A 57,671-nucleotide genomic window follows, 5' to 3' on the forward strand; every position below is an offset into this window, starting at 1 on the left:
GGTCGATCCGCCCCTCCTCCAGGGCGGCGAGGACGGCGGGGCGGGAGGCGAGGTTCTCGGCGTGGTTGATCAGGGTGCTGGCCTTGCGCGAGGAAATCGACAACAGAGCGCCGACCTCATCGCCGAGGTAGGGGTATTCCGCGAAATCCGTGCTGACCACCAAATCGGCGAGACGGCGTGCCAGGACCGCGTGCGCGTTATTCACCGCGCGGTAGGCGTCCTCGATTGCGTCGAGGGTCTCGTCGGGGGTCATATTTCTATTCTATCCGCCGAAAAATGGTGATCATGGCCCTATAGAGTGGAATATGTGGTCGTTTTTGTAGCGGACTGTGAGGGGGTTGGCGGCACTCCGAAATGCAGTGAAACCAGTGCCGCCAGCTTCGCTCATCGGTCGCGGAGATGCGTCCCCAGCCTGCTCGCCGCTTGGCGGGCGAGGGTGGCATTCGCCCGCCCTGGGGTCCCCCCGTTTCCAGGGTCGCGGAGTGCGCTGGGGAGCACAAGAACGGCGTGGTGCGCGGGCGGAGTTCCGCTCAGACGAACACAGCGGCGGCGCGGGCGTGCGCAGCGGAGGCGCATGCGGACACGGCGCGGGCGACCGGCAATGGCTGCCCAGGCAAGGTGGTAGGCCCACGCGAGGCGGCGGGGCTCAGACGAACACGGCGGCGGCTCGGGCGTGCGCAGCGGCTGCCCATGCGAGCGCAGCGGCTGCCCATGCGAACACGGCTCGACGAACACAGCGGCGGCTGGGGCGAGCGCAGCGGAGGCCCTGCGAACACGGTTCAGGCGAGCGCAGCGGCTGCCCATGCGAACACAGTGGAGGCCCACACAAACACGGCTCAGGCGAGCACAGCGGCGACCGCCAGGTCCTGCCACGCCATGCCCACGCTCTTGAAGAGCTTCGGGGTGCTCGGGTCCAGCCGCTTCTCGCCTCGGGCCAACGCCGTCAGCGTGATCAGCTCGTCCGCGCGGAGCGCACCCTCGTTGAGCGGGATCACCACGTCGCCCGCTTCGCGCAGGGCCGTGTCGTGGTCCTCCACCACCACCTCGCAGCTGCGGACCGTCGCCGTGTCCACCTCGCGCGCTTCTGCGTCGTGCGTTCCCACCGCCAGGACCGTGGCGTGCGGCGCGAGTTTGCCGCCGTCGAAGAGCGGTTCGCGGGACGTCGTGCAGCAGGCCACCAGGTCGGCGTCCGCCACCGCGTCGGCCGTTCCGCTCGTGGCGCGCAGGCCGGCCGCCGCGCAGCGGTCCACGAACTCCGCTACGCGGTTGTCGTTGCGGCCCACCACGGTCACGTCGCTGACCGGGCGGACCACGCGCAGCGCCTCGACGTGGCCCCAGGCCTGCGGGCCGGTGCCGAAGACGACGAGCCGGGAGGCCTCGTTCACCGCGATCAGGTCGGCCGCCGCCGCCGAGACCGCCGGGGTGCGGATCGCGGTGAGCGCCGCGCCGTCCAGCAGGAGCTGCGGGGTCAGCGTCAGCGCGTCGAGCAGCAGGTAGATGCCCTGGATGCGGGGCAGACCCCGGTCGGGGTTGTCGTGGGCGATCGTGACCAGCTTGACCCCGGCGTGGGCGGGGGTGACCGAGGGCATCAGCAGCACCTGGCCGTGGTCGGTCGGCAGCACCGAGCGCGCCGGGTCGGCCGCCGGGTCCACACCGGAGCGCAGCGCGCGGTGGATCGCCTCGATCGCCGTGCCCATCGGGATCCTCGCGCGGACCGACTCCCCGTCCAGCATCGACAACCGGCTCATGGTGTTCCCTCCAGCCTGCCCTCCACCAGCCGCCGCACCCGGTGGGCGTGGCGGTCGCGCACCGACCGATCATGGGTCGCCAGCAGCACGGCCCCGGCGAACCCCTCGACCGCCTCCTGGAGCTGCTCGACCAGCATCAGGCTGAGGTGGTTGGTCGGCTCGTCGAGCAACAGTAGATCGGGCCGCCCCGCGAACAGTTCCGCCAAGTGCAGCCTTCTGCGTTGTCCCACCGACAGCCGGTCGACCGGGACCGTCAGGTCGCGGCGGCGGAACAGGCCGAAGCGCAGCAGCTCGGCCTCGGCGTCCTCCGCGTGCAGCTCGCGCCGCTGGCGGTAGACCTCCAGCAGTGCGCGGGACGGGTCGGGGTAGCTGGTTTCCTGTGCCAGGTAACCGATGCGCGCGCCCTCGGTCACGGTCACCGTGCCCCGGTCCGGGGTCAGTTCCCCGGCGAGCACGCGCAGCAACGTCGACTTGCCCGCCCCGTTCGGCGCCGTGATCACCATGAGTTCCCCTTGGCGGACAACGAGATCCACTCCGCGCAGCACGTCGCCGACGACGATGCCGGTCGCTTCGACCGCCGCGCTGCCCGAGGCGGGCGGGGTGAAGCTCAAGGGGCGCGGCGGGCGGGGAACCGCCTCGTCCAGCAGCCGGGCCAGCTGGAGGCGGGCCGCGCGGGTCGTGCGGGCCACCGCCACCTCGGCCTTGTCGCCGCGCATGCCGAAGGCCATCTTGGGACCGTCGGTGCGCACCCGGTCGTGGCCGCCGGTGCGGTGCGCGTTCTCGATGCGGTGGCGCGCTTGGTCGACGGCCTCGCGCCACTCGCGGTAGCGCAGCTCCCAGCGCTGCCGCGCGGCCCGCTGCGCGGCGAGGTAGTCGCGGTAGCCGCCACCGTGGCGGGTGAGCTCGCCGCGCGGTCCGTCCAGGTCGAGGATGCCGGTGACCGCGGTGTCCAGGAAGGCCCGGTCGTGCGAGGCGATCAGGCACGGCGAACGGGTGCCGGTGAGCCACGAGCGCAGCCACTCCACCGCCGCGTCGTCGAGGTGGTTGGTGGGCTCGTCCAGCAGCAGGGCGGCGGGCTCGGCGAGGATCAGCGCGGCGAGGGCGAGCCGGGAGCGCTCGCCGCCCGCGAGCTCGGCGACCGGGCGGGTCACCGGGATGTCCGCGAGGCCGAAGGCCGCGAGGACCTCGCCGACCCGGGCGTCGCGTTCCCAGCCGCCGCGCCTGCCGAACTCCTCCTGCGCGCGGCCGTACTCCGCGAGCACCGCGGGCAGCCGCGCCTCGTCTGCCGTCTCCATCGCGCGTTCGGCGGCGCGCATGGCCTCCGCGAGCTCGTCGAGGGCGGCGTTGGCCTCGACGAGCACGTCGGAGATCGTTGCCGTGACGGGAAAATCCGGCTCCTGTGGCAGGAAGCCGGTGCGGCCGGGAACCGCGCGCAGCACATGGCCGCGCTGCGGCGGCAACCGCCCGGCCAGCGTTCGCAGCAGAGTGGACTTCCCGTGGCCGTTCTCGCCGATCAGCCCGAGCCGCTCACCCGCCGCGACCGTCACCGACACGTCCGCGAGCACCGTTCGGTCACCGAGGACGCAGACGAGGTTCTCCGCGACCAGGTGCGCGGTGTCCACGCCGTCAGCGAGCACCTCGGTGTCGTGCGGGTCCTGTCGTCGCGGTGATCTCATGGCCGGTCACCGATCCTGCCACGCACGGCGGTCGCGTGGCAGGACGTGCGGGTCCCGGTGGTGTCAGGCGGCTGCCGGAACGGCCTCGTCGGCGCCGGTCCTCCGCGTGGCCAGCCAGGTGTCCAAGGCGTACTTGCCCGGACCGATAACCGCGATGAGCAGGAAGAACCAGCAGTACAGCGCCGAGGGCACGCCACCGTTCTCGATCGGGAACAGGCCCTTGGGCTGGTGCGAGACGAAGTAGGCGTATGCCATGGAACCGGAGCAGATGATCGCCGCGGGCCTGGTGGCCAGCCCGATGAGCACCAGGGCGCCGCCGACGAGCTGGATCACGGCGGCGAACCAGCCGGGCCAGACCCCGAAGGCGACCGCGCCGCCCCTGCCGCCCGCGCCGCCGAGCACCCCGAACAACGAGGCCGCCCCGTGGCAGGCGAACAGCAGGCCGAGGACCGCCCTGGACAACGACAGGACCACGGTATTGATCGACTTTGACACTGGAGTGTCTCCTCATTCTCGCCGTCACCGTTTGTGCGCCCCGTGGTGGTGACGAGGAAGCTAACGGCATTCGGTCACGTACGTATCCGCCATACGTCTGAAGATGGTGGACGGTTCAGTATCGAATCCCGACTTTCGTCGGTATATGGGCGCTCACCTGCGGTAATTCGGCAGGTTTACAGTTAAACGACCAGCCTGTGTGCGACATTCGGAGTAGCGATCGCGTCCGCTCGCTCTTGACGAAGGAGTTAATTCCTTGTCAAATGGTGGTCCGCCGCCCGTGGGAGCGCTCTCGCGCATGAACCCGAATGGAGTCGGTGTGTCCAGACCACGTCGAGTGCTACTCGTTCTTGCCGCCATGCTCGTCGCAACGCCCTTGGCGTCTGCCGTGGCCCACCCAGCCACCGCCAAGCCGCTTCAACTGGCCTGGGCCGACGAGTTCGACGGTCCGGCCGGAGGCGCGCCGGACCAGAATAAGTGGTCCTACGAGCCGGGCAACGGCTCCAATGGCTGGGGCAACCATGAACTTCAGGCATACACCACGAAGCCGGAGAACGTTTCCACAAATGGTGCTGGTCAGCTCGTCATCACCGCGCGCAAGGAGAACTCCGGCGTGCAGTGCTGGAATGGCCAGCCCTGCCAGTACACGTCGGGCAAGCTGATCACCAAGAGGACCCAGACCTGGACTTATGGCAAGGTCGAGGCGCGGATGAAGCTGCCGACCGGCAAGGGGATCTGGCCCGCGTTCTGGATGCTCGGCGCCAATATCGACCAGGTCGGCTGGCCGCAGTGCGGCGAGATCGACATCATGGAGAACATCGGCAGCGTGCCGGGCACGGTGCACGGCACCATCCACGGTCCCGGCTACTCCGGCGCAGGCGGCATCGGCGGCACCGTGCAGACCGCCGACGGCAGGCCCTTCCACGAGGGCTTCCACACCTTCGCCGTGGAGTGGTCGCCGAACAAGATCGTCTGGACCATGGACGGCCGGGTCTACCAGACCCGCACCCCCGCCGACCTCGGAGGCCGCCAGTGGGTCTTCGACCACCCCTTCTACCTGATCCTCAACCTCGCGGTCGGCGGCGACTGGCCGGGCAGCCCGGACGGCTCCACCCGGTTCCCGCAGCAGCTGCTGGTCGACTGGGTGCGCGTCCACCAGGGCTGACGGCCGCGTCGTCGGGGGACACCGTGTTGTCGAGGGACACGGTCACCGCTCACAGGCAGCGAAGGACGGCCTCGCGCAGCGCGCGTTCCCTGGGGTCGTTCCACAGCCGCCTGCCGAGCCGGTTCGGCACGTAACCGAAGCCGGTCCCGGTCGCCGGGTCGGCCATGCCGAACGCGCCACCGGCTCCCGGGGTGCCGTAGGCCCGGGAGTCGGTGCCGAACCGCCACGCCGGGAAGGGCTTCCAGAACCCGAGGGAGAACCGCGCCTCGGCCAGGTGCATGACCCGGTCACGTGACCCGCCGCCGGGGGGAGCCGGCTCGGCCTCGATCGCCCGCAGCGTGGGCGGGTCCAGGCCGAGCCGGGCACCTCCGGTGGCGAACTCGCCGTAGAGCGCGGCCAGCGAGCGCGCGGTGCCGACCCCGTTGGCCGCGGGCAGGTCCAGCCCGCGCCACGGCGGCCTGCCCAGGCTGGTGATGTCCCGGATCCTCGGGTTGCTGAAGGACTTCGCGGTCAGCGTCCACGGCAGCAGGAAGTCCAGCACCATCCGCGCGGGCACCCCGCCCGGCGTCGTCAGGTCCCGCAGGCCCAGCTTGGCGGGCACCAGCTCCGCGATCCGCTCCTCCGGGACCGACGGCGGGGTGCCGATGTAGAACTCCAGCCCGAGCGGCTCCAGCAGCTCCTCGGCGAGGTACTGGCCGATCAGCCTGCCCTTCGGGTCCACCCGGCGCAGCAGCTGGCTCGCGTAGAGCCCGCCCATCACCGGGTGGTAGCCCTGTGCCGAGCCCGGCTCCCACGCGGGCGCCTGCTCGGCGAGCACGTCGCCGAGCCGGTCGGCGTCGGCGATCAGCTCCGCGGTCAGCAGAGTGTCCACTGTGGGCAGTCCTGCCTGGAAGCCCAGCAGCTGCCGGACGGTCACGTTCTCCTTGCCGCTCCTGCCGAACTCCGGCCAGTACTTCGTGACGAGCGCGTCGTAGTCGAACAGCCCGCGCGAGTGCGCGACGGCCAGTGCCATCGACGCCACGCCCTTCGTCGCGGAGAACACCGTGGCCATCGTGTCGCGCTGCCACGGCTCTCGCCCGGCGCGGTCGCGGTAACCGCCCCACAGGTCCACGACGGTCTCGCCGCCGACCTGGACGGCGCAGGCCGCTCCGAGCTCGCCGCGCTCGGCGAAGTTGCGCGCGAACTCCTCGCGCACCGGCTCGAAACCCGGGCTGGTGGTTCCCTCGACGATCACCCGTCCGACGCTACCGTTCAGAGCCGGTGCACGCGGTCCACGATCTGGTTGAGCCTGGCCTCGTCATGGCTGACCACGACCAGTGCGCAGCCGGAGCGGGTCACCGCGCGCAGCGTCTCGGCGACGCTCGCGGCCACGGTCGGGTCGAGCGCGGCGGTCGGCTCGTCGGCCACGATCAGCGCGGGTGAGCCCGCGAGCGCCCTGGCGATCGCGACGCGCTGCCGCTGCCCTCCGGAGAGCGCACCCGGCCTGCGGTCGAGATCGACGCCGGTGAGCCCGACCCGGTCCATCAGCTCGCGGGCGTCGTCCCGCCCACCGCCGGGCAGGGGCTCGACGATCGTGCGCCACACCGGCCAACGCGGATCAAGGCTCGCCCCCGCGTCCTGGAACACCGGCATCACGTAGCCGGGCCGAGGCGCACGTGGCTTTCGCCCCGCCCACACGGGTTTCCCGTCCAGCCACACCTCTCCGCGCTCCGGGCGCAGAAGGCCCGCGACCGCGCGCAGCAACGTGGTCTTGCCGGAGCCGGAGGGGCCGCGGATGCCGACCGCCTCGCCCGCCCTGACCTCCCAGTCCAGCCCAGTGATCACCGGATTTCCCCGGTAGCCGAGGGTGACGTCGTCCAGCCGTGCCACCACGCCGCCGAGGTCGGGGGCCTGTCGCGCGGCCTGGCGCGGAAGCGCCGCGACCAACGCACGCGTGTGTGGATGCCTTGCCTTCGTGGACAGTGCCGCGACACCACCACGCGCAACGACGATCTCCTCGACCAGCTCTCCGTTGTGCAGCACCAGAATCCGGTCGGCGTGGCGGCAGACCAATGCCAGGTCGTGACTGGCGACCAGCAGCGAGCGCGTCTGTGCGACGAGGGTCGCCAGTGCCGCCTCGGCGGCATCGGCGTCGAGTGCGGAGGTCGGTTCGTCCGCGAGCACCACCGAAGGGCTGTGCGCGGTGGCGGCGACGATGTCCGCGCGTTGCAACATCCCGCCGGACCACGCGTTCGGCCGCTTCCGCAGCCATGTCCCGGCGACGCCGAGGGTTTGCAGCCGCCGCGCCACTCCTGCGGGTTTCTGGCCGTGCACGCGCCAGGCTTCGCCGACGTGGTGGCCCACAGTCCACAGTGGATCAGCTGAGCCGAAGGGATCCTGTGCGACGTATCCGATGCTCCGGCCACGGATCTCGCGCAGCTCTTTCTCCGGCAGCGTGACCAGGTTCCTTCCGGACAGCTCGACCACGCCGGAGACCGAGGCGGAGCGGGGGAGCGTGCCGAGGACCGCTCGCAGCAGGGTGCTTTTGCCGGAGCCGGATTCTCCCACCAGGGCAACGGTTTCACCTGCTTCGAGCGCGAGCGAAACACCTCGCACGCCGCCGCCGGAGCCGTAGGAGACGGTCAGGTCCCGGATGGTCAGGCTCATCGCTTCCCCCTGTCCTGCACCGCGTCTGCGAGCAGTGACGCCGCCGCCACGCTGATCAGCAGCACCGCGGCCGGCGCGAGCACGAGCCATGGCGCACGGTCCACGTAACCACGGGCTTCTGCCACCATCTGGCCCCACTCGGCGGTGGGCGGGGAGACGCCAAGACCGAGGAAGGACAGTCCGGCGAGGCTCAGCACGATCTCGCCGATGTGCAGTGTGGTCACGGCGAGCACGCCGGTCGCCGTCGCGGGCATGATGTGCCGGAAAGCGCTGCGCCACCGGCCGATCCCTGCCATCCGCGACGCGAGCACGAACGGCCGCTCCGTTTGCTGGCTGGCGAAGGCGCGCGCGAAGCGGGCCAGATGCGCCCACCCCGCGATGGACATGGCCAGCACCAGGTTCGCGTGCCCGGGGCCGAGAACGCCGACGATCGCCAGCGCGAGCACGAGCTGCGGAACGGCCAGTGTCACGTCGATGACGCGGGAGATCACCGCGTCCACCGCGCCTCCCGCCACCGCCGCCAGCAGACCCACCGCGAGGCCGACGACGAAGGTGATCGCAGCGACCAGCAGTGCTGTGCCGAGGGAAACCCATGTGCCAGAGGCAGTTCTGGCCAGCACATCGCGTCCGGCCTGGTCGGTGCCGAGCAGGTGGGCCCAGCTCGGCGCGGCGAGCTTGCTGCCGTAGTCCGTCGCGTTCGGGTCTGGAGTCAGCAGCGGCACCACGATCGCCAGCACGCCGAGCAGCGCCGCGAGACCGGTTCCCAGTGCCCGGTTCACCGGACCGCCTTCCCTGTGAGCGCGATCGTCACACTGTCGGCGATCATGCTGGCGGCCAGGCAGCCGAGCACGCCGAGCAACACGGTCGCCTGCACCACGGGCACGTCACGTGCTCCGATCGCCTCGATGAGGTAGCGGCCGACACCGGGCCAGGTGAACACCGTCTCCACCACGGCAGCACCCGCCAGCAACGAGCCGACCGTCAAGCCGATCGCGGCCAGCAGCGCGGGCAGGGCGCTGGGCACCGCGTGCACGAGCAGCCTGCGCAGCGGCGTGGCCCCACGTGCCTGGGAGACCTGGATGTACGGCGCGTCGGAGACTTCGACCAGCGAGGTCCTGAGCACACGCGCCCACCCGGAGCCCGCCGCCAACGCGAGGGGAACCGCGGGCAACACCGCCCCGCCCCACGACCCGTCGGAGAGCACGCGCCCGACGCCGCCGCGCAGCACGACAAGCTCCAGAACCACGGTTCCGACAACGAAACTCGGCGTCGCGGCACCGAGGAACATCACCGTTCGTGCGCCGATGTCGGGTGCTCCGCCGCGCCACCGCGCCGCGACCAGCGCGAGTGGGATCGCCAGCAGCAGCGCGAAGAGGAGCGCGACCACGGCCAGGCGCAGCGTGGCGGGCAGCCGGTCGGCGAGCTCGGCGGTGACCGGTCGGCCGGTGCGCCACGACGTGCCGAAGTTGCCGCTCAACGCGTCCAGCAGCCACTGGACGAAACGCTGGGGCGCTGGGACATCGAGCCCGAGGTCGTGCCGCGTCGCCGCGACCTGCTCGTCGGTCGGGTTGGCGAAGCCGAGCGCGCCGAGCACACGCCGCGCGGGGTCGCCGGGGGCCACCAGTTGCAGTGACCACACGACGACCCCGGCAGCGAACAGCGTGAGCAGGGCCTGACCGGCTCTGCGCAGGAGCGCGAGCGGCACTAGGTCGTCCTTCACAGGTCTCGTTCGATGAGAGGCGGGATCGGCCCGGCAGTCGCGAACACGGACTTGGGAAACACGGCCTAGCCCACCTGGGTGTGCGCGCCGACGTGGTGCAGCACGGACGACGGCCGGTAGCCCGTGAAGGCCCCGCCGACGACTGCGGCAGAACTGCGCTGCGCGACGACGGTCAGGTAGCCGCGATCCGCGATCAGTCGCTGAATCCGTTGCAGCACAGGAGTCCTCGCGCTGGGGTCCCCGGTCCGCCTCAGCTCCGCGACCAGGTCGTCCAGCTCCGAGTCGGTGATGCCGCCGAAGTTCTTCGAGCCCTGCGAGGTCAGGAAGTCGCGCAGCGGGCCGATCGGGTCATAGGTGTAGCCGAGGGTGCCGTCGAAGGACAGGCCGACATCCCACGCGCTGCCCTTGAGCGCCTCGTAGTTGTCCTGGACCTCCGTGATCTGGACACCGATGCCCACGGTGGCGAGCTGCGCCTGCATCGCGACGGCGACGGTCTGGGTGTCCGGCTGTTGCGGATAGGTCAGGACGGTGAGCTGCAACTGCTTGCCGTCCTTCGCCCGCACTCCGCCGGGGCCAGGAGTCCAGCCTGCCTCATCGAGCAGCCGACGTGCTTCGGAAGCGTTGGTGCGCTGGGTTTCCAGCGCGTACGGTACAACGCTGGGGTAGATCCCCTTCGGTGTCTGGTAGAGCCCGTCCAGCACCTGCTTGGCGAGCTGGTCGTAGTCGATCGCCAACGCGAACGCCCTGCGCACCGCGATGTCGTTCATGGGCGCGCGACGCAGGTTCGGGATCGCGCGAAGCTGTTGCAGTGCTTGGGGTGCGGTCGCCATGCGAGGGCCGGAGGTGGCGTCCTTCACGGCTCCGAGCGTGTCGGTTCGCGGGTACAACGCGATGTCCGCCTCGCCGGTGCGCACCGCGAGCAACCGGGCCTGGCCGTCGGGAACGAAGCGGACCCGCACCTCCGACAGCGTGACCGGTCCGCCCCAGTACTTGGGGTTCCTGGTCAGCACAAGCTCGTTGTCGTCCAGTTTGGACACTGTGAACGGTCCTGTGTAGACACCCTCGGCCTGCGCGTCGAAGACGGAGACCAGCTGTTCGTCGGCGAGCAGGTTCGGAAGGTTCACCACAGGAGTGCTCGTGGTGAGCAGCACAGTGCTCGGGTCTGGCGTCTCCACCGTCGCGCCTGGAAGGTTCGCCTTCACGAGCGCGTTCTCCGCGAGGTGCCGGTTGAGAACCGCTTTGAGCGCAGTGGAGTCCAGCACGCGGCCGTTGGAGAACGTGACGCCGGGACGCAGCACCAGGCGCCACTGCGTCGCGGTCACCGGCTCAAGGCGTTGCAGCAACCACGGCTCGACATCGCCGTTGTCGGTGCTGCGCATGAGAAGTTCGCCGTATCCCCACTCCGGGGACCACAAGCCCTGCTTGATCGGATCAAGGCTCTTGACCTTGTACGGGGTGGTGATCCGGAGAGTGTCCGGTGCCGCGGCGGGCGCGCTCGAACAACCGGTGAGCAGGACGGCGCCCAATGCCAGAGCGACGAGCTTTCTCACGCGCGCCGCCCGACACCGACGAGCGAGTCCGCGTTGAGCTCAGTGATCCCGCGCTCCACCAACAGCTCCTGGAACCGGTCGTGGGTCCGCGTCACCTCGTCCGCGCTGAGGTCGCTGATCAGCCCGCGCATACCGGTTCCGAGCACGAACGACCACGCCAGCTCGGGCGTCAGCGGCACCCGCAGTGGGATCTTGGTCACCTCGATGTCCTTGAGCCCCAGCAGGTACAGCCATCCTTCGAGCTTCTCCGAAGTGTCGAGGCCCCTGGCGAACTCCCACACCGGCGACGTCCGCGGGAGGTCGGGGCGCAGCTCGCGGACGGCGTCGAAGGCGGCGGAGCTCACGCCCGTGGTCGAGTCCCGCGCCCACACGGTCGCGCCGAACCGCCCGCCGGGGCGGAGCAGCTCGATCAGCCGTGCGACGGCTCCATTCACATCGGGTAACAGGAAGAAGACCCCGAACGCGCACTGCACGACGTCGTAGGGCTGCTCGGCGGTGTACCGCGTGACGTCGGCCTCGATGAACCGGATGTTGGTCAGACCTTGTTGCGCCGCAACGGTCCTGCCATGCGCGAGGAGCGCGGAGGAGATGTCCACGCCGTCGACGGAACCGCTTGGGCCGACCTTCACCGCCGCGGGCAACGCCGACGCCCCGCCGCCGCAGCACACATCGAGCACGCGCTCGCCCGGCCGCGGCGCGGACGCTTCGGTCGTCGCCGCTCCGACCGGCTCCCACAGCAGGGGCGACCACTGGACGAAGTACCGCTGGGCGGCGTCGAAGACCGGGCCGGGCCCGGTTGGCTGCTTGGTCATCACGGGGAAGCTAATGGAAACGGTTGTCAACGGCAATGCCGCCGTGGCGGGTGCCCACCCGCGACGGTGAGGGTGGGCACGGGGTCAGGCCACGGTCTGCGCGGAGAGCATGTCCACCACGTCGGCCAGGTCGCCGCGTTCGGCGAAGGCGACCCGCTGCCGGTAGGCGCCGGAGCGCCGCTCCCGCAGCCGCGCCACCAGATCGAGCACCAGCTCCAGGTCACCGCAGTCGACCAGCTCGTCGCGCACCTGCTGCACCAGTTGCTCCACCAGCGAGAACGCCCGGACGGTCCGGCCGCTGACCACGTCGACGCCCCGGCCTTCCAGCCCGTCGTGCGCCGCTCGCCACAGCGCGGCGCGCAGGGCCGCCTGCGACACCGGCCGCTCGTCCCGGCGCGGACCGCCCCCGAGCAGCGCCTGCGTGCCGAGCGCCCTGGTCAGCGCCGCGATCAGCACGGCCTCGTCCGGGGTCGGCGCGACGTCGCAGACCCGCAGCTCGATCGTGGGGTGGTTGCAGGAACGCCGGACGTCCCAGTAGATCATCCCCCGGTCCAGGGCGGCTCCGGAGCGCAGCAGCGTGCGCACGGCCGCGTCGTAGTCGTCGACGGAGGCGAAGTGCGGCGGCGGCCCCGCCGTCGGCCAGCGCCCGAATATCAGGTAGCGCCAGCTCGCGTGCCGGGTGTCGCGGCCGTGCCAGAACGGCGAGTTCGCGCTCATCGCCAGCAGCGTCGGCAGCCAGGGGCGGAGGTGGTTCATCACCAGCAGCGCGCTCTCCGGGGCGGAGACGCCGAGGTGCACGTGGCAGCCGCAGATGCTCTGGCCGTCGATGAGGGAGCCGAACCGCTCCGCGATGCGGCGGTAGCGCGGGGCGTCGGTGATCGGGGGAGTCGGGGGGTGCCCGAGCACGGCCGTGCCCGTGGCGTTGATGCGCATGCCGTGCTGCCGGGCCATCCCGTCGACGGTCCTGCGCAGCGCGGTGAGCTGGGTGTGCAGTTCGGTCATCGTGGAGCACACCGGCGTGCTGGTCTCCACCTGGAACAACGTCATCTCCTGCTGCACCGTCGCGCCGAGATGGGCCGCGCCGGCCAGTACCGCGGCCGCCCTGGGGGCCACCGTCCGGTTTCTCTCGTCCACCAGCAGGAACTCCTCCTCCACGCCCACGGTGACCAGCCGGCCGGAGACCGTTGTCGCGGTCCTGGCCGTTGTCTGTCCGTCGGGAGCGTGGGGAACTTCGACCTGGGTCACATTGCCCTCCCCAAGACTGTCCGCCCGTTCTCGTGTGCGAGCGCGGTGCGTGACCAGCCCGATGCTAGGAGTGACAAGACAACGGTGGCGAGCGTCGTTGGGCGTAACTCGCCCGGTGAATGTTTAGTTCTCCCGATACATTCGCCACATCACACTTTCGTGATTCCCCATTCGGCGGTTGTCCGGTCCTGATAAGCATTTCCCGTGCTAGCAGACCTTTTCGCCCGCGCCGCCCGCGGTGAGTACCCGGAGCCGGACGGCTCGGTGCGAGTCCTGCCGCCGGGGCCGGACGGAATGTCCGCCGTGGTCGCCTTCAGCGCGCACCACGTGGTCGTCACCGACGCCGATCCGGACTGGGTGTCCTCGGTGCTCCCGGACGAGGACCTCTCCGCCCCGCTCAACCCGCCGTTCCTGACCGCCCTGTGCGACAGGACCTCCCGCGTTGTCAACAACATCGACCAGGTCCTCGTCGCCGGTCCGCTCGACGGAACGCCGGAGCTCGACCTGGCCCCGGCCACCGACTCCAAGCACGAACGCGCCATCCGCGCCCACGGCGTGCGCACCGACGTCCGCGTCTGGACCTGTCCCGGCGGCATGGTGCTGATCGGCCGTGGCCTCGGTGGCCGGTGGGAGGTCGCCGCCGAGGTGGACGGGGGCAGCAGGGCCAAGGGCCTCGGCCGCGCGCTGTTCACCGCCGCCCGCCAGCTCGTGCCGTCGGGTGAGCCGGTGTGGGCGCAGGTCGCGCCGGGCAACGCCACGTCCGCGCGCGCGGTGCTCGCCTCCGGCTACCGGCCGGTGGGCGCGGAGGCCCTGCTGCTGCGCCGCTGATCCGCATGACCGCGGAGCACGTCGACGCGGTCGGAGCCCGGCCTGCCCAGCACCCAGCTCGACCCGGCGAGCGACTTCGCCTCCCGCTTCAGCGGAGCGAGCAGCCGCGAGGCCTCGCGGTAACCCGGCACCGTTCCGGTCGCGCACACCAGCGTCGCCAGTGAGACCGTGACCGCCCGCCCGTCGACCTGGTGCTGGGTGTCCAAGAGCGCCCGCGCGAGCGCGACGAGGTCGTCGACGTCGACGACGGCGAGGAAGTCGTCGCCGCCGACGTGCCCGACGTAGACCGACCGCAACGCCGCCGCCGCGTCGGAGAGACTGCGGCCGACCGACCGGATCAGGTCGTCCCCTGCCGCGAAACCCGCGCTGTCGTTGACCGCCTTGAACCCGTCGACGTCCAGCCAGCACATCGCGAAGATGTCCCCGTTGGCGATCCGCCGGTCCACCTCTCGCGCGACCGCGTCGCTGCCGGGCAGCCGGGTCAGCGGGCTCAGCGCCGCAGCCTCCTCGACCTTCATCTCGGCCAGACCGCGGAACAGGTCGGACAGCCGCACGATTCCCATGCACCGCAACGCGTTGTCCACCACGACGACGTCGTCGTAGCGTCGTTCGGAGCCACTGACGCTGATGTGCAGCGCGTCCATGGCGGTGCTGTTCGTCGCCACCAGCATGGGCTTGTCGGCCAGCCGCGACGCGTGCCGCTTCGCGTGCAGGGCGTGGCCGTACGGCCCGGTGACCGCGAGCAGGAAGCGGTTGCGGTCAATGGTCCATTGTGGACACAGATTCTCGTCGACCAGCACGACGCTGGTGATCTCCGGCCGGTTCGCCAGCACGGAGCGCACCTCGTCCGCGGTGGCCTCGACGGAGAGCATCGTCGCCGGGTGCAGGAACTCGGTCACCAGTGGGCCCGCCGCGACCACCGGCTCGGCGACCTCCGACACCTCCGCCGCCACCGACACCCGCGTCAGCGGTCTTCGTGCCGGTGGTGCGACAAGATCGCCTTGGATGAGCTGAATCCTGTTCTCGCGCAAGGCCTTCAGCTGCTCATTGGTTTGCACTCCCGCCGCGGCGAGTGTGGTCCCGGTGCGTCGGCAGAAGTGGGAGAGCGCCTCCACCAGCGCGAGCCCCCTCGGCTGGCTGGGCAGTCCGGCCACGGTGCGCGGGTCGAGCTTGATGATGTCGACCTCGGCGGTCAGCAGCAGCGCGAGCGAGAGGTCGCCGCCGTCCCATGCGACCCGGTACCCGGCCGCCCGCAGCCTGCGCAGCTCGTCCACCATCTCACCGAGGTCGCAGCCGCGCACCGGGCCGCCGACCTCGATCACCACCTCCTGTGGCCGCCGCCCGAGCTCGCACAGGGCCCCGTGCAGCCGCTCCACTCCGCTGGGATGTGTGGCGACCGTCTCGGCGAGCAGGTTGATGTGCAGGGGAAGGAGCGTCTCGTGCTCGGCGGAGGAGCGCGCCGCGAGCAGGGCGAGGTCGATGTCCAGCTCGGTCAGCGAGTCCCCACTGGCCGCGCGCAGCCCGGCGAGGTCACCGCGCACGGGGTGGATCAGCGCCTCGACGGCGACGACACCACCGGTGTTGAGGTTGACCAAGGGCTGGAAGGCACACCGCAGGTTTTCCAGCGACGCAGGCACGGCACCGATCATGCCGCCTTATATCCGAACCCACGAGGGGGTTCACCGCGTGTTCACACAGTTGCCGCACTCCGAACTTCGTGCCACTCACTCGCTGTTCGCCGGCGTTTGACGAGCGGATGGCACTCCGCAACCGCCATTCGCGCGCGAATGGTTGACGGGGACCCCGGTGGAGTTGCGCCGATTGGCGGCTGGCGCGGCCGAGATTTCCGTTTCGTGCCCATAACGGGCTGTGATCACCCCGAAAACCCCGCTATGAGTGCGAAACGGTGGTTTTCTGGCGCGGCAAGCCGACCGCGAGCGCCGCCACGCGGGTCCGGAGCGCGGGCGGTGCGGCGTGGATCACAGCGGTCATCGCGGTGACGGTGCCGCCGAGGTCCGCCCGGCCCGCCAGGTAGCGGTGCTGCAGGTGGGCCGGAGCGCGGAAGAACGCCTCGAAGAACTCCGGGACCTCGGTCGGCCTCAATCCGAGAAGGACTCGCAGACCCACGCGCCGCAGTCCGTGCACTGCCAAGGCCGACGGCGGCCACACCGCTCGCCAGCCCGCGAGCGAAGCGCCGCGCGGACCACGCTCCAACCCGGATGCGAGCGCGAGCGCCAAGCGGGGAGCGAGCGCGAGCGAGCCCGCGACGCTGTAGCCGGTTGCCGGGTGGATCAGCGGGGCCGCCGCGCCGAAGGGCACGACGCGCTGCGGGCGCGGGAGCGGGTCGTCCATGGGGAAGCGGACGCGCTCCCAGCGCTCATCGCCGTGAAGCCGGACATCGTTGGCCCGCAAGCGGTTCAGCAGGCGCGCGCGGAGCTCCCGGTGGCTCATCGCGGGGCGGTCGGCCAGTGAGGTCTCTTCGAGGAGGACTTCGCGCGCGTTGAGCGGCACCGCGTAGAGGAACGTCGGAGTCCCGCTGTGCCGGACGCGCCAGTCCATGAACAGCGCCTCGCCCGCCTTGACGAAGGGCTGGGAGTCGATCGGCACGACCACGCCGACCGCTGACTGTTCGGCGGGCGCGGTTCGGCGGGCGGTGTCGAGAAGGGCTTGTTGTGTGCCGGTCGCATCGACGACGACTCGCGCGCGGAGGTGGTTTCCGTTGTCCAGCAGAACAGTGCTGCCGTCTGTGGCGTGCCGGACGGCGATCGCCCGTGCCGTGTGGACCGTCACCGAGTCCGACAGGCGTGCCCGGAGGGCTTCGTTGTCGATCACGGCGTACGTGCGGTCGATCGTGTGGTCGGTGAGCGCCGCCGCCCGAGTGCGCGCGCTGCGGAAAGCGAGGGGGACGTCGTCGGGGAGCTCGTCCGCCCAGGCGGCGTAGGTGGCCCGCCAGGGACGGTCGGCCGCCGGATCCGCGAGGCCGGTGCGCAGGCCCAGCCGGGCCGTCGCGTGAGCGAGAGCGGTTCCGGCGGGGCCTGCGCCCACCACGAGCACGTCGAGCATGCTCCGAGCAGATCATGTTCTCGGGACTGCGGCAAAACGGCTCAGCGGTGCAGCGACAACCCCTTCAGCGCCTTGTCCACCGCGTTGCGCGAGCCGTGCACGGCGAAGCCGACCAGGTTGAGCTCCTCCGTGGAAACCGCCCGGACCTGGGCGCGGTTGTCCTCGTCGTTGCCCGTGGCGAACAGCTCCTCCGTGTAAACGGCGATCGAAAGGTCCTTCGCGAGCGCCTTCGTGTGCGCGTCCTTGATCGCCTGGGCGTCCGCCGCGTAGACGACGACCGGCAGGCCGAACATCGGGAGGTACTTCACTCCGGAGGCGTCCTCGTAGGGCTCGCCGACGGTCTCCGGGCACCCGGAGGCCACCCCGCTGGTCAGGAACGCGGTCACGTTCAGCTTCTGCCAGACGGCAAGGTCTTCGCGCACCACGACGGCGATCTTGGTTCTCACTGCCATGCGTCCATCCTGCGCGCGCTGTCTTGAACGCTCGCGCGCACAATGGCGGGGTGGGGAAGGAATGGAGCTGCTACTGGCGCGCGGCGGACCGGCCGATCGAGGTCATGCGCGCCCGCTTCGACCGGCACGTCTACCACCGGCACAGCCACGAGGCGTACTCCTTCGGCGTGACCGAGCACGGCGCGCAGTCGTTCAGCTGCCGGGGCGCCGGGCACACCAGCGCCGCCGGGATGGTGATGGCGTTCAACCCCGACGACCCGCACGACGGGCGCTCCGCCGAGGAGCCCGGGTTCACCTACCGGATCATCCACATCGGACCGCGGCTCGTGGCGGACGTGCTCGCCGACGCCACCGAGCGGCCCAGCGCGCTGCCGCTGTTCTCCGTGCCGGTCCTGGAGGACCCGGTGCTCGGCGCCGCGCTGCGCAGGCTGAGCTTCACCCTGGTCGAGGACGCGGGCCGGTTGGCGCAGGACGAGGCACTCACCGCGGCGGTGCTGGCGATGGCCCGCCGTGGCACCGTCAGCCCGCCGCGGCTCGCGCCGGTGTCGGCCCCCGTCGAACGCGCCCGGGAGCTCCTGCACGCCGAGTACGCCCGCAACATCGGTGCGGACGAGCTCGCCGCCGTCGCGGGATGCAGCCGCCACGCCCTGCACCGCGGTTTCCTCGTGAAGTACGGGATGGCGGCCAGCGACTACCAGCGCCAGGTGCGGTTGCGCGCCGCCCGCCACCTGCTGGAGCGGGGGCGCCCACCGGGTGAGGTCGCGGCCGAGGTGGGGTTCGCCGACCAACCCCACCTCACCCGCTGGTTCGGCCGCTACTACGGCATCACCCCGGCCGCCTACCGCTCCAGCACCGTGATCACCGGGCGCTGACCGAACAGGCTGACCTGTCGGCGCTCACCGCCCAGGTCGACGCCCTCCGGGAGGAGCAGCACCACCTTGCGTGCGGAGAACCGTTGCGGCACAAGGGTTTCCCGTGTCACCACCTGGCGGTCCCACGGTGGGTTGCTGGCGATCACATCGACCTCCCGCAGCGGTGGGCGGCCCGCGTCCGCAACGGCCCACCGCACCCTGCCCGCCGGGTCGTTGCCGCGGGCAACCGCGACGGTGGCCGGGTCGATGTCCGTTCCGATCGCGAAAACGTCTTGCACCGCAAGGGATTCGATCGGAATGGTGCCCGAGCCGCAGCACGGGTCGAGCAGCACGGCGCCCGGTCGCGGCGCGGCGAGCCGGACCATGGCGGCGGCGAGCGGCGGGTGCACCGAGCCGGGCACGCTCGCGCGGCGGTACTCACGCCGGTGCAGCGGTCTGTCGGCGATCCGGACCGCGACCGTGGCCTCGTCGTCCACGATGCTCACCCGCCAGGACAAGCGGTTTCCCGGCGGCGCGCCGTTGCGCCGCGACCAGTACGGCACGCCCTGCGAGCAGCGACCCCACCTCGCCCTCCCTCCTCCTCCTCCTCCTCCCACCACACGGCCCCCTGGTTCGCGTTTTGTAGCCTTGATGCGATTTGGGAGCGCTCTTTTGCGCATTAAGGTGACAAAACGCGACAACCCCGGCCGAGTCGGCACACGGGGCAGTGGGGTCACGGTTCGGCAGTGGGTCACGGTTCGGCACTGGCCGGAGTCGGCTTTCGCCGGAGGTGGGACTTTGTTAGTCCTGGCCGGGTGAAGATCCTCAAAGTGACGACGGCCGCCGCGGCGGTGCTCGGGCTGTTCCTGGTCGGTTCCCCGGCGAGCGCGGCGACGAAGCTCGGCTGCGTGAAGGTCTGGGACAAGGACGACACCATCGGCGCGACAGCCCACGCGACCAACAACTGCGCCAAGTCGGTCAAGCTCAAGTTCGTGATCAACAACGACTTCGACTCCGGCTGGCGCACGGTGCGCAAGGGCGAGGGCACCTCCTACGGCCACGGCCCCTTCTCGAACCTGGACAAGGTCCTGATCCAGTACGACGGCAAGGACTACGTCAACCGCCCGTGACGCGGCGGTGACGGTGGCGGGCGGAGCCGGGGCGCCGGGATACGGTGTGGCATGCACGATCCACGCCTGGACCCGAGGGAACTGCGCCGCTCCGAGGCGGAGGGCGAGAAACCGCCCGCCGTCGACCTCGCCACCAGCCCGTTCCGCGCCGACCGGGACCGGGTCGCCAGCTCGCCGTTCTTCAGCAGGCTCGGCGGTGTCACCCAGGTGATCAGCCCCTCCGGCTCCGGGCTGCTCGTGCACAACCGGCTCACCCACAGCATCAAGGTCGCCCAGGTCGCCCGCGCCGTTGCCGAGCGGCTCGTCGCCGACCCCGCGCACGCCGAGCTCATCGCGCAGCTCGGCGGGTGCGACCCCGACGTCGTCGAGGCCGCCGCGCTCGCGCACGACCTGGGCCACCCGCCGTTCGGGCACCTCGGAGAGCAGGTGCTCGACCGCGTCGCGCGGCACCGGTTCGGGCTGCCCGACGGCTTCGAGGGCAACGCGCAGTCCTTCCGCATCGTCACCACCACCGACGTGCGCGGCCCGTCCGCGGTCGGGCTGGACCTCACCGTCGCCGTCCGCGCGGCGATGCTCAAGTACCCGTGGACCCGGCTGTCCCACCCGCGCGAGCACCCGCGCTGGATGCCGGTACCGCCGCGCGGAGCCGCCGAGCCCGCCGACGCCAAGGGCGCCGGGTCGGCGAAGTTCTCCGTCTACGTCACCGAGCTCGACGACATGGTGCAGTCGCGACTGCCCTTCGCCGGGCGCATCGACCAGTGGCAGCAGACCGTCGAGGCGTCGGTGATGGACAACGCCGACGACATCGCCTACGCCATCCACGACGTCGAGGACTTCCACCGAGTCGGGGTGCTCCAGCACGCCACCGTCTCCGCCGAGCTCAACGCGTGGCAGCTCCAGGCGCCTGAGCTCGCCGCGCTGACCCCGGCCGAGCTGACCGCCGAGATCCGCAAGCCGGGGCGGTCCCTGGAAAGGCTGCGCCGCAGGCTGAGCCTGAAGGACGCGTGGGTCTTCGACGACGAGGCCTTCGCGCTCGCGGTCGCGCGCATCCGGCACGAGCTGGTCGACGGCCTGCTGGCGGTGCCCTTCGACGGCTCCGTCGAGGCCGAGCAGAACGTCGCCGACTTCTCCGCGCGGTGGACCGGGCGCCTGGTCGACGGGCTGACCGTGCTCGCCGACCCGCCCGCCCGCTCCGCGCACGTCACGCTCGCGCCGCAGCAGTGGCACGAGGTCCAGGTGCTCAAGTTCGTGCACCACCGGTTCGTGCTGGAGCGACCGGATCTCGCGCTGCACCAACGGGGTCAGGCCCGGCTGCTCACCACGCTCGTCGAGGCGCTCGACCAGTGGCTGACCGACCGGCACGAGGCCGCGCGGCTGCCGAGGCGGCTGCACGACCTCGTCGAGCTCGCCGACGCCGAGTACAGCGCGCTGGCCGAGCACGTGCCGGACGCCCTCGTCGGCGCCACCGGCGAACAGCCGACAGGGCGGGACGCCATCCGGGCGCTCGCGCGAGGGCGGGCGATCGTGGACTTCGTGTGCTCGCTCACCGACACCCAGGCCGTGGCGATGCTTGACGCGCTGTCCGGCCGGACCGGTCAACTGTGGACTGACGCCTTCGTGCTCTGACCGCACGCGGCCATTCGGTGTCATTCCCCGTTCGGCATTCCCCCATGTCCTTGTTCGGAATACCGCCGAACGGTGTCAGCCGCATTCCGGCGGGCGGAGTCGCACCGTTCCGGATAACTGTGGTCGCGATGGTTGTCAAAAACTGACAATTCCGCTGTCTCACTTTGTGGCATGTCACCCGAAAGGCCGCTGACCTGGGGTTGCCCGGTGCTTACTTTTAGCCCTCGGCCGGATGACCGGCCCGTTCGTTTCGCGTGAGTCGGGGCACGCACTGACACGGGGGAGGGCCCGTGGCACGAGCTTTACGACTGTCACGAACTATCGGGGTCGTGACGGCCGGTGCGACCGCGCTTGTGGTGGCGATGGGTGTCGTCAGCCCCGCTCAGGCACAGGGCAAGGTCGATCCCACGTCCCTTTCGGACACCAGTGCCCGGCAGATCGCCGAGCTGCAACGGATCAAGGGGTCGCTGTCCAAGGCGGAGTCCAAGGTGGACAGTCGCCTGGTGGTGGAGAACCGCATCCGCCGCGGCGCGTTCACCGCGAACCTGCCGCACCTGAACACCGGTGTGGCGGTGAGCGACGCGGACACCGTGCTGGTGGACATCCGCGCCGACAAGGTGACCGACCTGCTGACCGGCGCCATCCGCAAGGCGGGCGGCGCGATCCGGCACAGCTCGCCCGCGACGCGGACCGTGCGCGCGGAGCTGCCGCTCGGCGCCGTCAACGGCATCGCCGCGCGCGAGGACGTCCTGCGGGTGGACACGGCCAGCGAGGCGATGACCTCGCGGGCCACCGCGCCCGGCCAGCTGACCACGTCCGCCACCAAGGGAGAGTCCAAGGAGGCCAGGGCCAGCCGGCTCGCCGCGCAGGCCACGACCGCGATCAGGCAGCGTTCCGCCGCGCTGACCTCCGAGGGGGACCGCGTCCACGCTGCGGACACCGCGCGGTCGCAGTTCCGGATCAGCGGTCTCGGCGTGAAGCTGTGCGCGCTCTCCGACGGCGTCGACTCGCTCACCTCGCTCCAGGCGACCGGCGAGCTGCCGGAGGTCGACGTGATCGCCGGGCAGGAGGGCAGCGGTGACGAGGGCACGGCGATGCTGGAGATCCTGCACGACCTCGCCCCCGGTGCCGCGCTCGGCTTCGCCACCGCGTTCAACGGTGACGCCAGCTTCGCCGACAACATCCGCGCGCTGCGCTTCGAGAAGAAGTGCGACGTGATCGTGGACGACGTCCTCTACTTCAACGAGTCGCCGTTCCAGGACGGCATGATCGCCCAGGCCGTCAACGACGTCACCAAGAACGGCGGGCTGTTCTTCTCCTCCGCTGGCAACGAGGGCAACGTCGCCGACGGCAGCGCGGGCCACTGGGAGGGCCAGTTCGTCGACTCGGGCAAGGGCGTCGGCCGGTTCGTCGGCTCCGCGCACGACTTCGACCCGAGCCCGGCGGGGACCCAGATCGTGAACCCGCTGTCGGCCAACTCCCGCAGCATCCCCGTGCTGCTGTGGTGGAACGACCCGCTGGCCCACTCCACCAACGACTACGACCTGTACCTGCTGGACGACGCGGGCAACGTGGTGGGCTTCAGCCAGAACGTGCAGACCGGTCAGGCCGACCCCTACGAGCGGGTCAACCCGACCACCGGCGGGCTCAACGTGGCCGTGGTGAAGTACCGGGGCGACGACAAGTACCTGGCGCTGTCCGCGCTGCGCGGCCGGTTCCGCGACTCGGGCAACCTCAAGGGCTACAACACCCCCGGCGTGACCCGGGGCCACTCCGCGGCCAAGGACGCCTTCAGCGTGGCGGCCACCCCGGCAGCGGCCGCGTGGAGCGGGACCCTGGAGCCGGGCGACCCGGCCAACCCGGCGGGCCCGTACCCGAACACCTTCAGCACCTCGGCGAAGCTGGAGCGCTTCAGCTCCGACGGTCCGCGCCGGGTGTTCTTCAACGCCGACGGCACCCCGGTCGCCTCGCCCGCGGGTGAGGTGCGCCAGAAGCCGGACATCACCGCCGCCGACGGCGTCGCCACCAAGACGCCCGGATTCAACCCGTTCTTCGGCACCTCGGCCGCCGCTCCGCACGCCGCGGCCATCGCGGGTCTCGTGCTCTCCGGCAACCCCGGCATCAGCACCGCCGACGTGCGCGAGGCGCTGACCAAGACGGCGCTGGACATCGGCGCCCCCGGCGTGGACAACCGCTCGGGCGCGGGTGTGGTGATGGCGGACCGGCTGCTGGCCTACACCGGCGCGAGCCCGCAGCCGCTGGCCAAGGCGGAGGCGCCGACCGTGGTGCCCAGCACCGGCAGCCCGTACCTCAAGCCGGGCAACACCGCCGAGGTGAAGCTGCCCGTGCACAACGGCGGCGACGGCACCGCGGCCTCGGTCAGCGTCGTGCTGACCAGTCCCACCCCCGGCGTGACCGTGGGCCCGCGCTCCAAGAGCTACGGCACGATCGAGCCCGGCCAGACCGCGCTGAGCTCCTTCACCATGACCGTGCCAGCCAGCCACCCGGTCGGCGTCCCGGTCACCCTGGAGGCCAAGGTCAGCTTCGCCGGCGCGTTGTCGCCGACCACGCAGAGGTTCTCGATCCCGGTGGGGCAGCCCTCCGAGGAGACCAAGACCTTCAGCTACACCGGCGCCCCGGTGGCGATCCCGGACGGCAGCTCCGAGGGCGCCAGCGTGCAGCTGCCGGTCACCGGGGTCGGCCTGCCGTCGAAGCTCGCCTTCTCGGTGGACGGCACCGCCTGCTCGGCCACCGAGGGCTCGACGACGGTGGGCATCGACCACACCTACGTCGGTGACCTGGTGGGCACGCTGACCTCACCCGGTGGGGTGACAGCGACGCTGTTCCAGCGCAACGGCGGCAACGGCAACAACCTGTGCCAGGTGGTCTTCGACGACAACGCGGCCCAGCCGTTCTCATCGGTGTCGCAGGCCCAGGCGCCGTTCACCGGCACCTGGCGGCCGACCACCCCGCTGGCCGCGCTGACCAAGGCCTCGGCCGACGGGACCTGGACGTTCAAGGTGGTCGACGCGGTCGCGTCGGACAAGGGCTCCATCCGCGCGGTGTCGTTGAAGCTCAACGGCTACGTGAGCTAGCGGAGGTTCCCGGAGCACCGGAATGCCCGGCCCGTTTCGGCGGGCCGGGCATTTTCGGTCATCGCGGTGGTCCTACTCTCTTGCCGTGACCACCGTGCGGGACGAACTCGCGACCCAGTCGGGCCCGGCCGAGGTGTTCGGCGAGGTCGCGACCGCCGTGCTCGGTCCAGGCAGGCACCGCACCGCCGACCTGCTCGACCTGCTCGACGGTCGCGTCCAGCACCCGGTCGACGTGGTGCGCACCGGTGACGACCTGCTGCCGAGGCTGGCCCACGAGAACGCGCTGACCGGCGCGCTGTCGTTGGTGTGCCGCTCGCTGGCCCCCGGTGGCCTGCTGATCGCCGCCGTTCCCGAGCTGGACCGGCTCGGCCCGCTGCGGCCGACCGCGCCGCCGCCGCGGGTCACCGGCCAGGGCCCGGACCGCCAGGTGACCGTGCAGCTGTGGGACTGGGCCGACGACGGCTCCAGCTACGGGCTGGAGGTGGTGCAGCTCGTGCGCGGGCGCGACGGCTGGGAGGTCGCCAGCTCCGTCTCCACCCGGCACCAGGTGCTCGGCGCGGAGGACATCGAGCGCGCGCTCGCCGAGTCCGGGTTCGTCGCGGTGCAGCGGCTGGCCCCCAAGGACACCGGTCACCCACTGCCGTTGTGGGTCGCCGCGGCGCCACGGTGACTCCGGCGTGGTGAGGTCGCGGGAGGTCGCGGGCGGCGGCAGGGCGGTGGAGATCGCGCCGGAGCGCCTCGCCGGGTGGTACGAGCGCTTCGCGGGGCGGCACGGCGGGGTGGCGGTCTCCGAGCTCAGCGCGGACCGGGTGGTCGTCACGGCCGTCGACGGAGCGCGGGCCGAGGTCACGGTCGGCTTCGGCGGGCTCGCGCTGACCGGACCCGTGCGGCGCGACGGGCTGGCCGTCGAGGAACTGCTGGAGCACGCCTCGCGCCCGCGCCGGATCGCGCTGGCGCTGGTGCGCCTCGGCGGGCACAGCGTCGGTGTCGCGGAGAACGGCAAGGTCGTCTCCTCCAGCACCGACCGCCGTCAGGTGCACGGCCGCAACAAAGCGGGCGGTTGGTCGCAGCAGCGGTTCGCCCGGCGGCGCGAGGGGCAGGCGCGTCAGTCGCTCGCCGACGCGGCCGACACCGTGGCGCGGGTGCTGCTGCCGGAGCTGGACTCGGTGGACGCCGTCGTGCTCGGCGGCGACCGGCAGGCGCTGGAAACGCTGCGCGAGGACCGGCGGCTGCGCAGGCTGTTCGAGCTGGCCGAGCCACGGGTGCTGCCGGTCGCCGAGCCGCGCAGGCACGTCCTCGACGAGGCGGCCGAGGCGGCGCGGGCCGTGGAGATCGTTCTGTTCGACCCGTAGCGACACCGGAGAACTGCTTTGAGATCTCTGGAGGCTTTCCTGAACCCCGGTGCGTCCGGACAGTTGTCAACTGTCCATCAAAAGAGTTAGCTCGCGCTACGCACAGTTGCACCACACGGTGTGGGCCAGGTGGACCAGTGCCGTGACTACGGCATTGGTATGCACCCGCCGGTGGAAAGTTCAATCATTGTACGGAGGCCCGCTCGCGTCCGGCAGTCCCGGCACCACAAGAAAGCGGAAGCGGTTCCTTTGGGTCACCCGAGGCCAGTGGCTAGAACTGAGGGGAGCGACGGGACTGCGGCGATAGACGGGTGGGGAAGCAATGGGTTCGTACGTCCGTGTGTCCGAAAGGCTGCCACTGCCACACGACCCGGACGAGGCGGTTGTCGGCTCCGCCGACCGGCACGACCAGTACCCGGTGCACGTGTGCCGTTCCGAGGACGACGCCGTCACCAGGCTGGTCGCGGAGATCGGCGGCAGACGGGTCGCGCTGGTCACCGACGACACCGTTGCCGAGCTGCACGCGCGGCGGCTGGCCGACCGGCTGACCGGCACCGGGCTGGACGTCGTCATGACCTCCTTCCCCGCCGGTGAGGCCAACAAGAGCGTCGCGACGGCGACCGCGCTGCTGGACTGGCTGGCCGGGACCGAGCTGGCGCGGCGGGACGTCGTCGTGGCGGTCGGCGGCGGCGTGGTGATCGACACCGTCGGCTGGGTGGCCAGCGCCTACATGCGCGGCGTGCCCTACATCAACGTGCCGACCACGCTGCTCGCGGACGTCGACGCCGCGCTCGGCGGCAAGGTCGCCGTGGACCACCCCACGGCCAAGAACCTGATCGGCGCCTTCTACCAGCCCAAGGCGGTCGTGTCGAACGTCGGCTACCTCGCGACGCTGGACCGGCGCCAGATGCGCGCCGGGCTCGCCGAGGCGATCAAGAAGGGCGTCATCTCCTCCCCGGAGCTGTTCGAGCTGATCGAGCTCAAGCACAGCGACATCCTCGCCGCCGACCCCGACACCTCGGCTCGGCTGGTCCACGGGGCGAGCGCCATCAAGTGCGAGCTGATCGCCAAGGACCCCTACGAGGAGGACCTGCGGCGGCCGCTGAACTTCGGCCACACCATCGGGCACGCCGTGGAGACCGTCACCGGCTACGGCCCGGTGCTGCACGGCGAGGCGGTGTCCTTCGGCATGGCCTGCGCCGCACGCATCGCGCAACGGCGCGGCCTGCTCGCCCCGGCCGCACTCGACCGGATCACCGGGCTGCTGACGACGGTCGGGCTGCCGACAACGCTGGCGGAGCTGCCCGCGCCGCTGGACGCCGGCGCGACCGTGGCCGCGCTCGGCCAGATCCGCAAGATCCGGGACGGGCTGATCCGGTTCGTGCTGCCGGTGCAGCTGGGCGAGACGGTGATCGCCGACGACGTCACCGACGCCGAGATCCGGGCCGCGCTGACCGCCTGAGGCACGTGTCCGCACTGACCCCGTCTTCGGCTTCTGGAGGAGCTCGGTGGCGACCGCCCCAACCCGGTTCCGGCACGGCAGGCTCTACATCACCTTCCGGTGCAACGCGCGCTGCGGGTACTGCAACGTCTGGCAGGACCCGGTCTTCGACGGCCACCAGGAGCTGACCGCGGACGGCCTGCGCCGCTGCCTCGACGAGCTCGCGGAGCTCGGGGTGTCCTATGTGGACATCACTGGCGGCGAGCCCGCGCTGCACAAGGAGATGGTCGCCGCGGTCACCCACGCCCATTCGCTGGGCATGGCGGTGGACGTGACGACCAACGCGATCCGCTTCCCGCGGCAGGCGCGGGAGATCGTGCCGCTGGTGAGCACGATGAACATCTCGCTGGACACGCTCAACGCCCAGCGCTACCACGACATCCGGGGCACCGACACCCTGGACCGGACCGTGGAGCTGGTGGGCGCGCTGCGCTCCGACGGCGCGCGCAACCTCAAGCTGATCTGCGTGGTGTCCGGGCAGAACGTGGACGAGCTGGACGACGTGGTGAGCTTCGCCCAGCGGCACGAGGTCCCGGTCTACCTCTCGCCGATGTTCAGCTACTTCTCCACCCAGAGCGAGGTCCGCCCAGCCGGGTCGATCAAGCAGCTGAAGCTGGCCGCGGTCAACGGCCGCAACGCCGCTTCCGCCGCGCCCGCGCAGACCTCGGTACCGTCGTCGGTGCTCATCGAGCGGGTCGCGGAGAGGCGCTACGACCCCGCAACCGTGGTGAGCCTCGCGTTCCTGCACCACCTGCGCACCATGGACCCGGCGACGGTGACCGCGTGCGGGGCGAACTCGCGCATCCTCACCATCGGGCCGTCGGGGCAGGTGATGCTGCCGTGCTACCACGAATGGGACGGCTCGATCGCCTGGGACCGGCCCTATCGGGAGATCGTCGCCGACCCGGAGCTGATCCGGGTCCGCGACTCCGAGGTCGGTTCCCGGCCGGGGTGCCGCACCTGCGCGGTGTTCCCGTACCTCGGCCTGCCGATGAGCTACCGGTTCACCACCTCGTTCCTGGTGCAGGCGTTCTCCGAGGAGCTGGTCAAGCTCAAGCGCCGGGTCGGGGCGCTCGGGGAGGACCACCGGCGGCGGTTGCTGGAGCGCAGCGCGGCGCTGCTGGCGGAGGTGGAGACGCACTCCGCGTCGATGAGGGCGGGCGAGCACCTGGACGAGCTCTACCACTTCGAGGCGGCGAACGGCTTGGTGCGCACGGACTTCGGCGTGATCGCGGTGGAGGAGCTGCTGGCCGACCACTCGCACGACGACTGCTGGCGCGTGCACCGCAGCCCGCACCGCCTGGTCCGGTTGCTGTACGCGGAGATCCTGCCCGCGTTGGGGGACTCTCCTCTGGTGGCCGAGGCACTGGACGTGCAGCTGGACTGCTGGGACATCCTGTTCCTCGGTGGTGCCGAGTCGGCCGACCGACTGGCGTCGTGGTGCTCTCGCGTGTTCGAGGTGCTGGGCGGGAACCGGGCCGTCGGCCTGCTGGCGCTGTTCTCCTCGTTGCCGGTGTCGAGCATCCCCTCGGTGGCAGGGCATCCCGAGGAGCTGCTCGCCAGGAAGCTGCTGTCCCCGGACCGCCGCGCCGAGGCCGCAGCGCTGTTCTCACCGCTTGTGCCGTCCACAGTGGACCTTTCGGAGGCTGTGCCGACGCCGGAGGAGGCGCGCTCCGGCGACCGCGTCCCCCGTTTCGTCGCGGCTCTTCGTGAGCTGGACACCACGGGTCTTCGTCATGCCGTTCGCCGTTGGAAACTCGCCCACGACCCCGATGTCGATGTGGAGAGGCACCTTCTCGAACTGGAACTCACCGAGTGAGCGCGCAGGGGGAGCGGCACCTCGCGGGGGAGCGGGAGTTCGTCGCGCTCGGGGCCAGCCAGGAGGCAGGGCTCGGGCGCCGCGTGTTCGCGTACGGGAGGGGCTGCACGCTGGTCGACGTCGACGGCCGCGAGTACGTGGACCTCGCCGCTGGGACCATGACGCAGTCGCTGGGGCACAGCCATCCCGAGGTCGGGCAGGCGGTCACCGAGCAGGTCGGCCGGCTCGTCAACGTGCACGACAACCCGACCCCGGCGCGGCTCGAAGCGGCGACGGCGCTCGCCCGGCTGATGCCGGAACACCTTGGTGCGATGGGGTTCTTCACCACTGGCACCGAGGTCGTCGAGGCCGCGCTCCGGATCGCGCACGCCACCGCCGAGCCGGGCAGGACCAGGATCGCCGCGCTGCGCAGGGGATTCCACGGCAAGACCCGAGGAGCCCGCTCGGCGGTGCAGTGGGACATCGGAACCGAACCACCGGGGCCGACGCTGTTGGGCTATCCCGCGTACTGCTACCGCTGTCCGTTCGAACTGACCTATCCGTCCTGCGACATGCTGTGCGCGCGGTTGACGGTGAAGCAGGCCATCGCCCGGTCCGATGTCGCGGCGCTGCTCGCCGAGCCGATCCAGGGCGCGGCCGGGGTGATCGTCCCGCCTCGTGAGTACTGGGACGTGGTCGGCGAGGCGTGCGCCGAGCACGGCGTGTTGCTGATCGCCGACGAGGTCCTCACCGGTGGTGGCCGGACCGGTGAGTTCCTCGCGTCGCAGCACTACGGGCTCGCTCCCGACCTGGTCACGCTCGCGAAGGGCTTGGGTTCTGGGCATCCCGTCGCTGTGCTCGCCGGCCGACCCGATCTGCTCACCGACGAGACGTGGGGCTCGGTCGGTGGCTACAGCAGCACCTTCGGTGGTGGCCCGGTCGGCCTCGCCGCCGCGGCGGCCACGTTGACCGTGCTGCACCGCGACGACCTCGTCGCCAAGGTGCGCGAGCTGGGTCCGTTGCTGGCCGACGAACTGTCCACTGTGGCCGAACACCCGCTGGTCGGTGAGGTCAGGGGCCTGGGGCTGCTGCACGCGGTCGAGCTGGTCGGTCCTGGCAGGGCACCGAACCCCGGTGCGGTGGACCGGGTGTTCCAACGCGCGCTGGACCTGGGGGTGCGCGTCATGCCCGGGGGCTCGGTGCTGCGCATCGCCCCGCCGTTTCTCATCGAGCCCGACGAGCTGGTGGACGCGGTGCGCCGTCTCGGCCGCGCGATCGACCAGGTGCACCGGGAGGACGCCTCATGATCGAGGCACACGAACTGACCAAGGTCTTCAAGGTCCGCAAGATGCGCCCCGGACTGTGGGGCGCGGTGCGCGGGCTCGTCTCCGCCGACGTGGAGGAGGTGCGCGCGCTCGACGGGGTCAGCTTCTCCGTTCCCGCTGGAGAACGCACCGCGTATCTCGGCGTGAACGGCGCGGGGAAGTCCACGACCATCAAGGCCCTCGCGGGAGTGCTCACACCGACCTCGGGCCACTGCCGCGTCGCCGGGCGTGACCCGCGCGCCGACCGCTACGCGCACTCGCGCACGATCGGCGTGGTTTTCGGGCACAGGACACAACTGTGGTGGGACCTGCCCGTCGAGGAGTCCTTCCGCATCCTCGCCCGGCTGCACGACATGTCCAAAGAGGACGCCGTACTCAACCGCAAGCTCTTCGACGAGGTTCTCGACCTCGGCGAGATCGCCCATCGTCCTGTTCGGACACTCAGCCTCGGCCAGCGGATGCGCGCCGAGGTCGCCGCGGCGCTGCTGCACAACCCGCGCGTGCTGTTGCTGGACGAGCCCACCATCGGGCTCGACCTGCTGCTGAAGGAGGCGGTGCACGAGCTGGTCAACCGCGTCGTCGCCGATCGGGGCACCACGGTCCTGCTGACCAGCCACGACGTCGCGGACATCACCGCGATCTGCGAGCGGGTCGTCGTGGTGGACTCCGGCCGCGACGTCTACACCGGGAGCCTGGACGACCTGCTGCGTCAGGCGCCCACACGCACCGTGCGGCTGGACTACTCCGGGGACATCGAGCCCGAGGTGCTCGCTTCCCATGTGCGTCAGGACATCGGGCGCGTTGAGGTCGGGGTGGCCGGGCGGCGGCGGATCAAGGTCGAAGGGCCGCCGGAACTCGCCACTCCGCAACGAGTCCTCGCGGCGGTCTCCGGTCTCGTCGCAGTCACCGACCTCGTCGCACCGGAGCCCACGCTCGGTGAAGTGCTGCGTTCGCTCTACGTGCGGACCGCTGAGCCCGCTCGTGGCAGTACGCGGTGACGGCCGACCTTCGCCTCCAGGCCCGTGGCTACGGCGCGGTTCTCGGTGCGGGATGGCGAACCGCTCTGGCGTATCGGGGTGCGCTGCTGCTGACCGCGTTGACCACGGCGTTGTCGCTGGCGGTCCAGCTTTCGGTGTGGAACGCGGTCTACGACGGGCGTTCCGGCATCCAGGGCTACGACGTCACCACGATGACCACGTACCTGCTGGCCGGGAACCTGTTGGCGGTGCTGCTGTCCAACCAGATCGACGACACGCTCTCCGGTGACATCTACCGGGGTGACCACGTCGTCGGACTGCTGCGGCCGATCAGTTTCCTCGGTTCGCACGCCGCAGTGGCGTTGCCCTACCTCGCGGTGCGGCTGGTCCTGGTCGTGGTGCCGCTGCTGGCTTTCGCGCTGGTCTTCGTTCCGCTCGCGACGCCGACTGCTGTCGGGTTCGCGTGGTTCCTGGTGTCGGCGCTGCTGGCCACCGCGCTCGGCATCCTGCTGAACCTGTTGGTGGGGCTCGCGGGTTTCATCACCACGAGCACGTGGGGCCTTCGCTACCTCAAGGGAACTGTCGTCGCGTTCGCCTCCGGGCAGCTCGTGCCGCTGGAGCTCATGCCGTCCGCCGTGCGCGGAGTGCTGGAGTGGCTTCCGTTCGCGGCCATGGTGAACACACCGGTCCGCCTTCTGCTCGGGCGGATCGACGGACTCGCTGCGCTCAATGCCGTTGGTGTGCAACTGTTGTGGGTGGGCCTGGGGATGCTGGTGTGCGTGCTCGCCTGGCGCGGTGCGCTGAGACGGGGCGAGGTGAGCGGGGGATGAGGGCGCTGCGCCGCTACTTCTCGCTGTCGCTGCTGCTCACCGGGGTCGGACTGCGCCGAATCCTGGCCTACCGGTCGGACTTCTTCATCGGCATCGGCGCGTTCGCCTTGCGGGTGGTCATGCACGCGTTGCTGCTCGGCGTGATCTACCAGCACGTCTCCGACATCGCCGGCTGGACCTTCGACGAGGCGTTGCTGCTGCTGGGGGTCGCGATGCTGGTGCGCGGGCTCGACCACGCTTTCACCGACCAGCTCTGGGAGCTGGGCCGCAAGCTCGTGCAGCGCGGCGAGCTGGTGCGCTACCTGGTCCGTCCGGTGCACCCGCTGTTCAGCCTGCTGTCGGAACGTTTCTGCTATCCCGAAGGGCTCGGCGAGGTGATCGCCGGACTCGCGGTGATCTTCTACGCTGGCGGTGGACTGGACCTGAGCCCCGAATTCGGAACTCTGGTGCTGTTCGGACTGCTGCTCCTGGTGGGAGCGTCGGTGTTCGCGGCGGTCAAGCTCCTCCTTGCCGCGCTGGCGTTCTGGACGACCACGAGCCTGCAGGTGATGACGGCGGTCTACGAGGTCGCCGACACCGCCCGCTATCCGGTTGACGTTTTCCCTGTGCCGATCAGAGTGGTGCTGACCAGCGTGATTCCCTTCGCCTTCACCGGGTTCGTGCCCGCCGACTACCTGCTGCACGGCGGTGGGGTGCTGACCTGGCTCGCGCCGGTCGTCGCCGGGGTCCTGACCGGGCTGGCGTTGCTGACCTGGTCGCGTGGCGTCCGGCGGTTCGAGGCGGTGGGACCGTGAGCCTCGCCGAGGTGTTGCGGCGGGCGTCGTGGTTCTCCCGGACCACGCTCGACCCGGACAGCGCGCGGGTGCTGGACGAGCTCGACGTCGGTGGGACGCCGCTGCGCTGGGCCGAGGTCAAGGGTGCCCAGCGGAGCGCGGTTCTCGTGTTGGGGGACAACGACACCGCGTTGCTCGAAGCGATGCTCACCCTGACAACCCGCGAGTCCTGGCGGACGAGGTCCGGTGGGCTGGTGCGCTGGCGCGGCCCGGTGTGGTCGGAGCCGGCGCTGGACGAGGTCCTCCAGACCACCGCGACCAACGCCGTTGCCAGGGTCGGCGGCGATTTCGTCCTCAAGGTCTACCGCGTGCTCGGCGACGACCGTGGCGAACCCGCCCTGCTGTCCGCGATGGATGACTGTGCTCTGTTGCCGAAACCTCTGGGATACCTGGACTACGAGAACGCCGATGGCCTGCCGGGTGGCTGCCTGGCGTTGATCACGCATGCTGTTGTGGGAACCCCGCTCGACCAGCCGCTGCGCAATGCGCTGCGGTCCGGTTGGGCAGGACGGCCGAGCTACCCGACTGACCTGCTCCGTGCCGTGGGCGAAGCGCTCTCCGCACTGCACGTGCGGCTCGCCGACGGTGCGGATGCCAAGGCCATGCCGTTGACCGAACGGTTGTCCGAGCTGATGTCGTCGCTGGCGCACGTCCGCCGGACGCTGCCGCGCTCCGCCGAGCACCGTCATGACCTCCTCGACCGGTGCGGTGTCCTGGTGCGGGAGCTTGTCTTCGAGTCCGACTACCCGGCGGGGCCGAGACACGGCGATCTCCACCTGGCGCATGTGCTGATCGATGACGAGCAGCAGGTGCGGTTCGTCGATCCGGACGGGCAAACCGTGCAGGCGAGCAGCCCGCTCGACGACTTCGCGGCCCTGTGCCGAGCGGTGGAGTGCTTCGCCGCCGACGAGGAGGTCGCACGCACCACCCGTGAGCTGGAGCTCGACAAGCACCAGTACACCCGTGAGCTCAGGGAGGCCGCGCTCGACCCGAACTCGCTTGGGCGGCGGCGCGCTCCAGGGGCGCGGTGGGCGAGCGAGATCACCCGAACGCTGACGGCGGGAGTCGATCGCGAGGCGTTGGCCGTGCCGTACCTGCTGCGCACGTTGCACGAGCTGCGGTATCACGGCGAGCGCGCGGGAGACCCGGCCGCGGAGTACTACGCCGACCTGACGTGGATTTCCCTTGCCGAGTTCGTCGTTGGTCTGGAAGGGGCTGTTCCGGCGTGAATGCCGAGGAATCCCTGGTGGAGCCGAGCATCAGTGCTGTCGAGTGCCATTACGAGTTCGGTGGGTTCGACCACCGCCTCGTCAAGGGCGGCATCTCCGTCTACCTGTGGAACCTGAGCCAGGCGCTGTCCGCACGCGGTGTCGCCGTCAGCGGCCTGACCGCGGCGCACGGCGCACTTCCCTTGCTGCGCGCGGACTACGACGTCACCGATCTGGACTATGTGGACGACCTGACCGTCGATGTGCCACTCGACCCGCTGGTGTGGAAGGACTTCGGCGAGTCCGCGAAGATCGCGGTCAAGGTGACCGCGCATCGCATCAGCCTGCCTGGTGTCGACCTTGTGGTGCTCGCGGGCGGGCTGCTCGACGCGTACCCGGACACGTTCTACCCGCCCTACGAGTCCAAGGGCCGCGACCTGTCGTTCCTCAAGCCGCTGGTCTTCCAGATCGCCGCGACCCGTTATCTCGTGCGCACAATGCGGCCCCGCACCGTTGTGCACCTGCACGAGCCGTACTACCACTACCTGATGCCGCAACCGCTTCGCGCGGCCGGCGCGGAAGTCGTGTGCACCGTGCAGAGCAACATGCCGGTGAACAAGAAGGTCTACGGCCGCGAAGTCCGGGAGCTGCTGAGCTTCCTCGGCGGAGACGCCACCGTGGCCACCGGGTTGGACGATCCGCCGCTGGACGGCGTGGTCGAGCGTGAGATGCGCGCATACCTGCCGAGCACGCACCTGTACAACGAGTATCCCGAGCGGCCGGGACACGACTACGTCAGCGGGCTGGCGCTGGTTGCGAGGACGGCGTCGGCGCTGGACTTCCTTTCTTCGGGGCAGCTCGAACACGTCGTGACCCAGGGCGACACTCCGGCAGAGTCGTTGTTCCAGCGCCTGGCCGTCCGCCGTGAGCTGCGCGCCGCGGCGGACAGGCTCGTGGTCGGCGGCTGCGCGGTCGGAAGCGCATGGCGCGCCGCTGACAGATCCACTGTGGACAGAGCAGAAGTGCTGCGGCGCAGGGGTTTGAAGCCCGAACTGCCGACGGTCTACCACAATGCCCGGTACGCCGTCCACCACAAGGGACAGCGTGAGCTGGCCAGGGCATTGCACGAGCTGCTGGACGAGGGCCTGCGGTTCAACGCGGTGCTGCACTGCCTCTCACCGTCCCCTATGGACGACCCCGAGCTGAACCCCCTCGCCGAGGCGTATCCCGGAGAGGTGTGGCTGGAGACCGGCCCGCTGCCCGAGTCCGAGCTGATCGACCTGGCGTGCGCCGCCGACCTGTGCCTGTTCCCGTCGAAGTTCGAGATGGACACGTTCCTGCTCGCGATGGGCGAGGCGATGGCCTGCGGCGCGGTCCCGGTCGCCACCGCGCAGCGCGGGATGGAGCACTTCGAGCACGTGTCCGGCACGACCGGGGCCGCGGTGCCGAGGTCGTTCCGCGCGGAGGACCGGGAGCTGGTCGACGAGATCAAGGCACAGGTCCGCAGACTGCTCGCCGCGCCCCCGGAGGAGCTGGAGCGCTTGCGCGCCAATGCGATCCGCGTGGCGCGGTCGTTCACCTGGGAGAAGGTCGCCGCCGACTTCCACCAGATCTTCGCCGCGACACTGCGCGGCGGGCTGAAGGCCGACCCGAAGGCCCTGCTGCGCCGGGGATGGGGCGACCTGGTGGACGACAGGACACTCGCGCTGCACGCCGTCGAGGCCCGTGACCAGGCGCTGCGCACCGGCGATGGCGACCTCGCCGCGAGGTTGGGGATCGTGGACGACCGGGCGCTGTTCGAGGCGGCGCGGGAGCGGGGCGACGTCGCGACCTGCGCGAGGTTCCCGGACCACGCAAGTGAACTGGCTTCACGTGGCGCGGTCGTCGAGGAAGCGGGAAGGTGGCGGGTGACCTACCGCTTCGGGCCGGTCCGCACGGTGGACGTGGTCCAGGGCGGCCGGGCGTGGCCGCTCTACCCGACGGGCGACGGCGGGTTCGGCGGCACGGTGCCCGCGTCGGCCGAGCCCCAGGTGGTGCTGCTGGTCACGCTGGCGGGCGGCCGGGTGGTCTGGGACGGACTGAACGTGGTGCTGGAGAAGGAGAACAATGGCTGAGCTGGACGTCCTCGTGATCGGCGGGGTCGGGGTCGACACCATCGTGCGGGTGCCGGAGCTGCCGCTGCCGATGCGCGACTCGATCATGGTGCCGCCGATCGAGCAGTACCTGGCGCACACCGGCAACGGCGTGGCGCTCGGCTGCCACCACCTCGGGCTGCGCACCCATTTCGCCGACGTCATCGGCACGGACCCCGAGGGCGAGAAGGTGCTCGCGACCTACGCGGAGACCGGCCTGTCCTTCGGCTACCGCACCCATCCCAGCGGCACCCGCCGCAGCGTGAACCTGGTGGACAAGCAGGGCAACCGGCTCTCGCTCTACGACAGCAGGCACCCCTTCGAGATGACCGTCGACCCGGAGCTCTACCGACCGTGGATCGGCCGAACCCGGCACGTGCACGTCTCGATCATGAACTGGGCCCGGCACGCGCTCGCGGACGCGGTCGCCGCCGGGGTCCCGACCTCGACCGACCTGCACGACTGGGACGGGAAGAACGACTACCACCAGGACTTCGCCTACGGAGCGGACCTGGTCTTCGTCTCCACCTCCGCGCTCGGCGACCGCGTCGAGGAGGTCACCGAGGACATCCTCGCCAAGGGACGCGCCAGCGCGGTGATCGCGATGGCGGGCGGCGAGGGGAGCTACCTCCGCCTGCCGGGCCGGCCGCTCCGGCACGTGCCGCCGACGCCGCTCGCCCCCGAGGAGGTCGTGGACACCAACGGCGCGGGGGACAGCTACGTCGCGGGCTTCCTCTACGCCCACCTGGCCGGAAAGGACTGGGACACCAGCACTCGCGCGGGTTCGCTCGCGGGCGCGGAGGCCTGCCGCACGGCGGGCACCCACACGTCGTTCATCACCGCCGCCGCCCTGGACGCGGCGCTTTCCTGACACTGCCAAGCGAGGAGCGCACCAAGGTGACGTTGGATGTACTGATCGTCGGCGGTGGCGGCGCGGGCTGCGTGCTGGCCGCCAGGCTCAGTGAGGACGAACGAACCACCGTCGGCCTGCTCGAAGCCGGTCCGGACTACGGTCCCTTCGACCCGCGGCGCTGGCCCGCCGAACTGCTCAACGCCCGTTCCGCCGCACGCGGTCACGACTGGGACCTCGAAGCGCCGCCGTGCTGCGCGCGGGCCAGGGTGATCGGCGGCTCCTCCGCGCACAACGGATGCTGGGCGACCTTGGGCGCCCCGGCGGACTACGACGCGTGGAGCAAGTACTCCAACGGTGTCTGGGACTACCAGAAGCTCCGTCCACATCTGACAGACGCGATCGAGACGCTGCGCGTGCGTCCGGTCCCCGAGCAGGACCAGACCCGGTGGCACCACGCGGTCATCGACGCCGCGCGAGAGCTGGGCCTGCCGTTCCTGGACGACATCAACGACGAGTCGGCCCGTGAGGGCATCGGCTGGGTCCCGCTGAACGCGGTCGGCGCGACCCGCTGGCACACCGGCTTCGCCTACCTCGATCCCGCGCGGAACCGGCCGAACCTGCGCATCCTGTCGGACTCGTTGGCCGTCCGCCTGGTCATCGAGGGCGATCGCGCGACCGGTGTCGTGGCCGTCAGAGACGGTCAGGAGTACACGGTCACCGCGAAGCACGTGATCCTCGCGTGTGGCACCTACGGCACTCCGCCCTTGTTGATGCGCAGCGGAGTCGGTCCGGAGCACGTGCTCAAAGAGCTCGGTGCGCCGGTCGTGCTGCGACTGGACGGTGTGGGGGAGAACCTCGTCGACCACAGCTCCCTCGGCTTGATGCTCGACCCGCTGGACGCCCTGGTGGGGGAGATGCCCAACGCGGCGGAGTCCTACTTCGCCCAGACGGTCGTGAAAGCCCGCTCCAGTCAGGCCGACGACTCCTGGGACATCCACATCGTGCCGTCCGCCGGTCCCGCCGAGGACGCGCAGGGCTTCTACACCGGCCCGCTCTCCGCCGGGCTGTACGTGTTCGTGATGTCGCCGCGCTCCAGGGGAACCGTGCGCGCGGCCTCGCTCGACCCGGCGGCCTCACCCAAGATCGACCACGGGTTCTTCACCGACGCGCAGGGCTACGACCAGAAGGTGATCCTCGAAGGGATCGAGCTGGCGCACGATTTCGCCCGCACGGAGCGGCTTTCCGGGCTCACCGGCCTCACCCCGTGGTCGGCGGCGGAGCGCGAGCCGACCGCGGTCCTCGCCGCCGCCAGCGGGTACTGGCACCCGGTCGGCACCTGCGCCATGGGGCCCGCCGACGACCCGATGGCCGTCGCCGGAGCGGACGGCAAGGTGCACGGTCTGTCCAATGTGTACATCGGTGACGCTTCGCTGATGCCGGTGATCCCGCGCGCCAACACCCACCTGACCACGGTGGCGGTCGCGGACCGGCTCGCCGGGCTGCTACTGGAAGGAGCACTGCGATGAGGATCGGACTGCTCTCGCCGAGCATGCCGCCGTTCACCGCACCGGAGGCGGCGAAGACCCTGGCGACGCTCGCCGACGCGCACGGGGTCGACTCGCTGTGGGTCCCGGAGCACGTCGTGCTGCCGGAGAGCTACGCCACGCCCTACCCCTACTCCGACGACGGCCGGATGCCGGTGCCCGCCGACTGGCCCTACCCGGACCCGTTGGCGTGGTTGAGCTTCGTCGCCGGGGTGACCACCTCGGTCCGCCTGGTCACCGGCATGCTGGTGCTGCCGCAACGCAATCCGGTGGTGCTGGCCAAGGAGACCGCGACCATCGACCACCTTTCCGGAGGGCGGCTCGAACTGGGCCTCGGCCTGGGCTGGTTCCGCGAGGAGTTCGACGCGGTCGGGGTGAACTTCGCCGACCGGGCCAAGCGCTTCGAGGAGTACGTCGGGGTGCTGCGCGCGTTGTGGAGCGGCGAGGAGACCTTCCACGGCGCCTACCACGACTTCACCGGCGCCCGCTGCTACCCGAAGCCCGCCCGGCCGATCCCGCTCATCATGGGCGGGCACAGCGTGGCCGCGGCACGGCGCGCCGGTCGGCTCGCGGACGCCTTCTTCCCGGCGGTCGGCGACCCGGTTCCGCTGTTCGAGGAGTGCAAGGCGGCCGCGGAGGCGGCGGGCCGCGACCCCAGCGCGATCGACCTGGTCGCCGAGGCGTCGCCCGTCACCCCGGAACGGGTGGAGCAGTTGCGCGCGATCGGCGTAACGCGGGTCCTGGTCTATCCGCCGCAGGTCCCGCTGGACGAGCTACCGGACGCTTTCGAGGCCTTCGCCTCGGAGTTCCTCCGGCCGGCCTTCGAGCTCTAACGCGACACCTCATGGCCATTCGCGGGCTTATGGACCCATCTCAGCCCGCGAGCACGTCCATAAGCCCGCGAATGGCCGGAAGCCGGCCTGCTTGGCGGCCGTTCGGGGCATCTGTCCTGCCGTTCCGCCACGGCGGTGAGATGATCAAGAACATGGCGGAGCTGGACGTTGTCGTGGTCGGCGGGGTCGGCGTGGACACGATCGTGCGGGTGGGTGAGCTCCCGCTGCCGGTCGCGGACACCATCAAGGTCCCGCCGATCCGCCGCTACGTCGGGCACACCGGCAACGGCGTCGCGATGGGCTGCCACAGCCTCGGTCTGCGCACCCACTTCGCGGACGTGATCGGCGACGACCCGGACGGCGAGTTCGTGCTGGCGCACTACGCGCGAACGGGGCTGCCGTTCGACTACCGCACCCACCCGAGCGGCACCCGCTGCGCGGTGAACCTGGTTGACCCCGGCGGCCAGCGCACCTCGCTCTACGACGGCCGCCACCCCGACGGCATGGAGGTCGATGCGGAGCTGTACCGACCCTTGCTGCGCAAGGCAAAACACGCGCATCTGTCTATTGTGGACTGGGCTCGGCACGCGCTGCGCGACGCGGTGGAGCTCGGTCTCACCACCTCGACGGACCTGCACAACTGGGACGGTGTGAGCGAATACCGGAAGGACTTCGCCTACGGCTGCGACCTCGTCTTCCTGTCGGCGGGCAAACTCGGCGGCCGGATGGCTGAGGTCACCGGGGACATCCTGGACCGCGGCAGGGCGCGCGCGGTGATCGTGATGGCGGGCGGCCAGGGAAGTCACCTCTGCCTCCCCGGCCACCCGCCACGGCACGTGCCCCCGGTCGAGCTGCCCCCGGAGCGCGTGGTCGACACCAACGGCGCGGGGGACAGCTATGTGGCGGGCTTCCTCTACGCCTACCTGGCCGGTCGCGACTGGCACGCCTGCGCCCGCGCGGGCTCGCTGGCCGGCGCGCACGCGGTGTGCTCGCCAGGAACGCACACGTCGTTCATCACCGCGGCCGAGCTGGACAGCTGATCAGCAGCCGCTGAGCTTGTAGCTCTGGACGCCGTCGTTGGCGTGGTTGCCCTTGCTGTCCTTGAGGTTCTTCAGGTTGCTGATGCTCTTGCCCGGCGCGACGGTCCACTTGAAGGCGCTGGCCTTCGGGTCGTCGGCGCTGTACAAGGTGAGCGTGCACGAGGTGCGGTTCTTCAGCGAGCTGATCTCGTTGTCGCCGTTGAACCCGTCGATGTCGTAGGTGCCGTTCGCAGCCTTCTGCTTCACGTACCGCGAACCCGTGTAGCCGGAGTCCTCCCACATGCACACGTGCTTGTCGGGGCAGCTCGAAGCGGCATCAGCGGTCGGAGCCGTGAACAACGCGCCACCGACCGCGAGGGCGCCGGCAACACCGAGGGTGAAAACGGTTCTGGGCATGACTCGGTTGCTCTCCGTATCTCTCGAAGTGACTCCCTCGCAACCTAACACTCCCGGCGGAAACCGTGCCAAGGAATATCAACGCCGGATTCCGTTGCATACCAGGAGAATCGAGTATTAGCAGTCCTTTGTGGACCTTTTCGGTCACGCCCGTCCCGACCTGTGCTACCGCCGCAAGAAGACAACGCCGAGTAACTCATTCCTCACCGTCGCGTGCTCGATGAGGAGTTTCGCGCTTCGGAAACTTGTCGTGCAGCGTCGTGCTACGCCAGCGGGGAGAGGCCCTCGCGGTCGGAGCGCAGGTGCTCGTCGGCCAGCACGATGCTGTCGCGCACGGTCACGCCCGCCGGGACGACCGCGCCGGGCAGCACCACCGAGCGCAGCACCTTCGCGCCGGGTTCGACCACGCAGCCGGGGTGGAGCACGCTGGACTCCACCACCGCGCCGGGCGGAACCGCTTCCCCGACCAGACTGTCCACATCGGACATGTACTGGGGTGCGGACGGGGACAGCGTGCGCGGCAGCAGCGACGGGTCCATGGGATGCGGCCGTGCCAGCAGCTTCAGCTGCTCGGAGTGGTAGCGGTCCACCGTGCCGATGTCCGCCCAGTACCCCTCGACCGGGAACGCCGACACCGGTCTGCCCTGGCGGATCATCTCCGGGAGCACGTCGCGGCTGATGTCGTGCTGCCACCCGTCCTCGCCACGAGCGACGAGGCCCGCGAGCACCTCTTGCAGCGCGTCGATCCGGAACAGGCAGAACGCGGTGAAGATCAGGTCGGACGTCGGGTCGGCGGGCTTCTCCACCAGCGCGCGCACGCGCAGGTCGGAGTCCACGTCCACCATCCCGAAGAGCTTGACGTACTTGCGTTCGATGCGCTGCACGCCGATCGTGCAGTGCGCGCCGGAAGCCCGGTGCGCGGCGACCATCGGCGCGTAGTCGAACAGGTAGACGTGGTCGGCGTGCTGCACCAGGACGTCCGAGGCGCCAGGGGCGAACAGGTACTCCGCGTTGGACAGCAGCGCGTCGGCGGTGCCCCGCTCGGCGGGCCGCTCCGGCAGGAGGTCGAACTCCCGCGTCCGCACCCACTCGTCGTGCGGTCCGAAGTGGACCCTCGTCGGCGAGGAGTCCCAGTGCGTCAACAGGTGCCGGACCAGGTCGGCCTCGCGGTGCAGCGACAGCAGCACCACCTCCGGCAGCCCCGACCGCACGGAGTTGGCCATGCTGAAGTCCACCAGGCGGCACGAGGCCGCATACGGCACAAGGGGTTTGCACACCCTCGCGGTCAGCGGGCCCATCCGTTCACCGAGGCCGCCCGCGAGCAGACCGCCGCGCACACCGTCCAGGCTCACCAGGTCCTCCCCTGTGCGCTCGCCGAGGGCAGCAGCCGCCGCAGCACCGCGAGCGAGTTCGCCGCACCCTGCTCCGTCGGCAGCAGCGCGTCCTCGTGCTCCACGTAGATCACTCCCCGGTAGTCCTCGTCCAGCAGCGCCGCCACGATCTCCGACCACGGCAGCGAGCCGGATCCCAAGGCGCGGAACCGGATCTCCGGGCCGGGGCCGTAGCGCGACCAGCCGGCGCCGCGCGGGGCGAAGGGCTCCCGCCAGACCTGGAGGTCCTTCGCGTGCACCGCTGCCAGGTCCGCTCCCCAGCCGCGCACCGCGTTCACCGGGTCGTGGCCGACGGCGGCGAGGTTGGCCGGATCGACGCACAGGCCGACGCCCTCGGCCGCCGCGAGCAGGGCGCGGGCGCTCGCCGGGTCGTAGGCCACCTGCTTGGGATGCGGCTCGACCACGACGCGGACGCCCAGCTCGGAGGCGAGCTCCAGCGCCGGTTTCGCCGCGTCGCACCACGCCGCCACGTTGTCCGCCCAGCTGACGTCGCTGCCCCACCAGGACAGCCACCGCGCGAGGTCCGGCACGCCGAGCATCAGCCGCGCCAGCGGCGCCCCGATCCCGGCGGCGAGCCGGACCGTGCCCAGCGCCGCGCGCATCCCGTACTCGCGCTTGTCCTCCGCCGTCCCCGCGCACACCGGATCGGTGTGCGGTCCGTGCGGCCCCAGCACGAGCTGGGTGTCCCGGCTGTTGCTCACGCAGCCGACGCGGATGTGCGCCGCGCCCAGGCGGGCGCGCAGCTCCGCGTGGTGCGCCGGGTCGTCCAGCCGGTCGGGGTCCACGAGCCGGAAGGTGCTGTCGGTCGGCAGGTCGACCACGTCGACCCCGGCCTGTCCCGCCGCCCGCAACGCCCCGTCGAGCCCGGCGGGCGCGAACGCCGCAAGGCACAGGCCGAGCCGGATAGGTCCGTGCACCATCAGCCGTCCCCTCCCAGAGATCGTGTCCACGCCCACCGGCCGGTGAACCAGGGGGGCGGCGAGCTGCGCTGGTTCTCAACCCCGCGAGCGGGTCGTCGGCAGTGTTGCCGCAACGCGGCCAGCACCGTCGCCACCGGATCGGCCACCACCGTCGGCGGCAGCGCGCCGAGCTCGGTGGTGATCCGCGCGCTCAGCTCCGCGGCGAACTCCGGGCAGCCGTGGAACACCCCGCCGGACAGCGTCGCCGACCAGCTCCCGGTCAGGCCCGCGCGGTCCCGTGCCGCGCGCACCCCGTCGAGCATGTCCGCCAGCGCCCCGTCCACGACGGCGCCCGCCACCGCGTCCCCGTCCAGCCAACACCGGCAGACCACCGGGGACAACGCGGCGACGGCGGACTTGGGGAAGGCTCGCGCGGCCAGCGACCGCGCCAGGTCCTGCACCGAGCCGCCGCCGAGCTCGGCGAGCGCGGCGCTGAGCGCGGTCGGCGCGCCGCGGCCGTCCACACCCCGGACCCCTGCCCGCAGGCCGGAAAGGCCGATGGCGAAAGCACTTCCCTCGTCGCTGCCCAGGTACTCGCAGCCGCCGACCGAAACCGGCTCGCGTTCGCCGTCGCTGGCGATGAACCCGGAGCCGGTCCCGCAGACCACCGCCACACCCCTGCCGCTGAGCGGGGGAGCGGCCAGCAGCGGCACGACGTCCCTGGAGATCAGCAGCGTGCCGGTCAGCCCGGCCTCCCCCGCCAGCCTGGTCAGCCGGTCCAGCTCGTGGTCAGGGGCGTCCGCGTCCACCGTCGCGGTCGCCAGCCATCCGGTTGTCATCCGATCGCCGGACTCCGCAGCACTGACCCTGATCGCGGTGAACAGCTCGCGCAGGTCGTCGTCCGCGGCCCGCGCGCCCACCGACGCCGGGTTCACCGAGCCCCTCTTCCAGCGGGTTCCGTTCGCCAGCAAGGCGGTCGTACCGCTCCCGCCCGCGTCGATCGCCCAGTACGTCACCGTGGCACGCCCCCGCTGCTGACCCGTCTCGCCGATCTCCGCCATCATGATCGATCCCGCAGGCGGATCGTCGTCGGCCACGCTACCGGAGGAACGGGCGCGAGTCCGCCAACGATTGCGCGTTATCGTGGGCGTCGGCCTGGGTCACCGGGTGCGGATCGAGCGAGACGGAGTGTTTGTGCGGCAAGGGAACGGGGTCCTCGGACTCCTGGCGGTGGCCGCGAGCTGGGGTCTTTTCTGGGGCGGCTGGGCCGCGCTCATCCCGGAGATCAAGACGGACCTGGCGCTGACCGACCAGCAGCTCGGGCTGGCGCTGTTCGCCGTCCCGGTGGCCGCGGTGCCGTCGATGGTGCTGACCGGCCGGATCGCGCAGAAGCTCGCCCAGCACACCCTTCCGGTGGTCACCGGCGTCTTCGCGCTGGGCTGCCTGCTGGTCGGGTTGTCCGGCTCCGTCTTCACCTTCACCGCGTCGCTGCTGCTCGTCGGCGGGGCCAGCGGAGCCATCGAGGTCGCGCTCAACGCCACCATGGCCGCGCGGGAGGCCCGTGACGGCCAGCGGCTGTTCAACAAGGTCCACGCCGCGACACCGCTGGCCATGGTGGTCGCCGCGCCGTGCGTGGGACTGGCGCGGGAGTTCGGCGCCTCCGCGTTCGCGGTCCTCGTGGTCATCACCGCGCTGGTGGCGCTGAGCGCGGTCATGGCGGTTGACCCGAACGGCTGGAAAGACAGCGCCGAGCCCGCCGAGACCGGAGCGAGCCCCCGGCAGCTCTACGCGCCCTTGCTGCTGGTCGGGGCCGTCGCCGCGACCGTGCTGCTGATGGAGAACGCCGTCGAGCAGTGGGGCGCCATCCACCTGGAGCAGGAGCTCGCGGCGGGGCCGCTGCTGGCCAGCTTCGGGCCCGCGGCGTACATGGCGGGGCTGTCCGCGGGACGGCTGCTGGCGCAGTGGCAGGGCGCGCGGGTCGGCGACCGGGCTTTGGTGCTGCTCGGCGGGGTGCTCGGCCTGATCGGGCTCCTGGTCGGCGCGGCCGCGTGGAGCCCCGCGACGACGCTGGCCGGCTTCGCGGTGGCGGGCATCGGCCTGGCCCCGGTGGTGCCGACGCTGATGGGCGCGGTGGGCCGCGCCGTTGGCCACGACCAGCGGTCGAAGGCGATCTCGCTGGTGACGACCGTGGGCTACGCGGGCTTCCTGTCCAGCCCGCCGCTGGTGGGCACCCTCTCCGGCTGGCTCGGCCTGCCGACGGTGCTGGCGGTCGTCGCCCTGTTCGGGGTGGTCGTGATGGCGGGGGCAGCGACGCTGCGCCTCCTCCCCGCGCCCGCGCGCGCCGCATGAGGCCACTCGCACTCGGGCCGCGAATCCGCTAGGGAGGAAGTGTGATGGGCGAACGGGTTCTGGTGATCGGCGCCGGGTATCTGGCGGGTCACGTCGGTCAGCGGTTACAGGCACTGGGGCACCAGGCCGTGCTCAGCTCGCGGCGCAGGCCAGCGACGCCGGAGTCCCGAGGCCTCGGCTGGTTGCCGGTGGACGTCGCCGAGCCGGAGTCCCTCCGCGCCGCCGTCGCCGAGGCCGCCCCGGACGCGGTGGTCACCGTGCACGGCCCCTCCGACATCACCTGGTGCGAGGCCAACCCGGAGCAGGCCATGGCCGCGCACCAGGGCGGAGCCCGGCACCTCGCGGAGGCGCTCGGCGGCAGGCGGGCGCTGATGATCTCCACCGACAACGTCTTCCCCGGCCGCAAGGACAGCTGCGCGGAGTCCGAGCCGACCGAGCCCGCCAACGTCTACGGCCGGGTCAAGCTCGCCGCCGAGGACAGCCTGCTGGCCACCGGGAACGCCGTCGCGCTGCGGGTCAGCCTCGTCTACGGGTGGGACCGCGCGGGGCTGCGCCCGAACTTCTTCACCACCTGCGCGCAGAGGCTCGGCGCGGGGCAGCCGGTCGCGGTGCCCGGCGACCACTGGAACAGCCCGGTGCTGGTCGACGACGTGGCCGCGTGGACGGCCGCGCTGCTGCACTCCGAGCACACCGGTGTCGTGCACCTCGGCGGCCCGCGCAGGCTGACCAGGGTGGAGTGGGCAAGGCACATCGCCACCGGCTACGGCGTCGACCCCGACCTGGTCAGCGCGGCGCCGCAGCACAGCACCGCCTACGCGTGCCGACCCCGCAACGCGTGCCTGCACAGCGAGCGCGCTTCGGGGATCGCCGAACTGCGGGGACTCGAACCGGCCGACGTCTTCGAGGCCAGCAGCAAGCTCATCGCCACAGGGGAGGAAACCCAGTGACCGCTCGTCATCTGTTCCTGGCCAGCAAGCGCGCCGCTGTCACCTACGCGCCGGACCCGGAGACCGGCGAGCTGCGCCCGTGGCTCGCCCCCGGCGGCACCGGCAACGTGGTCGCGGAGCAGGCCGGGGTGCTCAACGTGTCCTGGATCGCCAGCGCGGACACCGACGACGACCGCAGGGCAGCGCAGGAGAACCCGGACGGGCTGATGCTGAGCCTGCACTCCGGCCGCGAGATCAACGTCCGGCTGATCCAGCACGACCGCACCACCTTCGACGTCGTGCAGAACTTCCTGACCGCGGAGCTGTTGTGGGCGGCCAACAACTACGGCTGGGATCGCTGGCGGACGCCGACCTTCGGCGCCGAGACCTACGAGGCGATGACGCGTTTCGGTGAGTTCACCGACGACTTCGCCGACGCCATGCTGAAGAGCTCCGCCGGTGTCGAGGACCCGGTCTACCTGGTGCACGACTACCAGCTCGTCGGAGTGCCCGCGAAGCTGCGCGCGCAGCGCCCCGACGCGCCGATCCTGCTGTTCGTGCACATCCCGTGGCCGTCGCCGGACTACTGGCGCATCCTGCCGAGGCAGATGCGCGTCGGCCTGCTCGAAGGCATGCTGCCCGCCACCACCATCGGTTTCTTCGCCGACCGCTGGACCCGCAACTTCCTCGACTGCGTCGCGGACCTGCTGCCGGAGGCGAGGGTCGACCGGGACAACGGCGTCGTGCACTGGAACGGCCGCCGCACCCGCGTGCGCACGATGCCGCTGGGCTACAGCCCGCTGACGCTGCACGGCCGCAACCCCCGCCTGCCGGAGGGCGTCGCGGAGTGGGCCGGCGACGGCAAGCTCGTCGTCCACAGTGGACGCACCGACCCGATGAAGAACGCCGAGCGCGCGGTGCGGGCGTTCGTGCTCGCGGTGCGCTCCGACGAGCGGCTGCGCGGCGTGAAGATGCTGGTGCGGATGAACCCCAACCGGCTCTACGTCGAGGCCAACGCGGAGTACGTGCGCCGGGTGGAGGCCGCGGTCGCCGAGGCCAACGCGGAACTGGGGCCGGACACCGTGCGCACCCACTGCGACAACGAGGTCGACCACAGCGTCGCCTGCTTCCAGCGCGCCGACCTGCTGATGTTCAACTCCACAGTGGACGGTCAGAACCTCAGCACCTTCGAGGCGCCGCTGGTCAACACCCGCAACGCCCCGGTGATCCTGTCGGAGATGTGCGGCGCCGCCGAGGTGCTCGCCCCGGTGTGCTCGACGGTCAACCCCTTCGACCTCGTTGAGCAGGCCCAGGCCATTGTGGACGGTCTGACCGCGCCGGAGGAGGAGCGGGCGGAGGCCGCGAAGCGGCGCCGCGAAGTGGCGGAGCCGTGGACCCTGGAAGCGTGGGTGCGCGCGCAGCTCGACGGGCTCGACGCCGACCACGGTGACCGCGATGAGTGAGGAAATCCTTACACCGCACCAGGTCGCGCAGTACGCGATCGGTGACGCGAAGCTCGTCCGAGGCGAGGGCGTTCGCTCGTGGGACAGCGACGGCCGCGAGTACCTTGACTGCGTGTCCGGCACGTTCAACCTCATCCTGGGGCACAACCACCCCGAGGTGATGGCGGCGGTGCGTGAGCAGACGGAGAGCCTGGTCTTCGCCAGCTCCTCGTTCCAGACCGAGCCGACGAACGTGGTCATGCGGGAGCTGGTCAAGATCAGCCCGGCCAACCTGACCAGGGTGAACCTGCGCAGCTCCGGCGGCTCCACCGCGAACGAGGGCGCGATCAAGATCGCCCAGCTGCTGACCGGCAAGCGCGACGTCATCGTGCCGTTCCGCGGCCAGGTCGGGCAGTCGATGGCGGCGACGAGCTTCAACGGCAGCAGCCGCATGCGCGCCCCGTTCCCGTACCAGTTCCCCGGCGTCACCCACGTGCCGGACGCGTACTGCTACCGCTGCTTCTACGCGCAGAAGCCGGACAGCTGCGCCAAGCTGTGCGTGGACCGGATCGAGGACTTCATCAACTACGCCAGCTCCGGCAGCGTGGCCTGCGTGCTCATCGAGCCGATCAGCGGCGTCGGCGGCAACATCGTCCCGCCGCCGGGCTACTTCGAGGACCTGAAGGCGTTCTGCGAGGAGCGCGACATCGTCCTGATCTTCGACGAGAACCAGACCTCCTTCGGCCGCACCGGTGAGATGTTCGCGGCCGACCACTTCGGCGTCCATCCGCACATGATGACCGTCTCAAAAGGACTGACCGGCAGCGGTCTCCCGCTCGCGGCGATCCTCACCGAGGAGCGGATGGCGAACTTCGACCGTTCGCTGCACGGCTTCACCTACGGCGGCCACACGCTCTCCTCCGCCGCCGCGGTCAAGACCCTGGAGATCGTGCAGCGGCCCGGGTTCCTGGAGAACGTGCGCGCGAGCGGCAAGGTCCTCAAGGACCGCCTGCTGGCCCTGCAGGAGGACAACCCCGTGATCGGCGACGTGCGCGGGGTCGGGCTGATGCTCGGCGTGGAGCTGGTCGAGCCGGACGGGAGCAAGGCGGTGAAGAAGACCCACGCGTTCCAGCGCGCCCTCCACGAGCGCGGCGCGCTGACCCGGGTCTCCGAGCACGGCCTCGGCAACGTGATCGAGCTCCGGCCGCCGCTGGTCCTGACGCCGGAGGACGCGCACCTCATCGCGGACCGCTTCGGCGAGGCGCTGGACATGGTGTCGTGAGGGTGGAACTGGGGCCGGACGGCCCCCGGCTGCTGCACACGGAACCGTTGCGCCCCAACGGAGAGCACGCTGTGCGCGTCCGGGTCGAACTGGCGGGCCTGTGCCGCTCCGACCTCAAGGAGGTCGTGGGCAACCGGCACGGTGTCAGCCAGTTCGGCCACGAGCTGGTCGCCGTCGTGGAGGAGTCCTCCCTCGGCGACCTCCCGCCGGGCACCCGCGTCAGCCTCGACCCGAACGTGCCGCTGGAGCGCGGAACCGGCTTCGCCACGACGATGTGGGCGGCCGGCCCCGCCGACCGGCTCCGCGCGGCGTTCCCGGTGGTGCCAACCGACGTCGACGCACGCAGGCTGGTCTTCACCGAACCGCTGGCCTGCGCGCAGCACTGCCTCGGTGCCGCGGCCCGCCACATCGGTGAAGACCTCGCGGGACTCCGCATCGGCGTCCTGGGCGCTGGCACGGCGGGCGCGCTGATCGCGGGCCTGGCGCACGCGCTCGGCGCTGAGGTGACCCTCGGCAACCGCAGCCAGGACCGCTCGGAGTTCCTCCGCTCCCGCGCGGTCCTGGACGCCCCGGTCGGCCCGCTGGCGGAGATGCCGACGGACGGCTTTGACGTCGCGATCGTGGCGACGAGCTTCGTGCTGCCGGAGGTGCTGCGCGAAGCACTGCGCACGGTCGTCCCCGGTGGCCTGGTGCTGCTCTACGGCGGCACCGCGCCGGGCGACGCGCTCCCCGGCCTCGACTGCGACCTGGACACCGTGCGCCGAGGCGAGCTGCTGGTGACCACGGAGTGGGACGGCAAACCCGTCCGCGTCGGTGGCAGCTACGGAACGGTCCAGGACGACTTCGGCGCGGCGGTCCGGGCACTGGTCGAACTGGACCCGGCGACGCTGCCGGTGGAACGGATGATCACCGACGAGATCCCCCTCGAAGCCCTCCCCGACACCATCCGCACCCACCTCGCCGAGCGTCCACTCGGCAAGACCCTCATCCGCCCCGGCGTGCTCTGAGACCAGTCCACCAAGCCGCCCCTGCGGTGGTGGGGTTTCGCGTTTTGTAGGCATAACGCGACTTGGGAGCGCTTTCTTTCGCGTTATGCCTACAAAACGCGAGTTCTGGCTACGCCGACCCAGGGGCTACGCCGACCCAGGGGCCACGCCAGCCAATGAAAGGGCTACGCCAGCCCAGGGGCCACGCCAGCCCATGCGGGGCCACGCCGACCCAGGGGCTACGCCGACCCAGGGGCTACGCCGACCCAGGGGCCACGCCGACCCAGGGGCTACGCCGACCCAGGGGCCACGCCGACCCAGGGGCCACGCCGACCCAGGGGCCACGCCAGCCGATGAAAGGGCCACGCCGGCCGATGAGGAGCCGACGCCAGCCCATGCGGGGGCCGCGGCTGCCGATGAGGAGCTGACGCCAGCCGATGTGGTGCCGCGGCTGCGGGACGTCGCCAGCCCATGCGGGACCACGCCGACCCAGGAGCCACGCCGTGCGGGACGTCGCCGTGGGGAGTCAGGCGGCGAGGGAGAGGACGGCGTCCAGGCCCCGGGGGCGGTCGCGGTGGCGGTCGGTCGGCAGGACGTAGACCGCCAGCCCGACCCGGGCCGCCGCGCCGTCCTTCACCGGGTCGTCGCCGACGAAGAGCGTGCGGGAGGGGGAGACGCCCAGCTCCGCGCAGGCGATGCGGAACAGGTCCGGCTCCGGCTTGACCGTGTCGTGCTCACAGGACAGCACGAAGGAGTCGATCAGGTCCGTCACGCCCAGCTCGGCGAACGTCGGGCGGATGTCCCAGCCGATGTTGCTGACCACGCCCAGCTTCAGGCCCTCGGCGTGCAGGGTCTTCAGCACCGAGGCGGTGTCGGGGTAGGCGGGCCATGAGCCGGGGTCGGCGAGGCAGGCGTAGAGGGACTCACCGAGCACGCCCGGGTCCGCGTCGTCGCGGAAGCCGTTGGAGGACTCGGTCATCAGCCTGGTCCACACCTCGCGGTGCAGCTGGGCCGAGCGGTCGCAGCCCTCGCGCTCGGCGAGGCCGCGCGGGCCGTCCACCCGCTGTCTGGCTCTTCGGATCAGTGACGACGCCTCGTCGAAGCCGAGTAACACTCCGCGTTCGGCGGCCTGGAACTGCAAACCCGACGGCGTCATCACGTTCCCGTCGTCGAACAACGTCCCCGAGAAGTCGAACAGCACGGCATCGAACCGGGACACGCGGACACCCCCGTGTGGCTAGGCGAATCCCGTTCGAGGCTACCCACGCCTCAGTCCGCGCCCACCCGCCAAGCGGCCGTAACGGCGGACACGGCTGTCGCCCGGTCTACTCCGATCCGCTGAGCCGCCTCGGCGAACTCCCTGGCCAGTGCGGTCAGCTCGGCGGGGACGTACTCCTCGGTGATCTCCGCCACGACCGTGCCCCTGCGGCCGGCCGTGCGCAGCAGCCCGGCCGTCTCCAGCTCCCGGTAGGCCCGCGCCACGGTCCCCGCCGACACACCCAGATCACGGGCGAGCTGGCGGACGGTGGGCAGCCGGGTACCCACCGCCAGCATCGACGAGGTGATCAACGCGCGGAGCTGGTCGTGCACCTGGCGCCACGGCGGCTGGCCGCTGGCGGTGTCGACTTCGAGCAGCAGGTTCATGTCGGCTCCGGGGTGAGCGCCGGCCGGGCCTGCCTCGGCGGTGAGGCGAGCAGGCCCCACGCGGTCAGCGCCCCGGCGAAACCGATCGGCCCCAGCGAGAACAGGGTCCAGCCGATGACCGGGTTCTCGCCGAAGAACAGCATCGCGAACCCCAGGCCGGCCCAGGTGATCAGGAACATGAAGCCGGTGATGCCGATCTGGAAGCCCGCCATGGACCGCGCGCTGCGCACCCGCATCGCCGTGTCGGCGGGGGACTCCACCACCGGTCGGCGGGCGACCGCGATCCGGATCGTGCTCTCCGCGATCGCGCCGAGCCCGAGCAGGATGCCCAGTGCGATCCAGAAGTCCAGGTGCAGTTCGACGCTCTCGTGGAACGGCGACATGAACTTGATCGCGGGCAAGGAGGACACCGCGTACCCCAGCAGCGTCCAGTTCGCCCAGCGCGGCACGTAGTCGCGGCGTGAGCGGGGGGTGAGCGAGGCGCGGCGGGTGGGTCCGTCGGGTTTGCGCCCGACGAGCACCAGTTCGGAGGCGAACAGCGCGAGGGAGGCGGGCAGGATCACCCACAGCAGGTACGGGCCGACGCCGTCGACCTTGCTCCCCGTGGCCACGAACAGCGCCACGGTCACCGCCAACGCCGTCAGGATGAGCAGGCGGCGGCGCTTGAGGTACGCGTGGGCGAGCGCCCGGTCGTCCTCGGTCGCGTCAGTGACACCCCAGTTCGCCAGCAGCTTCCTCCCGCTCAGCGGTGTTCTCAGGATCAGAAGGGCGATCGGCGCGACGACCAGCACGGCCAGGAAGGAGGCGAAGCTCAGCATGGCGAACACTCCCGACTTTGTACCGAACGCTCGATACAATGTCGGGAGTGCGTGGACCTGTCAACTCATCCCAGGGTTCCGGTGGCCAGCAGGCCGCCGTCCACGCGCACGGTCTCGCCGCTGATCCACGCCGCCGCGTCCGAGGCCAGGAACGCCACCAGTCCCGCGACGTCCTCCGGCGCGCCGAGCCGCTTGAGCGGGTACGCGCTCGCGGCGTCCTCCTCGCGGCCGGTGTAGAGGTGCTCGGCGAACTTGGTCTTCACCACCGCCGGCGCCACCGCGTTGACCCGGACCTTCGGGCCGAGCTGCCAGGCCAGCTCCTCGGTCAGCCGGACCATCGCCGCCTTGCTCGCGCCGTAGGCCGCGATCACGCCGCTGGAGCGCAGCCCCGCGACCGAGGCGACGTTGACGACCGCGCCGCCGTGCTCGCTCATCCACGCCTTCCACGCCTGCTGCACGAAGCCGAGCGCGCCCACCACGTTGGTGTCGAAGATCTTGCGGACCGCGTTGAGGTCGGCGTCCATCAGGAAGCCGAACACCGGGTTGATGCCGGTGTTGTTGACCAGCACGTCCAGCGAGCCGAACCGCTCGACGGTCTTGCCGACGGCCTCGGCGCGGGCCTCGTCGGAGCCGGTGTTGGCGACCACCGCGAGCACCCTGTCCCCGCCACCGTCCACCGTGGCGGCGAGCTTCTGGGCGGCCGCGTTCAGCTCCTCGGCCTTGCGCGCGGTGATGGTGACCGAGGCGCCCCTGGACAGCAGCTCCTCGGCGATGGCGAACCCGATGCCCCTGCTGCCGCTGGTGATCAGCGCGGTGCGTCCGGCGAAGTCGTTCGGCGTGGTCATGACTCAGCACTCTAGGGGCGGTTACCCGCGAGTAGCCAGGGTTGTCGTCCTGGGTGGTGGGAAAAGCGGTCGCGGGGCTCGCGTAAACTCGGGTCCGTGGTCCTGATGGTCTAGCCGCGCGTGGACCCCGCCAATGGTGTTGGCGGGGAGATGACGCCTGCCATCCGCCACGCGATTATCTGGAGTTCTTCCTTGATCACTGTCACGGACCTGGAGCTGCGCGCCGGCTCCCGCATCCTGCTGTCCGACACCACGCTGCGCGTGCAGCCCGGCGACCGGATCGGCCTCGTCGGCCGCAACGGCGCGGGCAAGACCACCACGCTGCGCGTGCTCGCGGGCGAGGGCGAGCCGTACGCGGGCTCGGTGCTGCGCTCCGGTGAGCTCGGCTACCTGCCGCAGGACCCGCGCGAAGGCGACCTGTCGATGACGGCGAAGGACCGGGTGCTCTCCGCGCGCGGGCTGGACGAGATCCTGCGCGAGATGGAGAAGTTCCAGACCGCCATGGCCGAGCTGGTCGACGAGAAGGAACGCGACGCCGCCGTGCGCAAGTACGGCAGGCTTGAGGACCGCTTCGCCGCGCTGGGCGGCTACGCCGCCGAGAGCGAGGCGGCCCGCATCTGCGCCAACCTCGGCCTTGCCGACCGCGTCCTGGCCCAGCCGACCGGCACGCTCTCCGGTGGTCAGCGCCGCCGGGTGGAGCTGGCCCGCATCCTGTTCGCCGCCACCGAGGCGGGTTCCGGCAAGTCCGACACGATCCTGCTGCTGGACGAGCCGACCAACCACCTCGACGCGGACTCCATCACCTGGCTGCGCGGTTTCCTCAAGGGGCACAGCGGCGGCCTCGTGGTGATCAGCCACGACGTGGAGCTGCTCGCCGACGTGGTGAACAGGGTGTGGTTCCTCGACGCCAACCGCGCCGAGGTCGACATCTACAACATGGAGTGGAAGCGCTACCTCGACGCGCGCGCCGCCGACGAGAAGCGGCGCAAGCGCGAGCGGGCCAACGCGGAGAAGAAGGCGGGCGCGCTCAAGGCCCAGGCGGACAAGATGCGGGCGAAGGCCACCAAGGCGGTCGCCGCGCAGAACATGGCCCGCCGCGCCGACAAGCTGCTGGCGGGGCTGGAGAACGAGCGCGTGGCCGACAAGGTCGCCAAGATCCGCTTCCCGCAGCCCGCCGCGTGCGGCAAGACCCCGCTGACGGCCGAGGGCCTGTCCAAGTCCTACGGCTCGCTGGAGATCTTCGCGGGCGTGGACCTGGCGATCGACCGGGGCTCCCGCGTGGTGGTGCTCGGCCTCAACGGCGCGGGCAAGACCACGCTGCTGCGGCTGCTCGGCGGCTCCGAGACCGCCGACTCCGGTGACATCGTGCCCGGTCACGGGCTGCGCATCGGCTACTACGCGCAGGAGCACGAGACCCTGGACCACGACGCCTCGGTGTGGGAGAACATCCGGCACGCCGCGCCGGACGCGCCCGCCCAGCAGCTGCGCACGCTGCTCGGCGCGTTCCTGTTCACCGGCGAGCAGCTGGACCAGCCCGCGGGCACGCTCTCCGGCGGGGAGAAGACCCGGCTGGCGCTGGCCGGTCTGGTCTCCAGCGCGGCCAACGTGCTGCTGCTGGACGAGCCGACCAACAACCTCGACCCGGCCAGCCGCGAGCAGGTGCTCGACGCGCTGCGCAGCTACGAGGGCGCGGTCGTGCTGGTCACCCACGACCCGGGCGCGGTGGAGGCGCTGGAGCCCGAGCGGGTGATCCTGCTGCCCGACGGCACCGAGGACCACTGGTCCGCCGATTACCTTGAGCTGGTCCAGCTCGCCTGAGCAACCACCACTAGCGGCCTAGGTACCGCCTTTAGCGCGCTCCAATGATCCACAGGGCGTGACTCGCCGATCACGTGGCGATGATTTTTCATGATCGCCTGGCATTTGCGGCTTCCGTGTTCGATCATTGCGGCGACAGGGGCCATGATCGGCCTCACTGGTCAAACGGAAGGCGGGACAAGGTGGCTGACCTGAAGAAGGGCGCCCGGATCACGGGGCAGGCCCGGGACAAACTTGCCGCTGACCTCAAGAAGAAGTACGAGAAGGGGGCGAGCATCCGCTCCCTCGCCGAATCTACCGGTCGCTCGTACGGCTTCGTGCACCGGGTCCTCAGCGAATCGGGGGTGACTCTCCGCGGCCGTGGTGGCGCCACGCGGAGCAAGAAGAAGTAGGCCCGGCGCAAGGCAGCGCAACCTTCTCTCACTGTTACGGACAGGAGCCCGAGTGTCGATCGTCGACGCTGGCCTGCTCGACGCCGGGGGCGTCCAGCTCGCGCTGGACGGCCCTCTGGCAACCATCACCCTGCACCGTCCGGAGGTGCTCAACGCGCAGACGCCCGCCACGTGGGCGGCGCTGCGCGGGATCGGGGAGGCGCTCTCCCCGGAGGTCAGGGTGGTCGTGGTGCGCGGGTCCGGCCGGGCTTTCTCGGCCGGGCTCGACCGCAGCCTCTTCACCGCAGACGCCGGTGACGGGGGCCCGGGGCTCATGTCGATCGCGACCATGCCCGCCGAGCGGGCGGACGCGGCCATCGCCGAGTTCCAGCAGGCGTTCAGCTGGTTACGCGATCCCTCGCGGGTGACCGTCGCCGGGGTGCAGGGCCACGCGATCGGGGCGGGCTTCCAGCTCGCGCTCGCCTGTGACCTGCGGATCGCCGCGGCCGACGCGAAGTTCGCCATGGCGGAGACGGGACTCGGGCTGGTGCCCGACCTCGGTGGGACTCTGCCGCTGGTGCGCTGCGTCGGCTACGCCAGGGCGGTGGAGATCTGCCTGACGGGGCGTCGGGTCGGCGCGGAGGAGGCGGAGCGGATCGGTCTGGTCAACTCCGTCGTGCCACTCGACGAGCTCGACGGCGCGGTCGGCAACCTGGTCGCCGCGGTGCTCACCCCGCAGCCGGGCGCGGTGCGCGAGACCCTCGCGCTGCTGGACTCGGCGGCCGAGAACCCGGTTCCCGAACAGCAGCTCGCCGCGGAGCGGGCCGCGCAGATGCGCAGGCTCGCCGAGCTGAGCGCGTTGCTCGGCGGGGCCTGACCTTCCTCTCCGACCGAATTTCCCTCGGCAGGGAAGACATGTGGTCCTCCTGCTGTTGTGCTGGTCGCAACCAGGGGGAGGACCGCTGTGGACGGAACGTGGATGCTGATGCGCAGCGCCATGGAGAGCGCTGACGCACCGAACAAGATTCGCAAGGGCACGCTCAAGCGTGTCCTCTCCTTCGCCCGGCCGCACCGGCGCACGCTGATCGCCTTCCTCGCGGTCACGGTGGTCACCGCGGTCCTCGCGGTGGCCACACCGGTGCTCGCGGGCCGGGTGGTCAACGAGATCAGCGGTGGAGGGGACTCCGGCGTCGTCGTCGGCATCGCGCTGCTGATCGCGGCGTTGGCGCTGGTCGAGGCCGGGGTCGGGCTCCTGGAGCGGTGGCTGTCCTCGCGCATCGGCGAGGGGTTGATCTACGACCTGCGCCGGGCCGTCGTCGGCCACGTGCAGCGGATGCCGATCGCCTTCTTCTCGCGGACCCGCACCGGCGCCCTGGTCAGCCGCCTCAACAACGACGTGATCGGCGCGCAGCGGGCCTTCACCTCCACGTTGTCCGGCGTGGTCGCCAACGTCATCCAGCTCGCGCTGGCGCTCGCCGTGATGCTGACGCTGTCCTGGCAGGTCACCGTGATCGCGCTCGCGCTGCTGCCGGTCTTCGTGCTGCCCGCGCGGCGGATGGGCCGCAGGATGGCCGCGCTGCAACGGGAGGCGGCCGGGCACAACGCCACCATGACCACGCAGATGACCGAGCGGTTCTCCGCTCCGGGCGCGACCCTGGTCAAGCTCTTCGGGCGGCCCAAGGACGAGGCCGACGAGTTCGGCGCGCGGGCGGCTCGCGTGCGCGACATCGGCATCCGCACCGCCATGACCACGCGGGTTTTCATCACCGCGCTGACGCTGGTGTCGAGCCTGGCGCTGGCCCTGGTCTACGGCCTCGGTGGCTGGCTCGCGCTGGAGGGCCAGCTCGCCGCGGGCACCGTGGTGTCGCTGGCGCTGCTGCTGACCCGGCTCTACACGCCGCTGACCGCGCTGGCCAACGCGCGGGTGGACGTGATGAGCGCGCTGGTCTCCTTCGAGCGGGTCTTCGAGGTGCTTGACCTGCCGCCCGCGATCACCGAGAAGCCCGATCCCGCGGCGGTCCCGGACGGTCCGGTGTCGGTGGAGTTCGAGGACGTGCGCTTCGGCTACCCGTCGGCAGACAAGGTCTCCCTCGCCTCCCTCGAAGAGGTCAAGACCCTCGACACGCGGGGCGGCGAGGAGGTGCTGCACGGGCTGAGCTTCCGCGCGGAGGCCGGT

Annotated in this window: 51 protein-coding genes and 1 pseudogene (1 of these 52 running past the window's edge); 29 read left to right on the forward strand and 23 right to left on the reverse strand. The window is 71.0% G+C overall.

Annotated features, from left to right (window positions below; genetic code table 11):
• The 4 genes from ACFFQA_RS05355 to ACFFQA_RS05370 form a co-directional block, all read right to left on the reverse strand.
• On the reverse strand, nt 1-253 hold a 253-nt coding region (locus ACFFQA_RS05355), incomplete at its 3' end, for a hypothetical protein (RefSeq protein ID WP_377850495.1).
• A 583-nt stretch (nt 254-836) separates the two neighbouring features.
• Nucleotides 837-1,748 carry an ornithine cyclodeaminase family protein gene (locus ACFFQA_RS05360; RefSeq protein WP_377850496.1) on the reverse strand — a complete coding sequence of 304 codons (912 nt, stop codon included), beginning with the start codon at nt 1,746-1,748 and terminating at the stop codon, nt 837-839.
• Entirely contained in the window at nt 1,745-3,424 is a 1,680-nt protein-coding gene (locus ACFFQA_RS05365) for an ABC-F family ATP-binding cassette domain-containing protein (protein ID WP_377850497.1), read from the reverse strand. The genes ACFFQA_RS05360 and ACFFQA_RS05365 overlap by 4 nt, the downstream gene beginning before the upstream one ends.
• A 63-nt stretch (nt 3,425-3,487) precedes the next feature.
• Entirely contained in the window at nt 3,488-3,919 is a 432-nt protein-coding gene (locus ACFFQA_RS05370; RefSeq protein ID WP_377850498.1) for a DoxX family protein, read from the reverse strand.
• 388 nt (nt 3,920-4,307) lie between these two features.
• On the opposite strand from ACFFQA_RS05370, the gene ACFFQA_RS05375 reads away from it, so the two are divergent.
• The gene (locus tag ACFFQA_RS05375) at nt 4,308-5,084 is read left to right on the forward strand and encodes a glycoside hydrolase family 16 protein (protein ID WP_377850499.1); all 777 of its coding nucleotides are present in this window, start codon (nt 4,308-4,310) and stop codon (nt 5,082-5,084) included.
• 49 nt (nt 5,085-5,133) lie between these two features.
• On the opposite strand, the gene ACFFQA_RS05380 is transcribed toward ACFFQA_RS05375, so the two are convergent.
• The 7 genes from ACFFQA_RS05380 to ACFFQA_RS05410 all read right to left on the reverse strand — a co-directional run bounded on the left by ACFFQA_RS05380 (nt 5,134) and on the right by ACFFQA_RS05410 (nt 13,057).
• A complete protein-coding gene (locus ACFFQA_RS05380; protein WP_377850500.1) occupies nt 5,134-6,318 on the reverse strand; it encodes a serine hydrolase domain-containing protein in 1,185 nt (394 codons plus the stop codon).
• A gap of 17 nt (nt 6,319-6,335) precedes the next feature.
• Nucleotides 6,336-7,730, reverse strand: a complete 1,395-nt coding sequence (locus ACFFQA_RS05385) for an ABC transporter ATP-binding protein (protein ID WP_377850501.1) — start codon at nt 7,728-7,730, stop codon at nt 6,336-6,338.
• The gene (locus ACFFQA_RS05390) at nt 7,727-8,509 is read right to left on the reverse strand and encodes an ABC transporter permease (RefSeq protein ID WP_377850502.1); all 783 of its coding nucleotides are present in this window, start codon (nt 8,507-8,509) and stop codon (nt 7,727-7,729) included. Before ACFFQA_RS05390 ends, ACFFQA_RS05385 begins: the two co-directional genes overlap by 4 nt.
• Nucleotides 8,506-9,435, reverse strand: a complete 930-nt coding sequence (locus ACFFQA_RS05395) for an ABC transporter permease (RefSeq protein WP_377850503.1) — start codon at nt 9,433-9,435, stop codon at nt 8,506-8,508. The genes ACFFQA_RS05390 and ACFFQA_RS05395 overlap by 4 nt, the downstream gene beginning before the upstream one ends.
• An 80-nt stretch (nt 9,436-9,515) precedes the next feature.
• The gene (locus ACFFQA_RS05400; RefSeq protein WP_377850504.1) at nt 9,516-11,000 is read right to left on the reverse strand and encodes an ABC transporter substrate-binding protein; all 1,485 of its coding nucleotides are present in this window, start codon (nt 10,998-11,000) and stop codon (nt 9,516-9,518) included.
• Nucleotides 10,997-11,812, reverse strand: a complete 816-nt coding sequence (locus tag ACFFQA_RS05405) for a class I SAM-dependent methyltransferase (protein ID WP_377850505.1) — start codon at nt 11,810-11,812, stop codon at nt 10,997-10,999. Before ACFFQA_RS05405 ends, ACFFQA_RS05400 begins: the two co-directional genes overlap by 4 nt.
• Nucleotides 11,813-11,896: 84 nt before the next feature.
• Complete coding sequence (locus tag ACFFQA_RS05410) at nt 11,897-13,057, reverse strand: carboxylate-amine ligase (RefSeq protein WP_377850506.1); 1,161 nt, start codon at nt 13,055-13,057, stop codon at nt 11,897-11,899.
• Between the two features lie 204 nt (nt 13,058-13,261).
• Between ACFFQA_RS05410 and ACFFQA_RS05415 the strand changes: the two genes are divergently transcribed.
• Nucleotides 13,262-13,885 carry an N-acetyltransferase gene (locus ACFFQA_RS05415; protein WP_377850507.1) on the forward strand — a complete coding sequence of 208 codons (624 nt, stop codon included), beginning with the start codon at nt 13,262-13,264 and terminating at the stop codon, nt 13,883-13,885.
• On the opposite strand, the gene ACFFQA_RS05420 is transcribed toward ACFFQA_RS05415, so the two are convergent.
• From ACFFQA_RS05420 to ACFFQA_RS05430, 3 genes are all read right to left on the reverse strand, one after another.
• A complete protein-coding gene (locus tag ACFFQA_RS05420; protein ID WP_377850509.1) occupies nt 13,843-15,522 on the reverse strand; it encodes a GGDEF domain-containing protein in 1,680 nt (559 codons plus the stop codon). The two genes, ACFFQA_RS05415 and ACFFQA_RS05420, sit on opposite strands and share 43 nt — an antisense overlap.
• A 253-nt stretch (nt 15,523-15,775) precedes the next feature.
• Nucleotides 15,776-16,948 (reverse strand): lycopene cyclase family protein, encoded by a 1,173-nt coding sequence (locus tag ACFFQA_RS05425; RefSeq protein WP_377850510.1) that lies wholly within the window; start codon nt 16,946-16,948, stop codon nt 15,776-15,778.
• A 41-nt stretch (nt 16,949-16,989) separates the two neighbouring features.
• The gene (locus ACFFQA_RS05430; protein WP_377850511.1) at nt 16,990-17,400 is read right to left on the reverse strand and encodes a DUF2000 family protein; all 411 of its coding nucleotides are present in this window, start codon (nt 17,398-17,400) and stop codon (nt 16,990-16,992) included.
• 50 nt (nt 17,401-17,450) lie between these two features.
• Between ACFFQA_RS05430 and ACFFQA_RS05435 the strand changes: the two genes are divergently transcribed.
• The gene (locus ACFFQA_RS05435; RefSeq protein ID WP_377850512.1) at nt 17,451-18,272 is read left to right on the forward strand and encodes an AraC family transcriptional regulator; all 822 of its coding nucleotides are present in this window, start codon (nt 17,451-17,453) and stop codon (nt 18,270-18,272) included.
• Here the strand turns inward: ACFFQA_RS05435 and ACFFQA_RS05440 are convergent.
• On the reverse strand, nt 18,239-18,814 hold the full coding sequence (locus tag ACFFQA_RS05440) for a TRM11 family SAM-dependent methyltransferase (protein WP_377850513.1): 576 nt from the start codon (nt 18,812-18,814) through the stop codon (nt 18,239-18,241). The two genes, ACFFQA_RS05435 and ACFFQA_RS05440, sit on opposite strands and share 34 nt — an antisense overlap.
• Nucleotides 18,815-19,066: 252 nt before the next feature.
• Here ACFFQA_RS05440 and ACFFQA_RS05445 point away from each other — a divergent pair, with 252 nt between their 5' ends.
• From ACFFQA_RS05445 to ACFFQA_RS05525, 17 genes are all read left to right on the forward strand, one after another.
• Complete coding sequence (locus ACFFQA_RS05445) at nt 19,067-19,381, forward strand: alpha-amylase inhibitor (protein WP_377850514.1); 315 nt, start codon at nt 19,067-19,069, stop codon at nt 19,379-19,381.
• Between the two features lie 51 nt (nt 19,382-19,432).
• Nucleotides 19,433-21,007, forward strand: a complete 1,575-nt coding sequence (locus ACFFQA_RS05450; RefSeq protein ID WP_377850515.1) for a deoxyguanosinetriphosphate triphosphohydrolase family protein — start codon at nt 19,433-19,435, stop codon at nt 21,005-21,007.
• A gap of 362 nt (nt 21,008-21,369) precedes the next feature.
• A complete protein-coding gene (locus ACFFQA_RS05455) occupies nt 21,370-24,102 on the forward strand; it encodes a S8 family serine peptidase (protein ID WP_377850795.1) in 2,733 nt (910 codons plus the stop codon).
• Between the two features lie 85 nt (nt 24,103-24,187).
• On the forward strand, nt 24,188-24,772 hold the full coding sequence (locus ACFFQA_RS05460; RefSeq protein WP_377850516.1) for a hypothetical protein: 585 nt from the start codon (nt 24,188-24,190) through the stop codon (nt 24,770-24,772).
• Nucleotides 24,773-24,779: 7 nt separating this feature from the next.
• Nucleotides 24,780-25,454 (forward strand): acVLRF1 family peptidyl-tRNA hydrolase, encoded by a 675-nt coding sequence (locus ACFFQA_RS05465; RefSeq protein WP_377850517.1) that lies wholly within the window; start codon nt 24,780-24,782, stop codon nt 25,452-25,454.
• A 322-nt stretch (nt 25,455-25,776) separates the two neighbouring features.
• A complete protein-coding gene (gene aroB, locus ACFFQA_RS05470; RefSeq protein ID WP_377850518.1) occupies nt 25,777-26,916 on the forward strand; it encodes a 3-dehydroquinate synthase in 1,140 nt (379 codons plus the stop codon).
• Nucleotides 26,917-26,962: 46 nt separating this feature from the next.
• Nucleotides 26,963-28,774 (forward strand): radical SAM protein, encoded by a 1,812-nt coding sequence (locus ACFFQA_RS05475; RefSeq protein WP_377850519.1) that lies wholly within the window; start codon nt 26,963-26,965, stop codon nt 28,772-28,774.
• On the forward strand, nt 28,771-30,060 hold the full coding sequence (locus ACFFQA_RS05480; RefSeq protein ID WP_377850520.1) for an aspartate aminotransferase family protein: 1,290 nt from the start codon (nt 28,771-28,773) through the stop codon (nt 30,058-30,060). Before ACFFQA_RS05475 ends, ACFFQA_RS05480 begins: the two co-directional genes overlap by 4 nt.
• Nucleotides 30,057-31,076 (forward strand): ABC transporter ATP-binding protein, encoded by a 1,020-nt coding sequence (locus ACFFQA_RS05485; protein WP_377850521.1) that lies wholly within the window; start codon nt 30,057-30,059, stop codon nt 31,074-31,076. The genes ACFFQA_RS05480 and ACFFQA_RS05485 overlap by 4 nt, the downstream gene beginning before the upstream one ends.
• Entirely contained in the window at nt 31,073-31,885 is an 813-nt protein-coding gene (locus tag ACFFQA_RS05490) for an ABC transporter permease (protein WP_377850522.1), read from the forward strand. Before ACFFQA_RS05485 ends, ACFFQA_RS05490 begins: the two co-directional genes overlap by 4 nt.
• Entirely contained in the window at nt 31,882-32,679 is a 798-nt protein-coding gene (locus ACFFQA_RS05495; RefSeq protein ID WP_377850523.1) for an ABC transporter permease, read from the forward strand. The genes ACFFQA_RS05490 and ACFFQA_RS05495 overlap by 4 nt, the downstream gene beginning before the upstream one ends.
• Entirely contained in the window at nt 32,676-33,947 is a 1,272-nt protein-coding gene (locus tag ACFFQA_RS05500; RefSeq protein ID WP_377850524.1) for a phosphotransferase, read from the forward strand. Before ACFFQA_RS05495 ends, ACFFQA_RS05500 begins: the two co-directional genes overlap by 4 nt.
• On the forward strand, nt 33,944-36,040 hold the full coding sequence (locus ACFFQA_RS05505) for a glycosyltransferase (protein WP_377850526.1): 2,097 nt from the start codon (nt 33,944-33,946) through the stop codon (nt 36,038-36,040). Before ACFFQA_RS05500 ends, ACFFQA_RS05505 begins: the two co-directional genes overlap by 4 nt.
• Nucleotides 36,033-36,929, forward strand: a complete 897-nt coding sequence (locus ACFFQA_RS05510) for a carbohydrate kinase family protein (protein WP_377850527.1) — start codon at nt 36,033-36,035, stop codon at nt 36,927-36,929. The genes ACFFQA_RS05505 and ACFFQA_RS05510 overlap by 8 nt, the downstream gene beginning before the upstream one ends.
• A gap of 26 nt (nt 36,930-36,955) precedes the next feature.
• The gene (locus ACFFQA_RS05515; RefSeq protein ID WP_377850528.1) at nt 36,956-38,437 is read left to right on the forward strand and encodes a GMC family oxidoreductase; all 1,482 of its coding nucleotides are present in this window, start codon (nt 36,956-36,958) and stop codon (nt 38,435-38,437) included.
• The gene (locus ACFFQA_RS05520) at nt 38,434-39,288 is read left to right on the forward strand and encodes a TIGR03619 family F420-dependent LLM class oxidoreductase (protein ID WP_377850529.1); all 855 of its coding nucleotides are present in this window, start codon (nt 38,434-38,436) and stop codon (nt 39,286-39,288) included. Before ACFFQA_RS05515 ends, ACFFQA_RS05520 begins: the two co-directional genes overlap by 4 nt.
• A gap of 140 nt (nt 39,289-39,428) precedes the next feature.
• Nucleotides 39,429-40,328 (forward strand): carbohydrate kinase family protein, encoded by a 900-nt coding sequence (locus ACFFQA_RS05525; protein WP_377850531.1) that lies wholly within the window; start codon nt 39,429-39,431, stop codon nt 40,326-40,328.
• Here ACFFQA_RS05525 and ACFFQA_RS05530 read toward each other — a convergent pair whose 3' ends face one another.
• The 4 genes from ACFFQA_RS05530 to ACFFQA_RS05545 form a co-directional block, all read right to left on the reverse strand.
• Entirely contained in the window at nt 40,329-40,724 is a 396-nt protein-coding gene (locus tag ACFFQA_RS05530) for a peptidase inhibitor family I36 protein (protein WP_377850532.1), read from the reverse strand.
• Between the two features lie 263 nt (nt 40,725-40,987).
• A complete protein-coding gene (locus ACFFQA_RS05535; RefSeq protein ID WP_377850534.1) occupies nt 40,988-42,076 on the reverse strand; it encodes a sugar phosphate nucleotidyltransferase in 1,089 nt (362 codons plus the stop codon).
• On the reverse strand, nt 42,073-43,035 hold the full coding sequence (locus ACFFQA_RS05540; RefSeq protein ID WP_377850535.1) for a sugar phosphate isomerase/epimerase family protein: 963 nt from the start codon (nt 43,033-43,035) through the stop codon (nt 42,073-42,075). Before ACFFQA_RS05540 ends, ACFFQA_RS05535 begins: the two co-directional genes overlap by 4 nt.
• Entirely contained in the window at nt 43,035-44,111 is a 1,077-nt protein-coding gene (locus ACFFQA_RS05545) for a BadF/BadG/BcrA/BcrD ATPase family protein (protein ID WP_377850536.1), read from the reverse strand. Before ACFFQA_RS05545 ends, ACFFQA_RS05540 begins: the two co-directional genes overlap by 1 nt.
• A 97-nt stretch (nt 44,112-44,208) precedes the next feature.
• Here ACFFQA_RS05545 and ACFFQA_RS05550 point away from each other — a divergent pair, with 97 nt between their 5' ends.
• From ACFFQA_RS05550 to ACFFQA_RS05570, 5 genes are read left to right on the forward strand one after another with little or no spacing between them, the layout of a single operon-like run.
• Nucleotides 44,209-45,363, forward strand: coding sequence for an MFS transporter (locus ACFFQA_RS05550; protein WP_377850537.1), 1,155 nt, complete (start codon nt 44,209-44,211; stop codon nt 45,361-45,363).
• 44 nt (nt 45,364-45,407) lie between these two features.
• The gene (locus ACFFQA_RS05555; protein ID WP_377850538.1) at nt 45,408-46,310 is read left to right on the forward strand and encodes an SDR family oxidoreductase; all 903 of its coding nucleotides are present in this window, start codon (nt 45,408-45,410) and stop codon (nt 46,308-46,310) included.
• Entirely contained in the window at nt 46,307-47,752 is a 1,446-nt protein-coding gene (locus ACFFQA_RS05560; RefSeq protein ID WP_377850539.1) for a trehalose-6-phosphate synthase, read from the forward strand. Before ACFFQA_RS05555 ends, ACFFQA_RS05560 begins: the two co-directional genes overlap by 4 nt.
• Nucleotides 47,745-49,013, forward strand: a complete 1,269-nt coding sequence (locus tag ACFFQA_RS05565; RefSeq protein ID WP_377850540.1) for an aspartate aminotransferase family protein — start codon at nt 47,745-47,747, stop codon at nt 49,011-49,013. Before ACFFQA_RS05560 ends, ACFFQA_RS05565 begins: the two co-directional genes overlap by 8 nt.
• Entirely contained in the window at nt 49,010-50,020 is a 1,011-nt protein-coding gene (locus ACFFQA_RS05570; protein WP_377850541.1) for an alcohol dehydrogenase catalytic domain-containing protein, read from the forward strand. Before ACFFQA_RS05565 ends, ACFFQA_RS05570 begins: the two co-directional genes overlap by 4 nt.
• 505 nt (nt 50,021-50,525) lie before the next feature.
• Here ACFFQA_RS05570 and ACFFQA_RS05575 read toward each other — a convergent pair.
• From ACFFQA_RS05575 to ACFFQA_RS05590, 4 genes are read right to left on the reverse strand one after another with little or no spacing between them, the layout of a single operon-like run.
• Nucleotides 50,526-51,218: an HAD family hydrolase gene (locus ACFFQA_RS05575; RefSeq protein ID WP_377850542.1), complete on the reverse strand. Its 693-nt coding sequence runs from the start codon at nt 51,216-51,218 to the stop codon at nt 50,526-50,528.
• Between the two features lie 50 nt (nt 51,219-51,268).
• Nucleotides 51,269-51,643 carry a GntR family transcriptional regulator gene (locus tag ACFFQA_RS05580; protein WP_377850544.1) on the reverse strand — a complete coding sequence of 125 codons (375 nt, stop codon included), beginning with the start codon at nt 51,641-51,643 and terminating at the stop codon, nt 51,269-51,271.
• Complete coding sequence (locus tag ACFFQA_RS05585; protein WP_377850546.1) at nt 51,640-52,470, reverse strand: hypothetical protein; 831 nt, start codon at nt 52,468-52,470, stop codon at nt 51,640-51,642. The genes ACFFQA_RS05580 and ACFFQA_RS05585 overlap by 4 nt, the downstream gene beginning before the upstream one ends.
• Before the next feature lie 56 nt (nt 52,471-52,526).
• Nucleotides 52,527-53,306, reverse strand: a complete 780-nt coding sequence (locus ACFFQA_RS05590; protein ID WP_377850547.1) for an SDR family oxidoreductase — start codon at nt 53,304-53,306, stop codon at nt 52,527-52,529.
• A 192-nt stretch (nt 53,307-53,498) separates the two neighbouring features.
• Between ACFFQA_RS05590 and ACFFQA_RS05595 the strand changes: the two genes are divergently transcribed.
• The 4 genes and pseudogenes from ACFFQA_RS05595 to ACFFQA_RS05610 all read left to right on the forward strand — a co-directional run.
• A complete protein-coding gene (locus ACFFQA_RS05595; RefSeq protein WP_377850548.1) occupies nt 53,499-55,124 on the forward strand; it encodes an ABC-F family ATP-binding cassette domain-containing protein in 1,626 nt (541 codons plus the stop codon).
• Between the two features lie 182 nt (nt 55,125-55,306).
• Nucleotides 55,307-55,516 (forward strand): helix-turn-helix domain-containing protein, encoded by a 210-nt coding sequence (locus ACFFQA_RS05600; protein ID WP_377850549.1) that lies wholly within the window; start codon nt 55,307-55,309, stop codon nt 55,514-55,516.
• Between the two features lie 52 nt (nt 55,517-55,568).
• The gene (locus ACFFQA_RS05605; protein WP_377850550.1) at nt 55,569-56,372 is read left to right on the forward strand and encodes an enoyl-CoA hydratase/isomerase family protein; all 804 of its coding nucleotides are present in this window, start codon (nt 55,569-55,571) and stop codon (nt 56,370-56,372) included.
• Nucleotides 56,373-56,459: 87 nt separating this feature from the next.
• Nucleotides 56,460-57,671 (forward strand): annotated as a pseudogene (locus ACFFQA_RS05610) (ABC transporter ATP-binding protein) (its annotated part continues 648 nt past the right edge of the window); the annotation flags it as partial.

The sequence above is a fragment of the Allokutzneria oryzae genome (genome assembly GCF_042429765.1).
Taxonomy (GTDB): Bacteria; Actinomycetota; Actinomycetes; order Mycobacteriales; family Pseudonocardiaceae; genus Allokutzneria; species Allokutzneria oryzae.

What these genes read in the sequence shown, in the direction of transcription:
- ACFFQA_RS05360 (WP_377850496.1), bottom strand. Translation starts at nt 1,748, where the DNA reads ATGAGCCGGTTGTCGATGCTGGACGGGGAGTCGGTCCGCGCGAGGATC.
- ACFFQA_RS05365 (WP_377850497.1), bottom strand. Translation starts at nt 3,424, where the DNA reads ATGAGATCACCGCGACGACAGGACCCGCACGACACCGAGGTGCTCGCT.
- ACFFQA_RS05385 (WP_377850501.1), bottom strand. Translation starts at nt 7,730, where the DNA reads ATGAGCCTGACCATCCGGGACCTGACCGTCTCCTACGGCTCCGGCGGC.
- ACFFQA_RS05405 (WP_377850505.1), bottom strand. Translation starts at nt 11,812, where the DNA reads ATGACCAAGCAGCCAACCGGGCCCGGCCCGGTCTTCGACGCCGCCCAG.
- ACFFQA_RS05425 (WP_377850510.1), bottom strand. Translation starts at nt 16,948, where the DNA reads ATGCTCGACGTGCTCGTGGTGGGCGCAGGCCCCGCCGGAACCGCTCTC.
- ACFFQA_RS05430 (WP_377850511.1), bottom strand. Translation starts at nt 17,400, where the DNA reads ATGGCAGTGAGAACCAAGATCGCCGTCGTGGTGCGCGAAGACCTTGCC.
- ACFFQA_RS05450 (WP_377850515.1), top strand. Translation starts at nt 19,433, where the DNA reads ATGCACGATCCACGCCTGGACCCGAGGGAACTGCGCCGCTCCGAGGCG.
- ACFFQA_RS05455 (WP_377850795.1), top strand. Translation starts at nt 21,370, where the DNA reads ATGGGTGTCGTCAGCCCCGCTCAGGCACAGGGCAAGGTCGATCCCACG.
- aroB (WP_377850518.1), top strand. Translation starts at nt 25,777, where the DNA reads ATGGGTTCGTACGTCCGTGTGTCCGAAAGGCTGCCACTGCCACACGAC.
- ACFFQA_RS05485 (WP_377850521.1), top strand. Translation starts at nt 30,057, where the DNA reads ATGATCGAGGCACACGAACTGACCAAGGTCTTCAAGGTCCGCAAGATG.
- ACFFQA_RS05495 (WP_377850523.1), top strand. Translation starts at nt 31,882, where the DNA reads ATGAGGGCGCTGCGCCGCTACTTCTCGCTGTCGCTGCTGCTCACCGGG.
- ACFFQA_RS05510 (WP_377850527.1), top strand. Translation starts at nt 36,033, where the DNA reads ATGGCTGAGCTGGACGTCCTCGTGATCGGCGGGGTCGGGGTCGACACC.
- ACFFQA_RS05520 (WP_377850529.1), top strand. Translation starts at nt 38,434, where the DNA reads ATGAGGATCGGACTGCTCTCGCCGAGCATGCCGCCGTTCACCGCACCG.
- ACFFQA_RS05525 (WP_377850531.1), top strand. Translation starts at nt 39,429, where the DNA reads ATGATCAAGAACATGGCGGAGCTGGACGTTGTCGTGGTCGGCGGGGTC.
- ACFFQA_RS05530 (WP_377850532.1), bottom strand. Translation starts at nt 40,724, where the DNA reads ATGCCCAGAACCGTTTTCACCCTCGGTGTTGCCGGCGCCCTCGCGGTC.
- ACFFQA_RS05540 (WP_377850535.1), bottom strand. Translation starts at nt 43,035, where the DNA reads ATGGTGCACGGACCTATCCGGCTCGGCCTGTGCCTTGCGGCGTTCGCG.
- ACFFQA_RS05555 (WP_377850538.1), top strand. Translation starts at nt 45,408, where the DNA reads ATGGGCGAACGGGTTCTGGTGATCGGCGCCGGGTATCTGGCGGGTCAC.
- ACFFQA_RS05565 (WP_377850540.1), top strand. Translation starts at nt 47,745, where the DNA reads ATGAGTGAGGAAATCCTTACACCGCACCAGGTCGCGCAGTACGCGATC.
- ACFFQA_RS05580 (WP_377850544.1), bottom strand. Translation starts at nt 51,643, where the DNA reads ATGAACCTGCTGCTCGAAGTCGACACCGCCAGCGGCCAGCCGCCGTGG.
- ACFFQA_RS05590 (WP_377850547.1), bottom strand. Translation starts at nt 53,306, where the DNA reads ATGACCACGCCGAACGACTTCGCCGGACGCACCGCGCTGATCACCAGC.